The organism is Kiritimatiellia bacterium (assembly GCA_028715905.1).
In the GTDB taxonomy this organism is placed as follows: domain Bacteria; phylum Verrucomicrobiota; class Kiritimatiellia; order JAAZAB01; family JAAZAB01; genus JAQUQV01.
This window is the reverse complement of the sequence record JAQUQV010000014.1, coordinates 1-45,690: the sequence shown is the minus strand read 5'-3', so window position 1 is coordinate 45,690 and position 45,690 is coordinate 1. Positions and strand designations below refer to the sequence as shown.

The following is a 45,690-nucleotide window of genomic DNA, read 5'->3' as shown; positions in this document are numbered from 1 at the left end:
ACACGCTGGTAGAACGGGGTAGTCTCCCACCCCCAGAGATCAAGATTTACCTTGCCCGGATTACTTGTGAACAGCGAATGTTCAGATACAACTGGCTTTCGGCTAATTAGGACAGCAATGGAATCCGGTTTTGTTTTAACATCCTGCGCCAAACTGCAAGCGCCCTTCAGCGACATTAAAACTGATATTAGGTATACCATTGTTATCTTCATCTTCATTGTTGTGCGCCTCCTCCTGTTGTTATTTTCGCCAACCGTAAACACTGAACCGTGAACTTTTGAACCGCGCCGATTTTTCTTGATTTAGAATCAAAATACACGTAAATGCATTTATTGTGAATAGCAGGTCGTCTCAAAGTTTTGGCAATTCGTCTCACCGGATGATTGGCGTAAAGCCGTGGAACAACTACAATCTGATCGTATGGGCGGCCGGTCAAAAGTATGATTTCCACAGCCATCCCCATTTTCAAGCAATCCAAGTGCTGGATGGGCGACTGGAAGTGGATTATGGCGAGGGATGGAAAGCGATTGCCCCCGGCTATGTCCATATATTGCCGCCCGGCCGCAGTCATAGGCTTAAAACAAGCGCCGGACACCGGCAATTCGGCCTTAATTTCACCACCAAGCCCGACAAGATGGGCTTGGTGGACGCAATGAGAACGGCCTTTCCGGTTCCGGCCATCCACTCCATGGGTTTCCACGTGTCTTGGCTGGAGAGTCTGAAGGCAGATGCCGTCATTCTGGGAAACGTGGCGAGATTGCGCATGCTGAACACGCTCATGGACTGGACGGTCGGCCTGATTGGATCAAAGCTTGAAAGTAAAAGCGATCCGGAGGCCATGCGTCTTGCCAGGATTCTCGAGACTTGGAACCGCCGTTCCATAAACGTGACGGATGCCGCCAAACAGATTAATTGCAGTCGGCCAAAAGCGCAACGGATTTGCAACAGGCGATTCGGATGCGGAATTATGAAGCTCCATGAAAAAATGCGCATGGAAGAAGCATCGCGTCTTCTGCTGAATTCCGGCCTGAGCATTGGCAAAGTTGCCGACGCGTGCGGATTCGAAGACATATACAGTTTCAGCCGGGCTTTTACCAGGGTTGTCGGTCTTTCACCTTCCGCGTTCCGGCGAAAAACAAAGGAAGGTTGATAATTTAACGAGACGAAGAAATGGCATCCGGGCAAAAAACAGGCAAATATGCATAGACAGTTGGCATATTTACCGTTATTCTGCTGGTCATGCGTACACGATTGCTTAGATTGTCCTTCCGCCAACAGACCCTGGCCCGTCCGAATGAAAGCTGATCTCCTTGATATTCCTGATGAGCTGGCCGTTATCGCCGGGCGCGGCGCATATCCGCTGATGCTGGCGGAGTCGGCCCGCCGGCAGGGCGTGCGGAAAATATTCGCGGCGGCCTTCAAGAACGAAACCGAACGGGCAATTGAAAAACTCGCGGATGAAACCCTCTGGTTCAAATTCGGCCAGTTAGGCGCCGTCCTGGAAGCGGTCAAGGCCAGCGGCGTCAAACATGCCGTCATGGCCGGACAAATCACGCCGCTCAGCCTGTTCCGTCTGCGGCCGGACGCCAAAGCGCTGGCGCTTCTGGCCGGGATGCGGCAGCGCAACGCGCGGACAATTTTCGGCGCGGTCTGCGCGGAATTTTCCGCCATTGGCGTGCAATTGCTCCCTGCCTGGCAGTTCATGGAAAATTCATTGCCGAAGGCCGGCCAGCTCAGCCTCCGGCCGCCGACCGAACGCGAACAAAAGGACATTGAACTCGGCATGCGCGCGGCGAAAGCCGTCAGCGCCCTTGAAATCGGCCAGACGGTCGTCGTCAAGGAAGGCGTCATTCTGGCGGTAGAGGCGTTTGAGGGAACCGATCAGACTATTCTGCGCGCCGGAGATTTGGGCGGCACGGGCGCGGTGGTGGTTAAGACGGCGAGAAACGACCACGACATGCGTTACGATATTCCGGTGGTCGGACTCAAAACCATGAAAATCCTGAAAAAGATAAAAGCCGCCGCCCTGGCCGTTGAGGCCGGGCGGACCATCATGCTTGAGCCGGATAAAATTATCGCGGAGGCCGATCGGATGGGACTGGCGCTGGTGGCGGTGGATACGGAAAATAGCAGGCACAAAGGCACAGAGGCAGAAGGCACAAAGTGACGGAAACCAAAAATACGTTAAATACTGATATTAGAAAAGTAAAGGTCGGCGTGGTCGGGGTTGGCAGTCTGGGGCAATGGCACGCCCGCGTTTATTCAGAACTGCCTGGCGCGGAACTGGCCGGGGTGTATGATATCAACGCGCGCCGCGCGCAGGAAATAGCCGCCCGCTACAACACGCGCGCCTTCAACGACTTCAACGAGCTGGCGGAGCGGGTTGAGGCGGCCAGCATCGCCGTGCCGGCCGATAAACATCATGCAGTTGCCATGCAGATGCTTGCGCGCGGGGTCAACCTGCTGGTTGAAAAACCGATTGCCGTGACCACGGCCGAGGCGGAGGAGATGGTGGCCCTGGCGCGGCAAACGAAATTGATTTTACAGGTGGGACACCAGGAGCGCTTCAACCCGGTCATGAAATTTTTAGAATCGGTAATCGCCCGGCCCAGATTCATTGAGGCTCACCGCCTGTCTCCCTACCCCGCCCCGCCGCTTTTCGGCGGCAAGCCGCGCGGAACGGAAGTGAGCGTGGTCCTGGACCTGATGATTCACGACCTTGAAATCATCCTGCACCTCGTCCGCGCGCCGGTCAGGGAAATCCACGCGGTCGGCGTTCCGGTCTTGAGCCTGAGCGAGGACATCGCCAACGCGCGTTTGAGTTTTGAGAACGGCTGCGTCGCCAATGTAACCACCAGCCGGATCAGCCCGGAAAGCCTGCGGAAAATCCGCGTGTTCCAGGAGGACGCCTATATCTCGCTGGATTACCAGCGCCAGTCGGGCGAAATATACCGGCGCCAGGCCGGCCGAATAGAAAAGGAACGGGTCCCCATAGAAAAGGGCAATACCCTTGACATGGAGCTGGCCTCGTTCATTGATTGCGTGCGGGCCCGCAGCAGTCCCGTGGTAAGCGGCGAATGGGCGGCCGCGGCCCTGAAGCTGGCCGTTGATATCCGCCGGCACATCTGCGGACAGGGTTGACCGCCTTGTTTTCTCATTATTTTAACTGTAAAGTAATAAGACCGAAAGAGGGACTGCGATCCCCACCCTTAATTCCCACAATGCGGATGCACACGTCTTGCCGTGCTCCTTGAGTAAGCTTTACCCATTTGCTTGCCTTTAATCCGGTTGAGGTAATGGAAACGCCGGGACCGGAATCACCGTCCAGATAATCCCAATCTGATTGGTCCGTGGAATATTGCACAAGAATGCCGGCCCCCTGGGTAGTGTTGGCGGTAGCAACCAGAACCGTCAATCTGGCCTCGGTATAATCCGACAAATCAACCTGCGTTCTGTGGATAGTATATCCGGCGAATTCCGTCATATCCGTCGGCTGGTTCCTCCAACGGAAAGCCGATCCCTGGGCCAGAAAGGTTATGGTTTGTCCCGGCCAATCCCTTCTGCGCCGGCCGCCCAGCGTCAAGGCCGACACATTGATCAATTCCCTGTTCGCCAAGTCAACATTGCCGACCGCCGGATAATGAGACCAGAATGAAGCATCCCTGACATAGAAAGAATCCAGAACATTGGTCAAATCACGCCATCCGGTGATGGTCGTGCCCCGCAAAGTCATGGAATTCGTGGCGTAAAAATTGGCGGCCTGGTTAGTGCTCGTCCCGGTTTCTACGCCAAATGTAAATGACGGCGCCAGAATGCCAAGCGCGACCATGGCCGATATTTCAAGGGCTCTTTTTTTATTCATATATCACCGTCTTGAGGAGCCTGCCGCCGGACGAAAGGCATGGATTAAGACCCCACAGCGAACCGCCACCCGCAAGGCTACGCACGATGCCGATGGCAATCTGCCTGCCGCATGCTTTTCCTGGCAAATTTCCGGCCACCAAGGCGCTGATGCGGCATGGCCCTCATCTCAAACCAGCGGTTGGCCGACCGCCGGCAAGGTTTCAAACCCTGGCCAGCGCCCGGGCAAACTTCTCCGTAAATTTGTCACTCGCCGCAACGGAACGCTTTAATTATCCGTCCGATGCACTTCCACCCAATTTGCTCCGTCATAAACCAGTTGAATGACGTCATGGGAATTCATTGAAAAACTCACGCCTTCCGCAAGTATCACGCCCTTGCCGTTGCTAAACTTGATAGGAGCGTCATTGGTACAGATGACCGTGAGGAACTGACCGATGGATCCCGCCGCGATTGACTTCTCGCAATCCGAGAACGACACCGGAGAGCCGTCGTTGCCGATCTTCGCGACCGCCCGGGCAACCGACACCGTCGTATTATTATCGGGAATCTGCTGCGAGCCGGGCGTATAAACGGCCATATTCCAGTCATTCGTGCGCGCATTCAACGCGTTGACGGACGAATCGAGCGCGTTCGTGGCCGTTTCCAGGCTGCCGACGCGGCCGTTTAGCGAGTTCGTGGCATCCTGCAGGGCAATATCCGCGTTTTCGCGCGCCGTGGTTTCCGCGTTGACGGCGTCATTCAGCGCATTCGTGGCGCTTTCCAGATTGCCAACGCGCGTATTCAACACGTTCGTTGCACTTTCCAATGCAGAATCCGCGTTTTCGCGCGCCAGGGTTTCGGCGTTAATATTATCCTGCAGGGCGGCGTCGGCGTTTTCACGCGCCGTGGTTTCCGCGTTGACGGCGTCATTCAGCGCATTCGTGGCACTTTCCAGGTTGCCAACGCGCGCATTCAACGCGTTCGTTGCGCTTTCCAGTTCCGTCAGGTCTGTGCCCGGTATCTCATTCCAGGACGCAATCCTTTCGCCACCCAGCTCTATGGCTTCGGTAGCACGTAAACTTCTGACCACGTTGGTGCCCTGGCCGTCCTCAACAGCCGACACAACGGCCGGCGACAACGCCGCAAGCGCGGTGACCGCACCGATTATTGCTCTCATTGTTATCTGTCTCATCTTCATTGCTTATTTACTCCTTTTTCCGTTTCGTTTAACTGTTACAGTTGACTTGCGAACATTTTTGTATCCGTCTTCCCTCCTTTCCTTATTTTCGCATTCAAAAAATCAGACTGAATGCGTCTGTTGTTTTTATTCAGGGGCGGTAATGGTCGTCATTGTCCGTCCGCCGGATTTCAACCCAGTTTGACCCGTCATAAATGAATTGAATAAGATCATTGGTGCTCATATAAAAATTCACGCCCTCGGCCAGTTTGAGGCCCTTGCCGTCGCTCAGCCTGACACAGCTGTTGGTGGCCTGGATAATAAGCGCCTGGCCGGCTGCGCCCGGAGCAATTTGCAGCGCACAACCGGCGAAGTCCCGGAGCGTTCCATCGGTTCCGATTCTTGTGAACGCCCGCGCCACCTGGATTGTGGTATTATTGTCATATATGGTCTGATTGCCCGGATCCCAGATCACGCGGCCGGATACGGACAGATTATTGCTCACGATCAGCGGGCCGGTCATTGAATCGCCGGCCTTATGAACGGCCGCCGTATCCGTGACGACAACCTGAATATTGGTGAGACCGGCGCCGTCGCCGAAAAAACCGGCGTTATTGGTCAACGGCCCGCTCATTACTCCGCCGCTTACCGGCAGGCGCATACTGATTGCATTCCAGATTTCGCCGGTCGCGGCAGAATAATCGGCGATGAAAACGCGCCGGCCGACGGCTGTCCATAGATTTCCGGTGGCAATGCTATAAGCGGAAGCCGCAACGCGCGCGTTGACCGCGGCCCAGAGATCATTGGTAGCCGGCGAAAACACTTCGTTAGCCCAGTTGGTAATGCCGGCGTCGCCGGGCAAAACAGCCTGCCAACGGCCGGCGCCGGCGGCATCGGAAACCAGCACATAACCGGCGGCCGCGCCGGCCGGCATTTTGAAGCCTGCGACCTGAATGGCGCCTTTAACATCCAGTTTTTCACTGGGGGTTTGCGTACCGATTCCCACTCTCCCATTCGGCGCGACATACAGGTCCGGACCGCTGACGGTCCGCGCGGTGAGCGCATAGGGGGAAGCGGTAATGCGCTGGCGGGGAGACAGTGTTTCTCCGTTGATGCATATTTCAAAGTATAATTCATCGTCTTCAAATATTGACGCAGGAAGCGGCGTCTGCGAACCGAGAGTCGTTGAATACAATCCGTCTTTGACCGGTATAGAATCGTGTTTTTCCGACCAGAGCGGTTCCTTCCCGCCGTTAAATATGCGGAATATGATTTCAACCGGAGAATTTACGCGCCGGCCGTATTTATCCAGCAGTCGTCCCTGATAGTTTATCACGCCGGCCGGTTCAGCCTGAAGAAAGGCCAACGGCCAAAGCCAGACAAGGAGACATATCCGCATGATATATTTGCCGTTCAATGTTCTCATGCGATTGATAACGCACAAACACGGGCGTCACGCCAAAAGAAAAAACATGGGTTACCGGGGAGGAATAACGGCAAAACCTTCGGTTGATTTGAACAGAAATAATGCGGTTTGGTCCCGGCTTAAAACGGCCAGATCCGACATTCCGTCGTTATCATAATCACCTCTATACGGCATTGCGCCTTCGCCGCCGAAATGGGCGTCAACGCCCTGATACCCCTCAGCGGAAAGAAATCCTTTCCAGAAACCGGCACTCGGCTCGTAGACCATTGGATCAGCTATGAGATCGCCGTCATAATCGGCCGGCACCGGCAGATAACCGCAGCCGCCTAGGGAAAAAGAAACCGATCTGTACTGACCGGAAGACAACGTTACCATCCAGCGTCCGGTTTCTTCCTGATAAACGGCAGGATCCGTCAGACCGTCGCCGTCAAAGTCGGCAACAGCCGGCATCGCATTGGCCTCGCCATAGAAAAACACAACGACGGCGTACAATTGCTTTGAAAGAAACACCGTCCAGCGTTGTGTTTCCGGCATAAAGAAGGCGAAATCGGCATATCCATCACCGTCATAATCGCCGGCCGCAGGCAATTCTTCCGGCGGCACAACGTATATCGCGGATGCGTAACTGCTGTCTGACAATGCCATTTGCCACAAGCCATCCGCCTGCCAATAGATGCACGGATCCGCTTTGCCGTCGCCGTCGTAATCTTCGGGACAGGCCAACCCCCCCGGCCCGCCAAAATTTACAGATTGAATCATTCCCGAAGAAGTTGAGAGGATAAAATACCATATCCCGTTTTCTTCGTCATAAGTCCAGGCGTCTGTCCGCCCGTCGCCGTCAAAATCACAGCGGAAGATCGTGCGGCGCACGTCATGCCGGATATAAAAGCCGCCATCATTGAAAAAATCAGCATTGGCTGAAACGCCGACCGGACAATTTATGGCCAGCGCGCTGTCTGCGGAATACGAAACGCTGATTGCCAGACTGCCCGAACCGGCGATGGCGTGCCATTGCGCATCGCCTTCGGCAATAATTTGACGCTGATCAACGGCCATGCTTGAAACACAGGTTATTAACCACGGCGACAGAAAACATATCACCGGTTTGAGCCTGAATAAAATTCGGTTACTCATTATCCCTGTTTAATGGGACTCATACATAGCGGCCGAAGCCCGAATAGTCGCTCCCTGTCCGGCGCCGCTTTTTTCCCGGAACAAAATATTACCTGAATATTGCACGAAATTCGTGCAATATTCAGGTAATACCAAGGGCGCGGATATACATTTTAATCTTTATCATGCATTCCGGGCAAATCCCATGCGTAAGTTCTGCGCGCGAATTATTGATGACGCACATTTCAACCTGCTCCCAGCCCCCTTTGCTATTGCGCGTTTTCCGGCAGTAGGCGCATACGGGCAGCAGAGGGCGCAAAGATTTTCCTGTTTTTTTCTCCATAAACGCCGCGCACCAAAAAGAGCGCCTGTCCCAAGCGCGCGTTTTCTCACTCCCGGCAGACCTCCATGTCATTCGCCACACTAGCCGGCGGCGGCGCGGAAACAGAATCCCGCATTTCAACGCCATTCAACGGCTGACGGCCGGTCTCATAATCGGCAAGTTTGACGCTGATGGACAAGCGAACTAATTCGCAACACGTTATATTGTTCAGACGCGCCAGACGTTGCACTCGCTCTTTCAGGTCGCCGGGCATCAAAACGGATTTCTGATGCTTTTTCCTTATGCTCTACAATGTAGAGCGTTGTATATGGCTTGTCAATATATTTTTTCGTCATAATATTTCTTTTCTAAACCCGGCTTTTCCGCTATTTTTTCCGCATAGCGATAAAAACAGGAAGACAAAGGAGCGCCATGAGAAAAGAAGCATCGCTGCCTGTGCGCTTGGATACCGATTTGAACCGCCGTCTGAACCGCGCCGCGAAACGATTGGGGCTGACCAAGTCCGTCTTGATCCGCATTATGGTTAAATCTTTCGTGGACCAACTGGAGGCGAACGGCGGAAAAATCACTTTTCCGCTGCGTTGGCAGGATCAAAATCCGGATACATCGGCTTCCCCGCAGAGATACGCGGCCGAGCCCACAGCGCAATATGGCCCTAAAGACGGCAAGCGCTGAAATATAAATGAAGAACAAATCGGTCATGGTGATTGCCGGCGAAGTCTCCGGCGACATGCATGCCGCCGCGCTCGTGCGCGCCTTGCGCCGGCGCGCCGGCCATGTTGATTTTTTCGGGATCGGCGGGGAGGAGCTTGCCAAAGCCGGCATGGAAATCTGCCGCCACACGCGCGATATGGCCGTGCTCGGCCTCAGCGAGGTTTTGCGCAAATATTTTTTTTTCAGGAAAACTTTTAATGCGATGACCGCCCTGCTCCGGGCACGCGCCCCCGACGCCGTTCTGCTCGTGGATTATCCCGGCTTTAACCTGCCGTTTGCGGCCGCCGCTCATAAGGCCGGCCGCCGGGTCGTTTATTATATTTGCCCGCAGGTCTGGGCCTGGAACCGCGGCCGCATCGCCGGTATGTCTGAAAACGTTGACCGGCTTATCTCCATATTCCCATTTGAAGCGGATATCTTCAAAGGCACAAAATTGAAAGTTGACTTTGTGGGCCATCCCCTGGCCGGGCCGGCGGAAACCGCCCGTTCCAAGCCGCCGGCTGCATTGCCCTGGAACGGTTCTCCTAAAATAGCCCTGCTGCCGGGCAGCCGCAAGCAGGAGATAGGTCTGATTTTGCCGGCCATGGCCGAAGCGGCCCTTATTTTAAAAGAGAAACAACCGGACGCCGGTTTTATTATCGCGGCCGCTTCGCACGCGGCGGCCGGATGGATTGAGGAAACTCTGGCCCCCTTGAAAACGGCCGGAAATTTCGCGATTATCCTGGACAATACCCGCCAAATTCTGAGACAGGCCGACGCCGCCTGGGTGGCCTCCGGGACCGCCACGATTGAAACGGCCCTCATGGGCTGCCCCATGGTCGTGGTCTACCGGGTGCGATGGCCGACCTATCTGGCCGGCCGGCTCCTGATCCGCGTGCCGTTCCTGGGCATGGTGAATATCGTGGCCGGCCGGCAAATCTGTCCGGAACTGATCCAGAACCAGGCCGTTCCGGAAAAACTGGCCGCGGCTCTGGCCCCGCTGGTCGTTCCCGGAAAAACGCGGAACGAAATGATCAGGGAACTTGACCGCGTTCGGACCATCCTCGGAAAACCCGGCGCGGAAGAGCGCGCCGCGGAAATTTTACTGGAAGAGCTGGCATGAAAACCAGCGTGCTCATTAACGTTTATAACAGGCCGGACATGCTGGCCGCCTGCCTGCGCGCCCTGGCGCTGGGTCCCAGGATGCCGGACGAAGCCATTGTTTCCGATGACGGCTCCGACGAAAAATGCGTCCGGAAAATGCGCGCCGCATTTGACGGCCTCCCTTTTCCGGTCCGTTACGTGCGCCAGGAACACAAAGGCTACCGGCTGGCCGCCGTGCGCAACAACGCCGTCCGCGCCTCAACGGGAGAATACCTGGTTTTTATTGACTGCGATATCCTATTGCTCCCGGAAACGCTGGAAAAACATTTGCGGCGCGCCGGCGCCGGGCGTTTCCTGGCCGGCAACCGCGCCCTGCTGGACAAAGACAGCTCCGCATCTGCATTGCGCGGAAGCATAAGCGCGCGCCTGCTGGAAACGCTCTGGGACGAAGCCGATAAAAGCCGCCTGCCCAAAATCCACCGCAGGTTCCAGCGGAATCTACTCCTGCGCCGGCTGGGATTATCCGCGCCGCACAAACCCAAAATCCTGGGGTGCCATTTTTCACTTTTCCGCAAGGACGTTGAACGCGTCAACGGGTTTGACGAAAATTTCACAGGCTGGGGGCTGGAGGATGACGATTTTGCCCGGCGGCTCTACCGGGCCGGCGTAAAAGGCCTGTCGGTTGTTCAGGATGCGCGCGCGTTACACCTCTGGCATCAGCCGGCCGATTCAAAACCGCAGGCCATCTCCGCCAGTCCGAACTGGAATTATTTTAAACGCCCGCATGTTCCGGCTTATTGCAAAGAAGGCATTAACCCATAAAAATGAATATTCTCGTTACAGGAGCGACCGGCGCGGTTGGACCGTCTATCGTGCAGGCGCTGCACGATGCGGGCCATACGCTCCGCGCCTTGGCGCTGGACAAACCGCAACCCGGCGCATTCCCCGCGCAAACGGAATTTCTGACCGGCGATGTAACCGACCCGGCAACCGCGCAATCCGCCATGCGGGATATTGATGCGGTTGTGCACCTGGCGGCGCTGCTGCACATCGTTGACCCGCCGCCTGAACTGCGCGCGAAATATGAACGCGTCAACGTTGGCGGAACGGCGGCGATTGCCGAAGCGGCGGCCAAGGCCGGCGTAAAAAAAATTGTGCTGGCCAGCACAATCGCGGTATATGGCTTTTCAAACGGACGGATTTTAAACGAGTCTTCCCCCACCCGTCCGGAAACCTATTATGCCGAAACCAAGCTGGCGGCCGAAAAAATCGTCTTGAACGCCCGAAGCGCGGATTGCAAGGCAATCGGAACAATCCTGCGTTTCGGCGCAATCTACGGCGCGCGGATCAAGGGAAATTACGAAACGCTCGTCAAGGCATTGGCCCGCAACCGTTTTATTCCAATCGGCGCCGGCGGGAACCGGCGCACGCTGGTTTATGACAGGGATGCGGCGCGGGCGGTTGCCCTTGCGGTTCAACATCCGGCGGCGGCCGGCGGAATTTATAATGTAACCGATGGAAAATTTCATGAGATGCATGCAATCATTGCGGCAATCAGCGCCGCCCTGGGACGCCGCCCCCCGCGATTTTCAATCCCGCCCGGCCCGGCCCGCGCCGCGGCCGGATTGTTTGAAGATGTTTTCAATTTGCTCGGCCGCCGGCCGCCTTTGAACCGCGCGATCATTGACAAATACACCGAGGATATCGCGGTTGAAGGAAAAAAAATTCAAACGGAATTGGGATTTACCCCGCAGTATGATTTGATCAGGGGCTGGCAGGAAACGATGCGCGAAATAAAAACAACGGAAGATTTTTAAGTGCTTTATATTGTCATTTCATTCTCCGCGTTTGCGCTTGCTTATTTTCTTACAGGCGGCCTGCGCCGCTGGATCGGCCAGCGCCTGCTTGACATTCCCAACGCGCGCAGTTCGCACACCCGCCCCACCCCGCGCGGCGGAGGGCTCGCCGTTGTCGCCGTGGCGCTGGGAGGCAGTTGGTTTGTTTTGCCCTTTATGCCCGCCGGGATAAACGCGCAACAATGGCTGATATTCACCCTTGGCGCTTTGCTGATTGCCGGGGTCAGCTGGCTTGACGACCTGCGTTCACTTTCAACTGTTGTCAGATTTGCCGTTCACCTGGCCGCCGCCATATTGGCATGTTTTGCTTTCGGCGTATGGGATACGGCAATTTTGCCCGCCCTGGGATGTTTCAAACTGGGCTTATGGGGCTGGTTGCTGACCTTGCTTTGGATTGTGGGGTTGACAAACGCCTATAACTTTATGGACGGCATTGACGGGATTGCCGGCTCTCAGGCGGTTATGGCCGGATTGGGATGGACAATCGCGGGAATAATGCTGCCCCACCCCTTTTTAAGCGCGTTCGGCCTGCTGCTGGCGGCATCCAATCTCGGTTTTCTGGGGCACAACTGGCCTCCGGCTAAAATATTCATGGGCGACGTGGGGAGCGCCTTCCTGGGCTTTTCCTTCGCGGCGCTGCCCTTAATGGCCGGACAACAGGACCCGCGTTGCATGCTGATCGGCGTTTTATTCGTATGGCCGTTTGTATTTGACGCGGCATTCACTTTTTTACGCCGCCTGATCAACCGCGAAAATGTTTTAGCCGCGCACCGCTCCCATCTTTACCAGCGCCTGGTAATTACGGGGCTTTCCCACCAGGCGGTAACGCTTCTGTATGCCGGTTTGGCGGCAACCGGCGTGTTATCGGGCGCGGCTTACATTGCCCACCCCGAAAAAAACCTCGTTTTGGCTTTAACCGCGGCGGCAATTTGCGCGGGCGGATTGCCGGCCCTGACATTCTGGCGGGAACGCCGCCTGCGGCGGGGGGAGAAAACATAAACACCCGGGGTTATCCCATAACCCCCGCCAGCGGGAACAGCGCAAAAAAATGAAACTTAAATCGCTGACGCCATTATACGGCGTGAACTATAAGATCGGTTATATCGGCTTCACTTTTGACGACTCATCCATTGTGTCGCACGGCATCGCATATTTCACGCGTTGGACGCGTATGAGCGACATAAAAGTTTCCCATGTGCTGGTCGTGGCGGGGAAAAATATTTGCATTGAAGCCCAGATGGGGCAAGGGGTAGTAAAGCAACCTTTAATAAAATATTTCAACAGCCGCACGACGCAAATCTTTTTCCGAAAACCGCGCCGCTACACGCAAAAAATCGGAAGGCGGATCGTGCGCGCGGCCGCGCGGCAGGTGGGCGCCCAATACGATAAGCTCCTGATTGCCGCACAAGCCATGCAAGGCTGTTTCCTCGGACGATGGTCCAAGGCCGTTTTCGGCGATAAACCCCATAAATTCATCGGCCGCCTCCTGAACGAAGAAGACAAGTGGATCTGCAGCGAGTTGGCGGCCTATGCCTTGGATTCCCAGGCTGAATACAGGGACAAAGGCGTGCTGAAAAAACCCGACTTCACGATCGCCCCCCAGGAATTGTTTGAGGATGATGTTATCTTCTGCAAATGGCATAAAAAATGATGCCCGCGGACTGCTCAACAGGCTCTGCGGCTCGCGATGCAAAATTCATAGTTTCAGGTATCAAGTATATTCCCTGCAAAATGAAGTTGACAACGCTATTTTGCAATACAATACTGGCATTATTGATGGTATGCCGCAGACACCTTTGCCGCAATATGACGGTGTACGATTAATTCCCCATTACGAATGACTCTATCCGGCTTAAAAAATATCATCTGAATGAGAGAAAAAAAACCATTTTTCACGGTGACTTACGCCGTCCTGGTCCTGGCGCTGCTTGTTATCAGCTCCGCCAACTCATGGCTGCCGGCCATCGGGCGCTGGTTTTGGGTGCCCCCTGATGTCAAAAACGCGGAAGCAATCGCCGTCCTGGCCGGCGGCGGCCCGGAGCGTTTATGCCACGGACTGGAATTGTTCAAGCGCGGCCTGGCGCCGGAATTATGGTACACCGGCAAAGGAAAGTTGGAGCAAAAAAACGACCTCATGGATCCGGAAATAATTTTGTACCTTGCCGAACGCCGGGGCGTGCCCTCCGAAAAAATATTTTTCCTGAACTCCACGAGCACTTACGAGGACGCGCTGGCCATCGCGGCCAGGGCAAAACAAAAAAGAGTCAAATCCATACTGCTCGTAACCAGCTGGTATCACGCCCGCCGCGCCATGAACACGCTCCGCCATTGTCTGCCCGACACCAATATCGTCCTGCACGTGAGCTCTTCCACCAACCTTCCGTACACGCCGGACAACTGGTGGCGGAACGACGAGGGGTTGGTGGCGGTCAACAACGAGATAATTAAAACCGCGCTTTACTGGCGGAGGTACGGCATCGCGCCGTTTTAAAGAACTGCCCCGCCGCCGCGCTGGAAAACGCAGAGACGGGAAACTGAGCCCTGCGATCTCTGCGCTTCTGCGGTGGAAAAAAATAGATAAAAAATGTTTTCTTCCGTTATCATCTATTTGGGACTGTTTCTTGCCTTGTTTTTTCTGCCGGGATTTTTTACCGCCGTAATGCTGGGGATCAGGAAATTCCGCTTCCTGCTTTCGTTTGCCCTTTCCTATTCCCTGCTCGTGCTCACGCTCCTCCCCTGTAAATATTACGCCCTGCCGATCGCCCGCTGGCAATGGTGTTTTTTCGCGCTCTGGGCGATTCTGGCGGCCGGGGCGCTGGCAAGGACAATTGTAAAATTGAATTCAAATCGTTCCGTTAAGCCCCAGGCGGCGGGAAACGGCAGCGGGGCAAGAACCGGAGGCCGGGGACCGGGCGGGAAAAGCTTTATGCGCCGGCGCGCCTTTTCACGCGCCGCGATCCCCCTCGCGCTGGCCGGAATAATCTGCGGTTATCTCCTTTACGCCGGCGTCTATCTTGAAATTCCTTCCGATGCCCTGACGCACATTGAACGGTTTCAAGCGCAGAAATTAATGGTGGTGGACAAGGGCGCATTTTCCGGCAATCCGTCTTTCAGCTCGGTCTTCCTGGTGCAGGGCCAGCATTGGTATTTCCTGCATGCCTGGCTTTGCCTGGTTTCCGGCCTGGCAATTATGGATTCGCTCCGGGCGCTGACATTTGCGAATGTGATCGTCTTTCTGCTGGGAATTTATTATTTCGCCCTGTATTTGTTCGCCGGATTGCGTCTTTCCTCTTTTAAAAAAATGATGATGGCCGCGGCGGCTTCGCTGTTTGCCGCCGTTACAACGGGCAATGCGGTGTTTGCCTATATCCGTTATTACACCTTCGGCCCAACCATTCTCAATTACGTCCTCTTCCTCGCGGCTATGGCGGCGATCATGGCCTGGCTGAAATCAAATTACTGGTTCGGCGGCGAACGCCAGGGGCGCTTCGGCCACGCGCTCTGGATCGCGCCGGTTTTATTGATCGTTACTAATGCGGTTCACACCCAGGAGGCATTGTTCATCTTTTTCATGACCCTGGCGCTTAGCCTGACAAAAACGGCGGTCAGTTTACGGAACAAACCTGTGAATTTCCGCGGTTGCCGCGGCCCGCTTGCGCGCCCGCGCGGCTGGACAACCGGAGAATGGAAAACCGCGATCATGGCCGCGGTTCTCCTGATTGTCTTTTTCGCCGGGTTTGCGGTCATCCGGGATTGCCGCCCGGGCCCCTGGGTCTCCGACCGCACGATTCTGCCGCATATCAATGTTCCGTCCGAGCCGGTCAACTTCATTTTCCGCAGCGCGCTGATCAGTCCCCCGCAAAATCCCTACCTGCGCCTGGCGGCGTACCAGCTCTTCCTTTTTTACCAGGTGATCGGATGCTGGGGGCTGTTTGTGTACCTGTTGTTCTTTCTGGCGATCCGGCGCTTTGTCAAACTGCCCTACCTCCTGGCGGGCATGATTGTGGTTCCATGGTTGACAATTTTCAACCCCCTGACGATTGACCTGATAGTGCGGATAAGACAGGCGATGGCGTTATATCGTTTTATTTACTTGATTCCCCTGCCGTTTGTCGGCGGTTATTTCCTGGTTTATTTCCTGGGCAAGGCGCGGGAATACGCCAGGGGAACGCCGCGGACGGCATGGCTTAAATTTGCGGGATGCATCCTGATTATTGCCGGATTGGTCGGACTGGTTTTCCCGGTCAACGCGGCCGGCGTTTATGCGCCCTACAGCAAAGTCTACACCTTGCGGAAAATTCCCGTTAACAACGACTACCTTGCATGGGAAGACCTGGGGCGAGCATTGGCCGAATATGAAAACAAGGTGATCCTGACGGATAAAATATCCGCCCGATTCCTGTGGTGTTACGCCCCGAAAAACACCTGCCGCCCCGTGGAATGGCTGCATTCCTCAAAACCGGCGGCGGAAGAGCCGCGCCCTTACACCTGGGAAAAACTCCGCGGCCGCGGGCTGATTGTCATCAATCGCCGCTGGGGCGGCTTAAGCGCCACCGGCCGGATCGCGCGGCATTGGCCCGAAGATTTTCCCGTTAAAATGAGCCGCTGTTATTCCGCGGAAACGCAAAATTATCTGGAAGCCAACCCGGAAAAGTTCCGGAAAATATGGTCCCGGAATCGGATTGCAGTTTACGCCGTTCAGTGATATTTTTCAATTTGTATGCGAAACCGGTACTTGTTTTTGCTGGATATTGCGCTCCTGGCAATGATCCCCACCCTCGCCCTGGCCATGCGCGTGGACAGCGCCGGATGGGTTGCGCACTATAAACCGGCCCTGATCAATTTCACGATCCTGGCGCTGGGAGTCAAACTGGCTGTTTTCAGCATGTTCGGCCTTTACCGGCGCTACTGGCGTTATGCCAGCGTGGATGAACTGGTCAGCATAATCCTCGCCGTCGGAACCGCGACCGTGATTGTCGCCGGGCTGTTTTTCGGCGCCGGGATAGCGGGCCTGGACGCCGGACGAAACCTGCCGCGGTCAGTGCCGTTTATTGACGGACTGCTGACGCTGATGGCGGCCGGCGGCGCGCGTTTCAGCGTCCGGATTGCGGCTCATAAACGTCGGCGCGCAACCCCCTTGCAGCCGAACAAATCAGTCCTGATCGTGGGCGCCGGCGACGCCGGTTCCATGATCGCCCGCGAAATGCTCTCCAGTCTGCACATAAATTTTGACCCGGTCGGTTTCGCGGATGACGACCCGGCTAAACAAAAGAAATCCATTCACGGCATTCCGGTCCTGGGAACCCGCCGGGATATTCCTTCCCTGGTCAGAAAATATAAAGTTGAAGAGGTGGTCATCGCCATTCCCACCGCCCCCGGCAGCGTGATCCGTGAAATCAAAACGCTCTGCGAAACCGCCGGCGTGCCGTCGCAGACAATACCGGGCATGTACGAGATTCTCTCCGGCCAGCTCAGTGTCGGGCAGCTGCGCAACCTGGACATTGAAGACCTCCTCCGCCGCGAGCCGGTCAAAATTAACGCCGCGGAAGTTGAAAAAATGCTGTCCGGCAAGCGCGTGCTGGTTACCGGCGCCGGCGGCTCAATCGGCTCTGAGCTCTGCCGCCAGATTGCGCAGTGTTCGCCCGGACTCATTATCCTTCTGGGGCACGGCGAAAACAGTGTTTTTTTGATTGAGCAGGAACTGCGCCGGCGTTGGCCGAAACTTTCTTTGAAAGCGGCGGTGGCCGATATCCGCGACTTGCCGCGCTTGACTTCCGTTTTTGAACAGAGCAGGCCGCAGGTGGTCTTTCACGCCGCCGCCCATAAACACGTGCCGATGATGGAAGACAACAGCGCGGACGCGGTTACCAACAACGTGGGCGGCACACGGACTCTGCTTCAACTCGCGGAACGGTTTGCGGTTGAGCGCTTTGTCCTGATTTCATCCGACAAGGCCGTCAACCCGACCAACATCATGGGGGCCACAAAACGGGTGGCGGAAAAAATAGTGCAGGGCGTGGCGCAAAAAACAGGCCGGCCCTACGTCGCCGTGCGGTTCGGAAATGTTCTGGGCAGCCGCGGCAGCGTTGTGCCCATGTTCCGCGAACAAATCGCGCGCGGCGGCCCGGTAACCGTAACGCACCCCGAAGTAAAGCGCTATTTCATGACCATCCCCGAGGCGGTTCAACTGGTGCTCCAGGCCGCCACGCTCGCGGGGGCCGAATGCCAAACCGGCGTGTTCGTGCTGGACATGGGCCAGCCGATCAAAATCGTTGACCTGGCCCGGGACCTGATTGAGCTTTCGGGCAAGCAGGTCGGAAGGGATATTGAAATCGTTTTCACCGGCCTCAGGCCGGGCGAGAAACTGTTTGAAGAGCTTTTCAGGGACGGCGAAAACTACCGCCGCACGCGCCACGAGAAAATATTCGTGGCCGGCGGCGATCCGCCCTCATCACCCGCCAATTTAAAATCCGATGAACTCGTGGCCCAGCTCCTCCAGGCTGCGGTGCAAGGCCGGACGGACGACATCCGCAAACTGCTGAAAACAATCGTCCCCAATTACACGCCCGCCGAAGACGCCAATGCCATTCAGCAAACTCCCGGTTGACCGCGCCGGCGGACAATAAAACACGCTTGCCGCCGAAACGTAAAGACCGCAGACCGGAATCAGGACCGCATGTGGCAGACGGTCGGCCCGTCGGGTTTCAATAGACACAGGCTGCATCCGCGGCAGGCGCTTTCGCCGCCGGCGCGCAGAATCAACGGCAAGTCGGGCTGGCAGATCAGCGGACGCGACATCGCAATGGCGTCGCATTGCTTCAAGGCAAGCGCTTCATTCATCTTGACGACGCTGCGCAAACCGCCCACGGCAAAAACCGGAATGCTCAATTCGTTTTTGAACCGGGCGGTGAAAGGCAGGTAATAGCCCTCATTTACTCCCGGCCGCACCTTGCGCAAGGCAATATCCTTTCGGAACCCTCCGGAAATCTCAATAAAATCAAGGCCTTCCGTCTCCAGCCATTTCGCAACCTGCAGGGTTTCCTCCATTTTCAGCCCGCCGGAGTCATCGTCGCAGGCGCCTATTTTGACTCCCACCGGAAAATCTTTTCCAACCGCCCGGCGCGCCGCGCAAATTACCGACCGCAAAAACCTGGCGCGATTTTCCAGGGAAGACCCCCATTCATCTTTGCGGCGATTTGTGAGGGGGGAAAGAAACTGGCTGACGAGATAACCGTGGGCGGCGTGAATCTGCACGCCGTCCGCTCCAAGCTCACGCGCTTTAAGCGCCGCATCGGCAAAAGCCCCGCTTAATTCGCTGATTTTTTCAGCGGTCAATTCGCGCCCTTCCATGGGGTCCCCCGGGAAATCCGCCAGGGGCGAAACGCAGACCGCTGCGCCGCCCGCATATTTTGAACAGCGCCCGCCGCCGTGATTAAGCTGGAGAAAGAGGATGCCGCCCGCCGCGTGCGTAATGTCAATCGCCCGGCGCCACGCCCGGAAATCCGCGTCGGAATAAATGGAGGCCATGGTCTCATAAATTTTGCCGGAGGGATGCACGGCCACATGGCCGGAAATAATCAGCCCCGCCCCGCCCCTGGCCAGGGCCGCGTATTTTTCACCGAGCAAATCGCCGGAAAATTCGCCCCGCGTCGCGATCCGCTCGCCGGTGGCACTGCGCACGATCCGGTTCGGCAGGGTTATATTCTTAATTTTCAGGGGATCAAATATCGTGATCATATTGATAATTCCATAATCATTTTAAGTTTTATTGCGCTTTTTACTTCGCGTTTTCCGGGACGCATTTCATGCTTTCCACCGCCGCATGGAGATAGACCGGTTTCAATAATTCGCCCGGAAAACCCGATTGCATTTTCCGCCAGGCAAGTTTTCCAAGGAAACCCGCATGCGGCACGCGAGTTTCCTCAACCACGAACGCGCCGGCCGCCGCGGCTGATTTCAATCTGGCCTGAAGCCGATGCCAGTCCGGGCTAACCAGCATGGCCCCCGCGGCCGGCTGAAATTCATCTTCGGGAATCAACCGGAGACTTGACTGCGCCAGGGGAATATTTCCATTTTTCCCGTAAAGGCCGGACCATAACTGCCGCCGGCGCGCATCGCCGACCACCTGAACCTTCTCAACCGAAAATCTCTCCATGGTCTCAAAGGCGAGCGCCTCGGCGCTGGTCAGGGCATAGATTGGCCGGGATGCCGGCAAAACAAAGGCGCGCACGGCCGCGAAAGAGACGCGCAGGCCGCCGTAAGCGCCCGGCCCCGCGTCAACGACGTAATGGGAAACATCCGTCAAACCCGCGGAAACCGCTAACAGCAAATCTTTTAACGCGGTAAAAAGCCCGGAACTGCGCAGGACAAAACCGTCCCATGCGCGTTCGCCGAGAATTTTTTCACCGTCCAGAAGGGCGACACTGCCGGCATCGGTTGATTGTTCAACGGCCAGGATCAACATATTTAAAAGCTACCACAATGAGGCATTAATTGCCAGCTTTTCATTTTGCCCTGTTGCCCTGTATCCGGTATGCTCCCGGCAAATGCAAAAACCGCGAAAGGCAATTATCCTGGCCGCCGGGCTTGGCACGAGGATGCACCCCTTGAGCCTGGATACGCCCAAACCGCTCATGCCGCTCTGGGGGCAACCGGTCGTCGGCCGCCTGCTGGAAATACTGGCCGGCTGGGGCGTAAAGGAGGTTCTCTTGAATCTCCATTTCAATCCGACTCCGCTTTGTACATATCTGAAAAAAGAATCGCCGGCCGGCATGCGGATTTCCCTTTCGTTTGAGCCGGAAATTCTGGGGACGGGCGGGGCATTGCGGCGCGCCGGATGGTTCCTGGACGCTGATCCGTTCTGGATGGTTAATGCCGATATCGCCGCGGTCCTGGAACCGCGCCGTATTTTGCGCGAATTCGCGCGGCGCCATCCAATCGCCGCACTCTGGGTGGAGCGGGAACGCGGCCCCCGGACCGTTGAAATCCGGCGCGGTAATATCGTTAATTTCCAGACCAGCCGTCCCGGCACAGAGGGAACTTACACCTTCTGCGGCCTGCAGTTGATCTCTCCCGCTTTGCTCAAATATCTCCCCGGAGAATCATTTTGCTCCATCATCCAGGCCTACCAGAACGCCATCAGGGACGGCAAAAATGTCTGCGGCGTATGCGTGCCAGGCTCATACTGGGCCGACCTTGGCACGCCCGAATCATATCTCCAGGCCCATGCCGAAATCATCGCCGCCCATCGTAAAAAACTGCCGGGCCGGACGCTTTTCAATCCCGGCCGGACACAACCCGCGGCATCATTACAAAAGAAAGGCATATTAATAAAGGGGTTTGCCGTAATTGACAAAACGGCGGAAATCCGGCCGGGCGCCCGGATTGAAAACGCGGTCATCTGGCCCCGGGCCGTGGTTGGCCCGAAAGCCATAGTTAAAGACGCGGTCGTGGGCGCGGAATGCGCAGTCAACGCCCGCGTTCCGCGCCTGGCCGCAAAAACTCCGTTGCGCGGGCAATCTCCGGACATCCAGTTAAACCTGGCGCTGGCGCGCCTCGGACTTGATCCATCCCGAACCGTTATCATGCCGTTTGAGCCGCGCGGATCGGCGCGGTCTTTCACGCGGATAAGCGGGGCCGGCAAAAAAAGCTGTATCATGGTCCGCTACAGCCGCGAACGGCATGAAAACTGCCTTTATGCCCGGCAAACCGTTTTCCTTAAAAAACTGGGGCTGAACACGCCGGCGTTAATCGCCGATTTTCCGGAGCGGCAATTCATGCTCATGCAGGACCTCGGCGACGTATCGCTCCAGCAAATCGCGGCGGATTGTCATCCAAAGCAGCTCGCGCGATATTACCGGCGCGTCCTGCAAGCGGTCCTTGTTCTGCACGAACAAGGCGCTGCAAAAGCGCGGCGGATACGGCTGGAAATGACGGCGCCTTTTTCCCCCGATCTTTACCTCTGGGAGCGCGATTTCTTCGTCCGCTTTTTCCTGGCGCCTTATCTTCGCCCCGGCCGGGCCGGGATCAAAACTGTCCTGGACGAGCTCACGGCAGTCGGCGAAATTCTCAACCGCGAACGGCGGGTGTTGATTCACCGCGACCTGCAATCAAGTAATATCCTGTTTTTCCGGCGCCGGCCCTATTTTATTGACTTTCAGGGAATGCGTTTCGGGCCGGCCGCCTATGACCTGGCATCGCTCTTGTGCGACCCCTACGTCAACCTGCCGGTTTCTCTTCAGATTTCACTGCTGGATTTTTACAACCGCCATGCGGACAAAAAAGCGCAAATTTCGCCGGATATTTTCTGGCTGGGAAGCGTGCAGCGGCTTTGCCAGGCGCTGGGCGCCTACGGAAGGCTGGCGGCGCGCGGCGAGACGGCCAGGTTCGCGCAATATATCCCGCCGGCGGCGCGCATGATGCGCCGCGCGCTGGAGCGCTCCGGAATGTGCCCGCGGCTTTACGAGGTAATTGCGACGTAAGTTTCCACCTGCCGGACCGTCTCTCGTATCTCGTGAGAGTCAGTTGCAAAAATCCAGAAAAAATCGGCTCGTCGTCCGGCATACGCCGGATACATTTCTCAGGAAAATCAAGATTGTAGGAGCGCCACACCGCTGGCGCGAACTTGCCCGCTTAAGCGGCAAGATTGACGAGCTGTTGTGTGGATGCGGCCAGGAGTGCATTGAGCGCGGTGGTTAATATTTGGCCTGAGGAAGTGAGAAGATAACGGCGCTGGTTGGACATTTTGCGGATGAGGCCGTGATCGCGCATGAGGCGCAGATGGCGGCTGATGCGGGCGGAAAGCTGTTTTTCGGATCCGCCCTTGGCCCAAGCGGTGAGACGTAATGTCTGCCGGAGGTCTTTATTGGTCAGGCCGGAGACGGCAAACTTCGGATCGGACAAGGCCTGAAGGAAATCGCGGTCTTTACCGGTTATTTCCAGGGAGCGGATACGGCGGGAGTTTTGAAGGCGTGGTTTTGAGAGAGCATCAAGGATTTGGCGGAAGGGTTGCACGTCTTTAACGGGAACTCGGGCGTAGCTTTGAGCGAAGCCCGATGCAAGCGTAGGGCGAATTTGGCTTCCGGCGGAGCCGGATTCGAAAAAGAAAGGCCAGTCCGGTTCAGATGGACCGGCGCCGCGCGAAGCGCTATACTCGTGTATGCGCGAGGGCGGCAACGGGCCAGATGAGCCGGAATCGCCGCCGCCTTTTTCTAACCAAATTCGCACCACATGGGAAAGGAAGCATTAATAACATTGGGTTGCGGGCAGAGCCCGCTTTGGAGGGGAGCGGTTAACGTAGAGCGTTTAGTTTTCCTATACGCTATCCGCTCTACGCTATACTATTCCCGCTTCCCGTCAGCAATGCATCCCCGAACAGAACCGCCAGGTCGCGTTTGATATCTCCGGCGCGCGCGCTCCGGCCGGCATTGACCATGTCCTCATATTTCCGGCTTAACACTTCGCCGATCAGCGCGCGCGAATGCGCCCATTTATAGATGAGCTGGTCAAGAATTCTGGCGTCGGAATGCTGGGGGATAAAGGAAAGCCCCAGGAGTTCCAGGCGCATCGCGGTCATCTCGCGGATCAGTTCAGGATTATTCAAAAACCACCAGCATCCGAACGGAAGCACGTTCCTGAACTTGCGCGCGATCACGCACAGCTCGTGCGTATTTTCCCGCGCCAGCGCGGTAACCATGAATTTCACATCGCCGAATTCACAAGCCAGATTTTCCACCGCGCTCAAATCGGCCCGGCCGACCGAATCGCCGGCCAATCTGAGGGAGGGATTCACGAGCTTTTTGACGCCGACCATCATGGCCACCGGCAGATTATGTTCGCGCGCCATCGGAATCACCGCTTTGGCCAGCAGGTCGGAAAGGGGCGAATCGTCGGCCGGGTAACGGAATGAAGGCGGCAGGCTGACGGCCATGTATTTTGCCTGCATTTTGCGGATCCAATCGTTCAAATAGCGGCGCACCTCGCTCAAGGTCCTGCCCGACAGCGAAGAATCAACGTCGTACCCCAGTTCCTTAAGGGCGGCGGCGCCGGACGGCCAGTTCATGAGGAAACTGTCCAGCCGCAAGGCCGCCAGGAAACGGGGGTCGCGCCGGAATCCCTTCTGCCAGCATTTTCTTTCCACGGCATCCAACGGATCATTGGTCATATAAACTTTTGACACGCCCGAAAGCTTGAAAACCAGGGCAGTATAATCGCGGACATTCCGGGCGGCGAAATATTTCCTGATTTTATCAAGCCGGTTGACATTGGCATCCAGTCCGAGGGCCTGCAAAACGGTGAGCACGCCGCGGCAGGCCTCGGAGACGGGCGAGCGCTTCACGAATAATTCACTCCAGACCAGATCCGCCTGTTTCCGTTTCGGCCATTTCCAGAACATGGCATAAGGCAGGTCGGGCCGGGCGCGGAAAACCTCGGCCGCGAGGTAATGGTAAGTTAACAACTCGTCAATACCCCAGAGCAGCATTGAACCCATGGCCGGATCAAAGAGGTGGGTATGAATATCAACGATGCGGACGGCGGACGGCGAATCCGTTGCGAGTAATTTAGAAACAATCTGGCGCACATTGTCCTTATCCATAAAATCACTCCTTATTTTGCGGACTGGGCTTAACAATCCTGGCCAGCGCGCGAAGGCGCAGCAAGTCGGCGCGATCCTGTTCCCGATATGTCTCTTTGCTGGTAATCAGGGTTTTTAAATCCGCATATGGAATTCGGACACCGTCAATCTCTGCGTAACAAACGGAATCCCTGGCATCTATATAGGCGACTTTCCAGGCGCGGCGACTGATATCCACTTCCACTTCATCCGCCACCTTGACGACCAGGTTGTCCTGAAAATCCCGCGGGGTCAGCTCCCGGGCGGCGCCGTCTTCCATTTCGGAAAGGGCTGTAATAATCCGGCGGTAATTATCCTCGGATTCTTCCACAAGGATATCAATGTCTTCGGTCGTCCGAACCAGGCCGTGCAAAATGCAGGCATGACCGCCCACGACCATGTATCTGACGCCGTGCTTATTGAGCAGGGAACAGACACGCGTTAACGGATCCGGATTGACTGCGCTGGAAGAAGAAGACATGGTATCTACCATAAGCGGGGATTGGTTTGTTTTTTCTTCCAAGCCTCATAATCCGCCCAGGATTTTGCCTTGAAAACGAATCCGCGTGGCCTGCAGAATGGGTTCAGACGATCCACGCGCACTTGCAGCGCCATGGCGCGGCGATGACTTTCAATGGGAGACACCTGCGATTGAAACCGGCGGCGACCGACAACTTTCTCCTTGATCAATTGCCTTTTCATTGATGGCTTTGATTATGTTTTGCTTTCACAAGGACAGAGTCAACGGCCTCTTCAAAAACCGCGATTGATTCGCGCAGGGCATCCTCGGAAATAGTCAAAGGCGGGGCAATTTTCAGGCACTCGCCGGCGACACCCACCGGCGCGAACATGAGCAGGCCGCGCTGGAAACAGGCCACGTTTATTTTCAACGCCAGTTCCGGATTAGGGGTTTTTGTGCCGGGTTTGACCACCTGGATGCCGGCCACCAGCCCCTTGCCCTGCGCGCAGCCGAGCACATCGGGATATTTTTGCCGGATGCGATGAATTTCCGGCACAAGGATATCGCCCATTCTGGCGGCGCGCTCAACCAGCCGTTCTTTTTGAATAAGTTTCAGGTTGGTGATCGCAGCCGCCACCGGCAAGGGCGAGCCGGAATGGGTGGAAGTCATGGAGCCGGGCGCGTAAAGCCCCTGGATATCCTTCCGGCCGATCACCGCCGAAATCGGCAGGGAGGAAGAAATGCCCTTCCCGCAGGCAATCAAATCCGGTTTTACGCCGTAATGCTGGAACCCGAACATTTTACCGGTCCGTCCGAAGCCGGCCTGGACCTCGTCAAAACAGAGGACGATATCATGCGCGCGGCAGAATTTCTCAAGCTGTTGGGCGTAGGCCGCCGGCATAAAATCGGGGCCGATGCCCTGGTAAGTCTCGGTCATGACTCCCGCAATATTGTCCGGCGCCACGTTGTGTTTTCTGATCGTTTGCAGGAAGAGTTCAAAAGAGACATTTTCATTCTTGTAACCGTCGGGAAAAGGCGCCTGGATGAAAGAAGCATCGCTCTTTCCCATCCACTTTTTCAGCCGGGGCATGCCGCCGGCAAGCTGCGCGCCCATGGTGCGGCCGTGGAACGCGTTCTGGAAAGTAACAAAATATTTTTTCTGCGGACCGTATTTTTCCAACGCATAAGTTTTGGAAAGCTTGATGCAGTTTTCGGTGGCCTCGGCGCCGGTGCTCAAAAGGAAAACACTGTACCGCTTCGGATCGGGAGAAATACCCTGCAGCATTTTTGTCAGAACCGCGCGCTGTTCATGGACAAAGACGTAAGAGGCCAGCAGGCCGCGGTCAATAATATCCTTTAACGCCTTGCGGATTTCGCGGCGGCTGTGGCCGGCGTTGGCGATTAAAACACCGGAAGACCAGTCAATCCAGCGGTTGCCCCATTTGTCGCTGACGATAAAATCCTCGGCCTTGTGCCAGACAATCGGCGGCTGGCCCATCATGGAGCGCGGCTCGGATTTTTCCAGGGCGCGGAAAACCGGCAGGGACTGCGGAACGGGCAGACTGGTTTTTATCGTCCGGTATTTTGTTTTGACTTTTTTAACTTTTACCGGTTTCAGACTGTAACTCGCCATGAGTAATTCCTCTCTTTATAATAAATCATTCAGTATTTGATAAACTTCGTTCAACATTAGAAGTCAGAATCCAGCAGCCAGTAGTCAGAATAATAATTCTGAATTCTGACTACTGACTTCTGGTTTTTCTCATTTCCCGCGCAATTTCACATGCGGCCGGTCGCCGTAATGGATCTGCGCGGGCTCGCCGTCGTTCAGTATGGAAAGCCGCGCCGCTTCCACCACCAGTTCGTTGATATAACTGTTGGCCGGCGTGGCGATCAAACCCTTGCGGTCCACGGCCCGGATAAATTCCCGGCGCCTGTTCAAAGCCTGCGCTTCATTGAGAGCGGCGGCTTCGTTTTCCATCCGGCCGATGGTATTGATAATGGCGGCCACCGAATCAAAACCGTAACCGACCGGCTTGAAGCCGGCGCCTTCCCAGGGAACCAGCCGGTAGAAATCGGGATTGATGTAATTATAGACCGAGCCGGCGACGCCGATGCCTTCAAGGTAACTGTGAATAACGCCCCGGAACTGATCGTCGTGCGCGATCAGGCCGCTTTTGCCGTTGCCCTCGCAGAACATGGCAAGGCACTGCTCGTTACTGCCGGCGCCTTCATCGGGATAGCCGAGACCATCCGTAACCGAAAGCAGGGCGCCGTTTTCAAAACGCACGCGGCCGTTGGCCCAGAGGTATCCTTCGTTGCCGTTCGGGAATTTCCCCTTGACGCCCGCCACGGACACTTCCGCCGGCTTCAAACCCGTGATAAAATAAACCAGGTCAACGTAATGACAGCCCACGTAGACAAAGGGGTCGGTCTTGTCGCAGGTGAACCAGTTCTGGAAATTTGAACTGCGGTAAAAGTAGGGTTCTATCATTTTGGCCTCGCCCATCGCGAAAGCGCCAAAATGCCCGAGGGCATAATGGCGCCGGGCGATCAGCGAACGGCGGTCAAAACGTTTATGATATTCAACCCCGACAAAGAGTCCTTTTTCCAGCGCCAGTTTTTCAATCTCCGCCGCCTGCTCATACTTCAGCACGAGGGGCTTGACGCAAAGCACATTCTGATTATGGCGCAACGCTTCCATGACCACCGGGTAATGGAGCTGATCCGGCATGGCCACCACCACCGCCTGGCGCGCCGGCATTTTCGCGAGCGCTTCCTTGTAAAGCTCCGGAAATTTTTCACTGGGATTTGCGTCCAGCGCCGGATAGGCCGCGAAAGTCTGCCCCGGGAAGGCCCCGCGCAAGTCGGGCGATTCGCTTAAAAATTTCAGGGGCGGAGCATTGAGCGCGCAAACGCTGATTTCACCGACAACACCTGAGCGCTGCAGGTGATAAATAGACGGCAAAAGCAGATCATGGGTGATCATGCCGCCGCCGATAATACAGACATCAACTGGTTGCATAGTGGAGATACTATTTAATAAAAGACAAAAAAAAGTCAAGCGGATATTCGGGGCGCATAAAAATAACTTGCCATTTTTCGGCAATCGGCTATGCTGGCCGCATTTGAAAACAGGAGAAACCGGGCATGAAAGAAAAAATACATCCAAAATATGAGGAAACCACGATCACCTGCATCTGCGGCAACGTGATTCACACCCGCTCAACCGCCAGGGATATAAAAGTGAACACTTGTTCGGCTTGTCATCCGTTTTTTACCGGCACAGCCAAATACGTGGACGCCGCCGGACGGGTTGAGCAGTTCAACAAACGTTACGGGAAAAAATAGTTTTTTCCGGGGCCGGGGATATGCCGCCCGCGCCGCAGGGCGCGGACGGACACAACCCGGCCTGTTTTGTATTTACCGGTTCATTAGCATCCCAGAGGATGCAGGTTAACATTGCATCAGCCTTGTCGTCCATAGGACGACACGAAACATGGATTTAAGCGCGATCAACGATGAATTCCTGAAAACACTCCGGGAAAAAATTGCCCTCCGCGAGACGGAATTGGCCGACAGCGCCGCCTCCGCCAACCGCCTGAAATACCGCGAACTGGTCCGCGCGCATGCGCGCCTGAATAAAATCCAGGACAAATCAACCGCTTTCCTGCGCCTGCAGAGGGAAGCCGGCGAATGCCGGCGCATGATTGCCGATGAAAAAAGCGAGGCTGAAATAAAAGAACTGGCCCGGGAAGATCTGGGCCGGCTGGAAAAGGAAACCGAAGCCGCGCGCCGGGAACTGCTCATGGAGCTATACCCCCCCGACCCCGACGAAAATCGCGGCATTATCATGGAAATCAGGGCCGGAACCGGCGGCGACGAGGCCGCCCTGTTTGCCGGCGACCTGACCCGCATGTACGCCCGTTACGCGGAACAGCAGGGCTGGAAAACAGAATACATCAACGCCAGCCTTTCCGAAAAGGGCGGTTACAAGGAAGTGGTTTTTTCCATTGAAGGCGAAAACGTTTTCCGCAGTTTGCAGTATGAAGGCGGCACCCACCGCGTCCAGCGCGTGCCCCTTACCGAGGCCAACGGCCGGATCCACACTTCCACCGCCACCGTGGCCGTCCTGCCGGAGGCGGAGGAACTTGACGCAATAGAAATAAATCCGGAAGATATACGCGTGGACGTCTACCGCGCCTCCGGCGCCGGCGGACAGCACGTCAACAAAACCGATTCCGCCGTGCGCCTCACCCACCTGCCGACCGGCATTGTGGTCGCCAGCCAGGAGGAACGATCTCAGCATAAAAACCGCGCCAAGGCCATGCGGGTTCTCCTTTCGCATCTGCTGGCCGCCCGGAAAAGCGCCAGCGAGGCCGAAACCAGCGATGCGCGCCGCCGGCAAATCGGCAGCGGCGACCGCAGTGAACGCATCCGCACCTATAATTTCCCGCAAAACCGCCTGACCGACCACCGCATCAACCTGACAATCTATAATTTAACCGGAATAATTGAAGGCGGCCTTGCCCCGGTCCTGCGGGCTCTCCACGAAAATTATCAACAGAAAAAATTCGCGCAAAACATCCAGTTGGAAAAATTACTGGAAGCATGAATTGTTTTGAATTTTGGTATTCAAAAATCATTGCGCCAACGGGGCGGCGCTCCTGCAAAAAAACATAACATAAGAGAAAATGCAGCCCGGCACTGCCGGGCGATTTTTGAAAATGAACTCAACAGTGCTGGCAATCCTGAATGAATCCAAAAACCGTCTGCAGGCCGCCGGAGTTGACCGGCCGGAACTTGCCGCGGAAATACTGGCGGCGGACGCCTTCAATTGTCCGCGCCTTGAACTGGCTCTGCGCTTGCATGAAAAATTGGCCTCCGCCCGGGCCGTTGCAATTGAGCAAGGCATCCGCCGCCTGGAAAAACATGAGCCGATTCAATATGTCCTCGGCAAAACAGACTTCATGGGCCATGTCTTGAAATGCGACCGCCGCGCCCTGATCCCGCGTCCGGAAACGGAAGAGCTGGTGGAAAGCATCCTCGGCTTTGAACCGCTCTGGCAGGCGGACGCGCCCGCCATCATTGACATCGGCACGGGCAACGGCTGCATTATTATCACTCTGGCATTGCGCAAGAAAAACGGGAAATACATCGCGCTTGACTCTTCCGCCGGGGCCATCGCGCTGGCGGAAGAAAACGCGCGGCGCCACGGGGTGGCGCATGCCATCAAATTCATTACGGCCGATCTGGCCGGCTGGCGCGCGCCCCGGGGGCTGGATGCGGTCGCAGCCAACCCGCCCTACGTGCGCACGGCCGACTTTCATGACCTGGAAAAAAATGTCCGGCTCTGGGAGCCGCGCGCGGCGCTGGACGGCGGAGCGGACGGCCTGCGGGTCATCCGTCCGCTTGTTAAAAAATCTTATGAGATATTGAAACCCGGCGGTTTTTTATTCATGGAAATCGGCTTTGACCAATGGCCGCAAGTCCGGCAACTGCTGGCCGCATCCGGGTTCAGCCGCAGCGCCGCGCGCCCCGATTGTTCCGGACACGACCGCCTGATAACCGCGGTAAAACCGGCGCAAAACGCCGCGCGCCGCCGAACAACGAAAAAAAAGGCTTGAATGCCGGGCCGCAAATGGTGTATTAATCCGGAGCTAGCTAACTTTAATACAAGGGAGGAATCAATGGCAGTTATTATCAGATGCCGCCGGACCGGGGCAAACAACGATCCTTGTTTCAGAATCGTGGCCACCGACGAACGCGCGCCCCGCGACGGCAAATACCTGGAAATGCTCGGCTGGTATGACCCGAAAAAATCAACGAACAATTTTCAGCTCAAGCTCGAGAAAATAGACGTCTGGCTGGGCAAAGGGGCTTTGCTTTCAGCCACTGTCCGCACTCTGGTCAACAAGGCCAGACGCGGCCTGACCTGTTCCACCGCCAAGAAACCGAGAAAAAAGGGTCCCGCCAAAAAAGCGGAGAAAAAGGAAGAACCGCAAAAAGAGGCTTCCCCGGCCCCGGCCGCCGCGGATAAGCCATGAAAAGCTTCCTTGAAAATATCCTGAAGGCTCTGGCCGATTATCCGGACGAAGTGGCGCTCTCCGCGTTCCTCGGACAACAGACCGTGGTTTTTGAAGTGCGCTGCAACAGCGAAGATATGGGGCGCATTATCGGCCGCAGCGGCAAAACCATCGGCGCCATCCGGACTCTTTTGGGCGTGCTGGCGGCAAAGCAAAAAAAGAAATCCATGCTGGAAATTGTGGAATAACATCCCAAGTTCCATTAATCCAGGGGTTGCGGAAAACTTTGCGCGTTGCGCGCCTTTTTGTGCCCCGCGTTCCGTTATGCAGCCACCGCTCAGAATTGATGTTATCACCATCTTTCCGAAAATCCTGTCGGCATTTCTGGCCGAAAGCATTTTGAAACGCGCCGCCGAAAAACAGGCGGTGATTTACAACATCATCAACATGAGGGATTTCACCGGCGACCGGCACCAGACGGTTGACGACCGCCCCTACGGCGGCGGTCCGGGAATGGTCATCAAGCCCGAGCCGGTATTCAAGGCGGTGGAATCGATAAAAACGCAGGAGGCGCGCGTCATATTAATGTCGCCCCAGGGAAGGGTCTTCAACCAGGCGGAAGCCCGCGCCCTGGGCGGCGCCGGCCATCTGATTTTTATCTGCGGCAATTACGAGGGCGTGGACGAGCGCGTCAGCCAGGCGCTCGTTACCGACGAGATTTCAATCGGGGATTACGTCCTGACCAACGGCGCGCTGGCGGCGGCGGTCGTGATTGACGCCATCGTGCGCCTCCTGCCGAACGTCCTCGGGGCGGAAGAATCGGCCGCCATGGATTCTTTCGGAGAGTATGCATTGGAACATCCGCAATACACGCGGCCGGAGGTATTCCGCGGAATGAAAGTGCCGCCGGTCCTGCTCTCGGGCAACCATGCGGAAATAGAGCGCTGGCGAAAAGAACAGTCGCGGGCCAGGACGCGCGCGCGGCGGCCCGACCTGGCCGCAGGCGGCGCGGTCAAAACGCCCCCCGCCCGCGAAACCGGACAAAATAACTGCTTGACCGATCGCATAAAAAATGTAGATTAATTGGCCGGCTGAACAACCAGAGGAAAGAGGAAAAACATGGCTTCTGATATCACCGCTAAAATTGACGCTGAAAACCGCTCCAAGATCAAGCATCCGCCGTTCCAGATCGGGGACACCATCCGGGTCTCGGTAAAAATCAAGGAGGGCGACAAGGAACGCGTGCAGGCTTATTCCGGAATCCTCATCGCCCGGCACGGCTCGGGCGCAACCGCAACCATTACCGTCCGGAAAACTTCTTTTGGCGAGGACGTGGAACGCATATTCCCGCTTCATTCCCCCAACATCACCGCCATTAAAGTTGAGTTTTCAGGCAAAGCCAGACGGGCCAAGCTCTATTATCTCCGCAAACGCACCGGAAAACAGGCCCGCTTGGCCAGCGCCGAAGCTTAAGGAGGCAGGGTTTACGTCCGACTTGCTGGAATTTGAACATCAGTTCTGGGCCAAGGGATGCCGGCGCATCGCCGGAGTGGACGAAGTCGGCCGCGGCCCGCTGGCCGGCCCCGTGGTGGCCGCCGCGGTTGTGTTCGCCCGCGATTACATTGAAAAGAAACGGGGAGACCTCTTCGCAAGCCTCACCGACTCCAAGCAATTATCGGAAAACCAGCGGAACCATTTCTTTGCCCTGCTCACCCAGTCGCCGGAAGTTGAAATCGGGATTGGTTTCGGCAATGCAACCGAGATTGATAAAATCAACATCCTTTCCGCCACGCACGTTACCATGGGCCGCGCCCTGTCCGGCCTCTGTTCGCCGCCGGATCATGCCATTGTTGACGGCCGGCCGGTCGCAGGCCTGCCCTGCCCTTCAACGGCGGTGATCAAGGGGGATGCGCGCAGCCTTTCCGTTGCCGCGGCCAGTGTAATCGCCAAAGTCGTGCGCGACCAATGGATGCTGGAGCTTGACCGCTGGCGCCCGGAATACGGCTTCGGCCGCCATAAAGGTTACGGCACTCCCGCCCACATCCAGGCATTATTGAAATACGGCCCGACCGAGCATCACCGGCGTTCCTTCCGGCCGGTGCGCGAGATAGAAAACCTGCGCAACAGGAAAGAGCTTTTTTGCCCTGAACTTTAATCCGGACAAGCCGGATTGAGAACCCATGTGGAAACGCATTGTATCCCTTGTAACCCGCCGCAGAGCGCGCATGACGCCGCGCCAGCGCAGCGGGCTGTGGGGCGAACGCGAAGCGGAAAGCATCCTGCAAGCGAAAGGATACAAAATTCTCGGCCGGCGGACCCGCGTGGGACCGCGGGACGAAATTGACCTGATTGCGCGTTCCGGCAACATGCTTGTTTTCATTGAGGTCAAAACCCGCCTTAACGAGGAATTCGGCCGGCCGCTCGCGGCGGTTGACCGCCAAAAACGCTTTCGCATGTCCCGGGCGGCCGTCCGCTACCTTAAAAAACTCAAAAAACAGCCGGCCAGTTTCCGTTTTGACGTCGTTGAAATTATCGGACATCCGGACGGCCGGCAGCCGGTTGTCCGCCATATTGAAAACGCCTTCCCCCTGCCGAAAAATTTTCGCGTGCCTTGAAATTGATCCCGGGAAACCCCGCCGCGGCCCGGTCTTGACCCTGGCATGCCGGGTAATTTCCGGAGTTATTCTCATCAACCCGCTACGGGCCCACGGCCTCAGAAGAAAATATCCCAAGGCCGCGGGGCTTGACGAAACTGATTCTTTCTGGCATTGTAACCGGCAAATCCTTAACCGAATTTTTTTATCAGGCGGACAGAAATCATGACACAATTGAATCAAGAACAGAAAGAACTGGTGCGGCAATGGGTAACCGCGGGCGCAACGCTCCCGGAAATCCAGAAAAAAATCAAGGAAGAGCTCAAAATCCCGGTCACTTTCATGGAAACCCGTTTCCTCGTCCTGGATCTGAACCTGGACATCAAGGAAAAAACGCCGGCCGCGCCGGCGGACATTGATCTCTCAAAACCGTCCTCCGCCGGCGCAGAAGACGAAGTCCCCGAAGAAAAGGCCGCGCCCGGCGGCGTAAGCGTGGAACTTGACCGCGTCGTAAAAGCCGGGGCGATCGTCAGCGGAAAGGTAACCTTCAGCGACGGCGAAACGGCCGCCTGGTCCCTGGACCAGTTCGGACGCCTGGCGCTGTCAGCCGGGAATGCCGGTTACCGGCCAAGCCAGGACGATTTGCAGGCCTTCCAGCAGGAACTCGCCCGTTTGATCCAGAACCGGGGATTTTAAATTTTTAGCCGCAAAAAGCGCAAGCAGAGCGCAAAGGATGCTTTCATTCTATGAAGGACTACGGGAAATGAAACCGGAGTCGCCATGGTATGGCGGCAAGACTATCTTGTGAATTTTGCGCATCCTTGCGGCAAGATTCCCATTCTCTGATCAAAACCCAATTTTCATCCCATCCGTCCCGATAATGACGTTTTTTTTCAGATATTTCCGGCCGAGACGCAGAATTTCCTTTTCGCGATCGTTCCAGTCTGGATGAATATGGAGACAGACAATCTTGCCGACTTTTTTGCCGGCCAAGCAGGCAAAGAGATCCTCCGGTCTAAAGTGGGCTAGTTCAACCAACAATAAATCTGTCTTATCAATAAAGGCATCCAGATCGCGCGGCCCGGCAATATCCCCCGTATAAACCAACCGTCTTTTGTCCGGCATGGTCGCGGAAAAAGCAAAACTATCGGTCGGCACCGGCGCCATATTTTTTCTTGATATGAAGCGACGTTTCAGGTGATTGGTGCGATGAACGGAGAAAGATGTTTTTGCGTTTTTGTAAATTTCTCCTTCTTTCAGCGGTATAAACTCCAGTTTAAACGAAAGGGTCTCGGGCATAAGATACATCATCCGCAAATATTCTTTCACCGGCCGGCAGGCTTTGGGAGGAAGGAATATTTTCAGCGGCAATCCATTCCTTTTCTGCGAGAGCTCCATGGTCTGGATGAGCATGGGAAGTCCGGCAAAATGGTCTGGATCCATATGGGATATAAAGACCGCCCTGATTCTGTTGTAATTTATCCCGAGCCGCACCATGGAGGCGCTGCACGGTTCGCCGGCATCCAGAAGGTACAGATTGTCGCCGATCTTAAGCGCGACCGACTCCGTGTAGCGGTTCCAAGTCGGTATGCCGGAAGCCGTTCCGATCAGATATATTTTTGTCTTCATATTAAAAATCAACCGCCAACCCTTCCCTTGCGATAAACGTTTTCGGAAATATGCGCCGAACATCATCCAGCATCTCCTCCTTCTGCTGGCCATGAATCAGATACAACCGCTCCGCCCCGGCCATTTTCGCTATTTGGGCGGCTTCCTCCGGAGCGCTGTGAGCCGCGTCATGAATGAGCAGGGGCGTTTTCCGCGCAAATTCGGCCAGCGGCGGATGGAACGAGGTGTCCCCGCTGAAGACCATCGTATTTCCCGCGGCCGGATAAGTGATTTTGCCGGCCAAGGCTTCCGCGGCCACTTTACCGCCGGAAACATGTTTGGCCGCAATCGTTTCAAGAATAAAATCATCGCCCGTGTATGTTTCCCCCGGAACAATCGGGACAACATCAATATCTATCACAAGCTCGGGAAACCGTTCCCACTGAAGAAATTTTTTGCTTGTCTCCACAATTTCACACACATTCCGGGAAGGACCGACAATCGTCAGGGGACAAACGGCCTTGCCGGCGGATCTGCGGCTCCATAAATAAAACAACAAATGCGGCAGGCCCAGATAATGGTCCTGGTGCAGGTGCGTCAGGACAAGATATTTAATATCGGCGGCATCCAGCCCATATTCGCGCATCTTCAGCACATTGCACCAGCCGGTGTCCACCAGGATATTCTTGTTGATCATGAAAGAGGCGGCCTCTTTCCCGATATCCGGCGTGCAGGGCGCCGTGCCGACAAAAATCACCTTCATAATTTTACCTCAACAGTATATCTTATCAAACGTATATCTTATCAAACAGTCTTTTCAGCAAAAATTCCACGTCGGTTGCGGTCACGGGCTTGGCATTGGCCGCGGTCGACCATGATTTCAGGGTCTCGCGGATTACCGTTTCCTTCGCGATAATTTCCTTGCCCTTGAACGGCGAGGCAATTTTAAAACGTTCCAGCAAGCGGCGCGTAAAAACAAGCAGATCGCCGCCGATTGTCCGGCTCATGACTTCATATTTCCCGCCCATTGCCGGCCGGTTTAATTCAATGGCATGCGGCAGACAGACGCCGCAAACCAAGCCATGCGGGGCATGATACCGGACCCCGAGCGGGTGCGCCAGGCCGTGCACCACGCCCAGACGCGCCATGGAAAAGGAAAGACCGGCCAGGTAACTGCCCAGGAGCAGTCCCTTTCCGGCCGCGCGCCCTCCGCCGCGATAAACTTTTTCAAGGTTGGCGGCAATAAGACCGATCGCCTTCAGCCCGAGCTGGTCGCTCAGCCAGCAGGCCATGCGGCTGGTATAGGCTTCTATCGCCTGGGTAAAAGCGTCCAGGCCGGCATAAGCGATCGTTTGTTTCGGGCAAGATTCCAGCAAAACGTGATCAAGAATTACGAGCCTGGCGATCAGGAGCGGGTTTTTGATTGATTGTTTCCGGCGCTTTTCCGTGTTCGTCAGAACGGAATTGATGGTCGCTTCCGAACCCGTGCCGGCGGTGGCCGGCACGGCGGCAAACGGGATGCCGGGCGTCTCAATCGGCGCGCCGTCATGATAAGCCTCCAATTCCTTCCCGGCCTTAAAAAGGCCGGCGCACGCCTTGGCCAAATCCAGCACGCTGCCCCCGCCCACGCCGGCTATCCAGTCGGCGCGGCATTCCCTCGTAAACGCCAGGGCGTCTTTCAAATGAGAAAGCGTCGGCTCGCCGCCGCCGTGTCCGCGGCAGGCGATTTGGAGGCCGGCCGGAGTCTTATCCAGAATGCTCTTCAATTTGCCGCTTTGCGCCAGGGAACGGCCGTGCACGATCACGCCTCGTTTTCCAAAACGGGCGCATTCCGCAATCAGTTTGAGCGCGGCATCCGCGCCGCTGATTGTATGACCGGGAAACACAACCGCGGCGGGTATTATGGGCGAGTCCGGCCCAAGGGCATGCATCCGGCGATGTTTTTCGGTTGCGTTTTGAATTCCCGCATTCATTGCAGGAAAAAGATAAGCCAGACCAGCGCCAGCACGACCAGGATGACCATGATAATGGCCTTGTTTTTGACAATCCTTTTTTCCTGGCGCAACGGACGCAGATTGGAAAAATGACCGGCCATGAAATAATTCGCGAATTTTTCGCGGCCGGTCCCCGAAATGGATTTGCGGTCTTCAAAGAGAGGCAGATCGCCGCCGTTCGCCGCCGAGATATCCGGCGCAAAAAACGGCCGGGACGGCCCGTTTTCCTGTTCCCCGGGAATTGCCCCGTCCTGTTCCGGCCGCCGCCTTCCGGCTTCCGGGAATGGCAAGACGGACGCCGCCTCATTGCCGCCGGACGCCGGCGGAACGGCCCCGGCCGAATGAATTCCGGCGGAACGCGGCGCGCCGGACGCGCCGGCCGGTTTTTTATGGCGCGCCAGCGATTTGATTTCCGCGCCGACTTTTGACATTTCGCGCCGCAATTCTTCCAGGCGACGGTCAACGGCCGACGTTTTTTTACGGCTGAAAATCATTTTCCGGGTTTGGGCTATTGCCTCAGATGCGTTCCATTAACAATACCGCCATCAACGCGGCCAGCATGATAATCAACGGCAGGCTGACCGCAAATCCGACTTTGAACCAGTCGCCGAAACTACGCGGCCTCTTGGCGGCGGCAAGCGATTCTTCCAGAAGCAGCTGACTGGACAGCGCATCCTGATTTCCGGCTTCCTTGGCCGCTTCCAGCCGCGCGCAGGACAGGTTATACTCCTTGCGGACGTTGTCAATAATAGTCAGAGTCCTGTTTAATTCGTCCCTTAACCCCGCGCTGTCGGTCGGCCACCGCTCCTCATTGAAACCGCGCAGTTCTTTGAGCATTTCCTTGAAATGGCCGGCCGTATCGGTCAAGAGCGCCAGGCGCTGGTTCAGGACAACGTCCTCGCGTTCCATCAGGACCAGGCTTTTTTCAAGGTTATCAATCATTTCTCTTTTGCCGGCCTCGTATTTTTCCTGGCCGCTGCGGAGATGTTCAAGGGCGGTCTTTTCCTGTTCCAGCGCGTTCTGCCGGGCGCGCAGCCGCTCCAGTTCGTCCAGCTTGGTCGCCATTTTGCTGTTGATTTCTTCCTTTCTTTTCGCAAGGGGGGTTAGATTCAATTCCTCAGCCGGCACAGCTTCCGTGTTCGGGATTGCGCTCGCCGCCGGAACGTCGCGTCCCGGCCCCATTTTCACTTCCTTCACCTGGTCCCGGCGTTGAATCAAATCGTCGTCAATGAAATCTGTATTTCCCATTTTGTGTCTCCTGTGTTTTTTACTTAACAAACAATCAGCTCCATCGTCCCCGCCCGGGGGAAACGCTCCGGCGCAGTCCGGTCAGGGAACGGCCCCGGCTGGATTTCCCCCGGCCGGCGGAACCAAGGCGGGGATGATCAGGGCCTGTCCGTTCCGCAGCCGTTCGGGGGTCGGCAACTGCGCGCGGTTGGCCTCAAAAATCACATTCCATTTTCTCGGGTTACGGTAAAATCTGGCGGCAATCAAAGAAAGCGTGTCCCCTTCCTGGACATAATACACCGTGGAATCCGCCGCGGACGGCGGGAATTGCCCGCCCGGCTGATTTTTCACAGGCGGACGGGACGCGGATGCAACCGGCGGCTTTTCCCCGCCGGCGAGAAGCTTGGCCATATTTTCCCGCACCTCGCGCAAACTGATTTTCAAGCGGCGATTTTCTTCCTCCAGAGCCAGCAGTTTTTTCTCCGCTTCCGGAAACTGGTCCGAAACCGAAGCGGCAAAGGACATCTTCGCCTTGCGGATCAAATCCTCAATCAACCGGCGCTTCTGGGTTTCGGGACGCCTCTCAAGATAGCGCTGGTAGTGATAAATTGCCCCGACGTAATCCTTTTTATAATCATCATAAAGCAACGCCAGTTCCAGATGGGCCTGCGCTAGTTCCGGTTTTCTTTCCAGCGCCTTGTGCAGGGACGCAACGGCGCCATCCTTGTCGCCCTGGCGGATGCGGGACTGCGCCTTGCGGAGCAACGGGTCATGAAAATCGCGCTCATCAAGCCGCGCAACCTGCCGGGAACAACCCGCCGCGAAAAAGACCGCCGCAATCAGGACAGCGGCGCCCCGGCCGGTCAGCCGCAATGGATTCATGTTTTTCATGGCAAATCTCGCTTTCTTATAACCAATAAAAGATTTTAATACAATGTTTTTTTATTTCCTTCCGGTCTTCACGCAGGGCAGAACAATCCGCACCGTTGTCCCGCCGTCCGACGCGGTTTTCACCATGATGTCGCCCGCATGGTTTTTCACTATGCCCAGCGCGGCTGACAATCCTAGTCCGCGGCCGACCCCCTTGGTGCTAAAAAAGGGATCAAACAATTTTGAGCGGGTGGCCGCGTCCATGCCGTGTCCGTTGTCCGTAACGCTCAAATAACAGCGCCGGCCGGGCGCAGAGGGGCCGGCGCGCAGAATGATTTCACCGTTACTCCCGTTTTTATGCCGCCGGACAATCCCCGTTTCAATTTGAATAATCCCTCCCGTTCCTCCGCCTTTCCCCCTGACGGCATCCAGCGAGTTGGCGACCAGAATGGAGAACAACTGTTTCAACTGAGCGGCATTGCCGTTGATCGGCGGCAGATTTTTTTCCAGGCGTAAATGCAGTTTCGCATTGCCGGCGGCAAGCTCTTTCAAGGAGGCAACCGTATCAACGGCAATTTCCGAAAGATTAACCGGACTGAATTCACCCTTATCCATGCCGGCGCAAACCAGCAGTTGTTTCAGCACCATTGTTGACCGCTGGCACGCCGTCAGAACGTTCTGGAGATATTCACGCGCCTCTCCGGCATCGGGGGACTGGTTCAGCAGGGCCAGGGCCGCATTCCCCTGAACGGCCATCAGCTGATTGTTCAATTCATGCGCCAGACCGCCGGCCATGGCGGCAAGGCTTTCCAGTTTCTCGGCCCGTCGCAGGCTTGCTTCAAGCGACATCCGTTTCGCCTGCTCCTCTTTTAACAACGATAGATCCTGAATAGTGCTGAGTATCCCGAGAAATTCTCCGTTGCCCGAACAGATGGAATAATCCTTCTCCAGGACAGGAAGCGAAACGCCGTCGCGGCGCAGATAATTTGTTTCAAAAGGGCGGGGATTTATTTTTCCCTTGCTTAGTTTCCCGGCGATCATCTCGCGGGCCGGGCCGCTCTCGCGCAGAAACTCCCAAACCGGCCGCCCGATCATTTCGGCGGCGGTATATCCAAGCATTTCCAGTTCCGCCCGATTAACCCGCACCAGATTGCCCATGAGATCTATCTCGTGGTAACCGACGGGCGCATCGTCAAACAAACGGCGGTATTGCCGCTCGCTTTGCTCCAGCTTTGCCGCCAAGTCGTGCTCATGAACGCCGATCTCAATGGTAGCCTGGAGCTCGGCATCCGTAAAAGGCTTGGTAATAAAACCGCAGGCGCCGCTGGCTTTGACGCGGGCCAGCGTTTGATCGTCCGAATAGGCGGTCGCAAAAACAACCGGCAAGCCGTATTGCTCACGCACAGCACGGGCCAGCTCAATCCCGTCCATGCCGGCGCCGAGCTTAATATCCGTGAGCACAAGGTCCGGACGGAGCGTTTTCATCCTTTCTAATGTTTCCCCCGCCGAGGCGAAATTGCCGATAATTTCATGGCCGAGGCGCGCCAGCCTGTTCTGCAGGTCCAACGCCACGATCCGCTCGTCCTCAACGATAAAAATTTTCAGGCTGTGCATGGTTGTTGTTTTTTTTGATTGTATAATATCCCCCTGACAAAAAAAAGAAAAAAAAAGCTTGCATTTCAGCCTGCAGAAGCTACCGTTTATCCGCAAGCGACCGCCGGAGGCGCCGCCTCCGGCGAAAAACTTCTTAGCAAAACTGTTGTATACTAATTAAACAAAGGAGGTAAAAAAAAATATTTTTTTTCTTGCATTTCAGCGGTAAGGTAGTATGTTATTTCAAAAACAACGGAAACGATGGTCGCCAAAAGCGACTCTAAAGCAAATCACGCCCGCGCGTGATAAACAAAAAAAAGGAGGATAAACCATGAAGTTAAGCCGTTTGCATTTGGCGGGATGTGTTCTGGTGTCTCTGGCCCTGACCGCAGGAGCCCAGACGGCCACACCGGCGGCGCAGCCTGTTTCAGATGCTGGTAACTTCCAACTCTCTCTGGTTACGCCCGTTCAGATCCAGAATGCCGATCGTGCCATTGACGGCCTGCGGATCAATCTCATTTACGGGCAGAACACGGACGTGTCCGGCATGGACATCGGTATCATTAACCATGCCACCGGCAACCTGAACGGCGCCGAAATCGGCGTCGTAAATATAGTTGAAGGCCAAGCCAGCGGATTCCAGCTGGGTATAATTAACGGCATTGGCGAGGCATTCAGCGGCCATCAGGCGGCTCCCGTCGGCGTGAACTATGTCGGCGGCGCAAGCGCCGGCTGGCAGGAAACCGCCGCGGGCGTCAACGTCGTCATGGATAAAATGGACGGCGGCCAGGTTAATATATTCGGTATCAACTATGTCGGGGCCGATGGCGACAATCAGCTTTCCGCGGCCGGCATCAACTGGATCACCGAAGTGCAAGCCGGTGTGCAGGCAGTCGCGGCCGGTTTGAACTATGCCGGCGGTGACGCCGACGTTCAGCTTTCCGCGGCCGGCATCAACCTTTCCCTCGGCACCGTCAGCGCCGGCCAGCTTGTGGCCGCCGGCGTGAACCTTGCCAGCGAATCGGTTGACAACCAGATCAACGCGTTCGGCATTAACTATGCCGGCGAGTCCGCTTCCGGCGTCCAGATCAGCGCGGCCGGCATCAACTGGGCCGGCGACAAGTCTGACGCGCAGGTTGTCGCGGCCGGGCTTAACGCCGCCGACAGCATCAGCGGCGCGCAGTTTGCCGCAGCCGGTGTTAACTTCGCCAACGGCGACGCCAACGGCGCCCAGGCCCTTGTGGCCGGTATCAACATTGCCGGCGGCGCGGTTAAAGGCGCCCAGTGCGTTCTCCCGCTGCTTGGCATTAACTATGCCAGCGAAGTGGACGGCGCCCAGTGGTCGGCGATCAACGTCGCCAGCAAGGTCAAGGGATTCCAGTTCGGCGCAATCAACTATTGCGATGAATTGGACGGCTTGCAGGTCGGCGTGATCAATATCGCCACGCAGAACTCGCTGCCGGTCATGGTTGTCGTCAACGCCAACTGGTAAGGCAAAAGAAGCGTTAACAAGAGAGAGTAATTTATTAAGGGCTGCCGCGCCGCAAGGCGGGCAGCCCTTAATGTTTCTGTGGGAAAAAAATGCCGGCAATAATCGCGCGGAACAGCGCGAAAAAAAAATTATCAAAGCCATGCACCGGCAATTGGAAGCAGGATTGAATCATTCCGCAACGCGCAAAGATTTTTTCAAGACCCTTGCGGATGTCAAACCGAGGAACCGCCGCGCGTTGCCGCCGAATACTTTCCCCATAGTCCGGGACGAAACGCCAAGCGACCTCATGATTCGGCGGTCATATTGAACCCATTTTTTAACCCAGGAAAAATTGTAATCATTCGCCGAACAGTCCGAACCAAAAATCACGTTGTTTTCAACATCGTATCCGATCTTGAACAATTTATACAACGCCTCGCGCCGGTAGATTTCCGGCGTGCCGGGCGTTACGTCAATAAAAAGCTCAACATCCAGTTCCGGCCGGCTGGTATACGCCGCCAGAAATTTTCCATACACGGCCAGCAACTCGTCACACCACGGCCAGGATATATGCGCCAGGGAGAATTTCAATCCCCGCACCCGCAATAACGCTTCAAAAAGCACCGGTCGGTTGTAAACGGATGAGGGCTTGCCGTCCCATAAAATTCCGGAATGAAATAAGATCGGACGCTTGGTCTCGGCAATCGCCTGAAAGATTTTCATGGCCCGGCGGTCGCCCGGCTCAAAATAATCGCAAATGACCTTGAACCCGTTAATCCCCCGCTCCACCGCCGCCTGCGCCTGACGCAAAGCATCATTTTCCAGGGGGTCTATCCAGAAAAACGGATAAAACTCACGGGAAAGGCAACACCATTCCAGGACATGATCCAGACGTTCCCGCCAGGTTTTGATTGTTCCCGCGGATGCGGCGCAATGCGGCGACTGAGACAGCAGAATGCCGCCACCCACGCCGGCCTGCCGCATTTTCCGGATTAAAGATTTACGCCCGGCATGACCGGGTCTGACATGGATATGACCATCAAACATATTTACCTCTACAACTAAATTTATCAGGTTTTTCCGATATGCATTTACAATGTATGGCCAATCGGCGATACCTGTCAAGCACCGGACAAGTTGCCCAAGCGGTCGTCGGGGAGCGGAAGATTGTCAATCAAACGGACATTGCCAATGCGGACCGCAAGCGCAATCAGAACGTTTTCATCGCCGATTTTATCCAATGGCTTGAGATCAACCGCGCCCGCAATTTCAATATAATCAATGGCGGCCGGCTTGCCCCGCGCGACAAGATCAAACATGGCCGCCTTGAGAACCAAAACATCGCGTTCGCCCGCGCGATAAAGGCGGCGGGCTTGTCTGAGCGCCGCGCTCAGACAGACCGCGGCGCGCCTTTCCTCCGGGCTGAGGCAAGCATTGCGCGAACTCATCGCCAGTCCGTCCGTTTCGCGCGCGATAGGGGCCACGACCATTTTAACCGGAAAATTAAAATCACGGATCATGCGCCGGATGAGCATGGCCTGCTGGGCGTCCTTCTGTCCGAAGACCGCCGCGTCCGGCAAAACAATATTGAAGAGCTTGGCGACCACGGTCAGGACGCCGCGGAAATGATTTTCCCGAAACTTGCCGCAAAGCTGTTTTGATAAATCATTTTCATCCATAAAAACAGCATTGTCACGCGCATACATATCCGCCGCTGACGGGTTAAAGAGGATATCCACGCCGTTTTGCCGGCATAACTCGCCGTCCCGCGCAAGATCGCGCGGATACGTCTTGAAATCCTCCCGCGGCCCGAACTGGAGCGGATTAACAAAGATGCTCAGGACAACAATATCCGCTGACCGGCGCGCTTCTTTGACGAGGGAAATGTGGCCGGCATGAAGGAAACCCATGGTTGGCACGAATCCGATAGTGCGTCCCTGGCTGCGCAATTCAAGCGCCGTTTTTTGCATGATTTCAGGCGAATTGATTATTTGCATGGACAACCACAAGCCTTGTCAGGGACTCATTCGCCGGTTGTTCCGGTACGGTTGTCCTTGACTGTGACCTCTCGGCAATTTTCAAGAACGCGCAAATCGCATCCCGGTTTGCACTCCGATTCGCCCCCGTCGCAGATGTTCCCGGCAACAAGGATATTGCTTGAACTATTAACATGGATATTATCGTAGGATTTATCTTTAGCTTGTGAATTCCCGCTGACAATATTGCTGGAAACGATGATCCGGTCCGGATTCCCTCCGCCCCGCACGGGGTATTCCGGCCACCGCTCCTGTTCCTGGGAAATATCGTAGGCGCGGTTGGTTATAAAAATGCCGTGTCTGCCGTTATTCGTGATGGTATTCCCCTGAATAAGACTGTGCCGGGCGCCGCAAAACATAACGCCGTTACGTCGGTTCTGGTCAATTATATTGCCCGTTACAATCGTTCCGCCATTCTGACAGTTCACCCGGGAAGCAAACGCGATCGTTATGCCGTCGGCATTACGAAACACGGAATTGCCGGCAATGGTGTTTTGGTGACGGGCATTGACGATGATGCCGGAATCCCCGCAATCACTCACGAAATTATTTGATATGATTGAATGCGAGCAGCCTGTCGCGCGAATCCCGCTTCGCAGCGCCTCCTGAAAAATATTGTTTGTTATCACCCATCCCGCGCCTGAAGGAGGATGGACATTGACGCAATCACCCCATCCCCAAATATGCGTGTGCGGGACAAAGTTGGCGCTCTTTCCCGTTCCTCTGATATAATTTCCGCTGATAATACCCGGGCCAGGCGTCCTTACGATGCAAATGCCCTTATCGCCAATATCTTCCAGCCGATTACCGGCAAAGGTCAAATTCGGCCCTGCGTTATTCGCAAGGATGCCTTCGGCCTGCGTGTTATAAATTCGGCAATTTTTTATCGTAATGTTTTTACTGCCATCGCAGACGTGAATCGCATGGCATGCTTCGTAGAAACCGGTGCCTCCTTTCGTGTAACTATCGCCGATAAATTCAAAAACAACCTGTTCTTTGCGGTTGCCGTCAATCGCGAGATTCCGAAGCACAACGCCGTCCGCGCCGCAAATATTCACGAGTGGAAATGTCGCCCAAACCCTGGCCCGGCTTTGGGCGGTATACCCAACCGGCAGATTGCCATCAAGCACCAGCTTGTTGTCTCCGACGGATTGAATATTCATCGCAGTGCGATTTTCCGGCCCCACGATGGTGATTTGCATCTGCGCCCTGAATCCGACCGCGTCAACCAGATTAAGGACCGGCTGCCCCTTCCCGGCGCCGGATGATAACAAGCTGACCGGCGCGCGCGCCAGGAACAAAACGGAATGATCCCCTTGCCCAATCAGCCGGCATTTTTTTGCGATCTTTATCGGCATGGATATATTGAACCGGCCGTCAAGCAGTTCAACTCTGCCGCCGCCGGGTGGCAACGCATCAATGGCCGCCTGGATTTGCTCCTGATCATCAACGCCGGCGCAAACAATATCGGCCTTGTCTTTCCACATGGAGTTGCTTGCCGCGACCACAATTGCGGCCGGCGAACCATGCGGATGATTGAAAAATCCGGTTGATTCATTCATAACAATGCTTTTTTGCCGGGAATTTCTTGCCCTCAACCTCCGCTTTGTATTTCCCCACGGCCGCGCTGACCTGCGCGGTCA

General features: G+C 55.8%; 47 protein-coding genes. 25 read left to right on the top strand and 22 right to left on the bottom strand.

The features are described from left to right. On the bottom strand, positions 1–218 hold a 218-nt coding region (locus PHP98_04640), incomplete at its 3' end, for a hypothetical protein (protein MDD5482921.1). A 161-nt stretch (positions 219–379) separates the two neighbouring features. Between PHP98_04640 and PHP98_04635 the strand changes: the two genes are divergently transcribed. The 3 genes from PHP98_04635 to PHP98_04625 all read left to right on the top strand — a co-directional run bounded on the left by PHP98_04635 (position 380) and on the right by PHP98_04625 (position 3,141). Then, entirely contained in the window at positions 380–1,150 is a 771-nt protein-coding gene (locus PHP98_04635; GenBank protein ID MDD5482920.1) for a helix-turn-helix domain-containing protein, read from the top strand. 144 nt (positions 1,151–1,294) lie between these two features. Then, positions 1,295–2,167 (top strand): UDP-2,3-diacylglucosamine diphosphatase LpxI, encoded by an 873-nt coding sequence (gene lpxI / locus PHP98_04630; GenBank protein MDD5482919.1) that lies wholly within the window; start codon positions 1,295–1,297, stop codon positions 2,165–2,167. Next, positions 2,164–3,141: a Gfo/Idh/MocA family oxidoreductase gene (locus tag PHP98_04625; GenBank protein ID MDD5482918.1), complete on the top strand. Its 978-nt coding sequence runs from the start codon at positions 2,164–2,166 to the stop codon at positions 3,139–3,141. The genes lpxI and PHP98_04625 overlap by 4 nt, the downstream gene beginning before the upstream one ends. A 16-nt stretch (positions 3,142–3,157) precedes the next feature. Here the strand turns inward: PHP98_04625 and PHP98_04620 are convergent, their stop codons facing one another. The 4 genes from PHP98_04620 to PHP98_04605 form a co-directional block, all read right to left on the bottom strand. Next, a complete protein-coding gene (locus PHP98_04620; GenBank protein ID MDD5482917.1) occupies positions 3,158–3,862 on the bottom strand; it encodes a hypothetical protein in 705 nt (234 codons plus the stop codon). Positions 3,863–4,129: 267 nt separating this feature from the next. Then, the gene (locus PHP98_04615) at positions 4,130–5,020 is read right to left on the bottom strand and encodes a hypothetical protein (protein MDD5482916.1); all 891 of its coding nucleotides are present in this window, start codon (positions 5,018–5,020) and stop codon (positions 4,130–4,132) included. A 151-nt stretch (positions 5,021–5,171) separates the two neighbouring features. Further along, positions 5,172–6,446, bottom strand: coding sequence for a hypothetical protein (locus tag PHP98_04610; GenBank protein MDD5482915.1), 1,275 nt, complete (start codon positions 6,444–6,446; stop codon positions 5,172–5,174). Positions 6,447–6,497: 51 nt separating this feature from the next. After that, positions 6,498–7,502 (bottom strand): VCBS repeat-containing protein, encoded by a 1,005-nt coding sequence (locus PHP98_04605; protein MDD5482914.1) that lies wholly within the window; start codon positions 7,500–7,502, stop codon positions 6,498–6,500. An 811-nt stretch (positions 7,503–8,313) separates the two neighbouring features. Between PHP98_04605 and PHP98_04600 the strand changes: the two genes are divergently transcribed. The 9 genes from PHP98_04600 (at position 8,314) to PHP98_04560 (ending at position 18,162) form a co-directional block, all read left to right on the top strand. Next, positions 8,314–8,577, top strand: coding sequence for a ribbon-helix-helix domain-containing protein (locus tag PHP98_04600; protein MDD5482913.1), 264 nt, complete (start codon positions 8,314–8,316; stop codon positions 8,575–8,577). Between the two features lie 7 nt (positions 8,578–8,584). After that, positions 8,585–9,718 carry a lipid-A-disaccharide synthase gene (gene lpxB, locus PHP98_04595; protein MDD5482912.1) on the top strand — a complete coding sequence of 378 codons (1,134 nt, stop codon included), beginning with the start codon at positions 8,585–8,587 and terminating at the stop codon, positions 9,716–9,718. Further along, positions 9,715–10,521, top strand: a complete 807-nt coding sequence (locus tag PHP98_04590; GenBank protein ID MDD5482911.1) for a glycosyltransferase — start codon at positions 9,715–9,717, stop codon at positions 10,519–10,521. Before lpxB ends, PHP98_04590 begins: the two co-directional genes overlap by 4 nt. 2 nt (positions 10,522–10,523) lie before the next feature. Next, positions 10,524–11,516, top strand: coding sequence for an NAD-dependent epimerase/dehydratase family protein (locus PHP98_04585; protein ID MDD5482910.1), 993 nt, complete (start codon positions 10,524–10,526; stop codon positions 11,514–11,516). After that, positions 11,517–12,554: a glycosyltransferase family 4 protein gene (locus tag PHP98_04580; protein ID MDD5482909.1), complete on the top strand. Its 1,038-nt coding sequence runs from the start codon at positions 11,517–11,519 to the stop codon at positions 12,552–12,554. 49 nt (positions 12,555–12,603) lie between these two features. After that, positions 12,604–13,206: a hypothetical protein gene (locus PHP98_04575; protein ID MDD5482908.1), complete on the top strand. Its 603-nt coding sequence runs from the start codon at positions 12,604–12,606 to the stop codon at positions 13,204–13,206. A gap of 219 nt (positions 13,207–13,425) precedes the next feature. Beyond that, a complete protein-coding gene (locus PHP98_04570) occupies positions 13,426–14,046 on the top strand; it encodes a YdcF family protein (protein MDD5482907.1) in 621 nt (206 codons plus the stop codon). A gap of 93 nt (positions 14,047–14,139) precedes the next feature. Continuing rightward, on the top strand, positions 14,140–16,260 hold the full coding sequence (locus PHP98_04565; protein MDD5482906.1) for a hypothetical protein: 2,121 nt from the start codon (positions 14,140–14,142) through the stop codon (positions 16,258–16,260). A gap of 15 nt (positions 16,261–16,275) precedes the next feature. Then, positions 16,276–18,162, top strand: coding sequence for a nucleoside-diphosphate sugar epimerase/dehydratase (locus PHP98_04560; protein MDD5482905.1), 1,887 nt, complete (start codon positions 16,276–16,278; stop codon positions 18,160–18,162). A gap of 59 nt (positions 18,163–18,221) precedes the next feature. Here the strand turns inward: PHP98_04560 and PHP98_04555 are convergent, their stop codons facing one another. Both PHP98_04555 and tsaB read right to left on the bottom strand, forming a co-directional pair. After that, positions 18,222–19,292, bottom strand: a complete 1,071-nt coding sequence (locus PHP98_04555; protein ID MDD5482904.1) for an NADH:flavin oxidoreductase — start codon at positions 19,290–19,292, stop codon at positions 18,222–18,224. Positions 19,293–19,332: 40 nt separating this feature from the next. Then, on the bottom strand, positions 19,333–20,019 hold the full coding sequence (tsaB, locus tag PHP98_04550; GenBank protein ID MDD5482903.1) for a tRNA (adenosine(37)-N6)-threonylcarbamoyltransferase complex dimerization subunit type 1 TsaB: 687 nt from the start codon (positions 20,017–20,019) through the stop codon (positions 19,333–19,335). An 82-nt stretch (positions 20,020–20,101) separates the two neighbouring features. Between tsaB and PHP98_04545 the strand changes: the two genes are divergently transcribed. Next, positions 20,102–22,036: a sugar phosphate nucleotidyltransferase gene (locus PHP98_04545; GenBank protein MDD5482902.1), complete on the top strand. Its 1,935-nt coding sequence runs from the start codon at positions 20,102–20,104 to the stop codon at positions 22,034–22,036. Positions 22,037–22,187: 151 nt separating this feature from the next. Here PHP98_04545 and PHP98_04540 read toward each other — a convergent pair whose 3' ends face one another. From PHP98_04540 to PHP98_04520, 5 genes are all read right to left on the bottom strand, one after another. Then, positions 22,188–22,568 carry a hypothetical protein gene (locus PHP98_04540; protein MDD5482901.1) on the bottom strand — a complete coding sequence of 127 codons (381 nt, stop codon included), beginning with the start codon at positions 22,566–22,568 and terminating at the stop codon, positions 22,188–22,190. 316 nt (positions 22,569–22,884) lie between these two features. Continuing rightward, positions 22,885–24,150, bottom strand: coding sequence for a glucuronate isomerase (locus PHP98_04535; protein ID MDD5482900.1), 1,266 nt, complete (start codon positions 24,148–24,150; stop codon positions 22,885–22,887). A 4-nt stretch (positions 24,151–24,154) separates the two neighbouring features. After that, positions 24,155–24,691, bottom strand: coding sequence for a hypothetical protein (locus PHP98_04530; protein MDD5482899.1), 537 nt, complete (start codon positions 24,689–24,691; stop codon positions 24,155–24,157). Between the two features lie 175 nt (positions 24,692–24,866). Then, on the bottom strand, positions 24,867–26,261 hold the full coding sequence (locus PHP98_04525; GenBank protein ID MDD5482898.1) for an aminotransferase class III-fold pyridoxal phosphate-dependent enzyme: 1,395 nt from the start codon (positions 26,259–26,261) through the stop codon (positions 24,867–24,869). A gap of 129 nt (positions 26,262–26,390) precedes the next feature. Beyond that, on the bottom strand, positions 26,391–27,653 hold the full coding sequence (locus PHP98_04520) for a Gfo/Idh/MocA family oxidoreductase (GenBank protein MDD5482897.1): 1,263 nt from the start codon (positions 27,651–27,653) through the stop codon (positions 26,391–26,393). Positions 27,654–27,778: 125 nt separating this feature from the next. On the opposite strand from PHP98_04520, the gene rpmE reads away from it, so the two are divergent. The 11 genes from rpmE to PHP98_04465 all read left to right on the top strand — a co-directional run bounded on the left by rpmE (position 27,779) and on the right by PHP98_04465 (position 33,944). Continuing rightward, positions 27,779–27,979, top strand: coding sequence for a 50S ribosomal protein L31 (gene rpmE / locus PHP98_04515; GenBank protein ID MDD5482896.1), 201 nt, complete (start codon positions 27,779–27,781; stop codon positions 27,977–27,979). Between the two features lie 148 nt (positions 27,980–28,127). Continuing rightward, positions 28,128–29,243, top strand: a complete 1,116-nt coding sequence (gene prfA / locus PHP98_04510) for a peptide chain release factor 1 (protein MDD5482895.1) — start codon at positions 28,128–28,130, stop codon at positions 29,241–29,243. Between the two features lie 6 nt (positions 29,244–29,249). Next, positions 29,250–29,387 (top strand): hypothetical protein, encoded by a 138-nt coding sequence (locus PHP98_04505; GenBank protein ID MDD5482894.1) that lies wholly within the window; start codon positions 29,250–29,252, stop codon positions 29,385–29,387. Next, positions 29,356–30,255 carry a peptide chain release factor N(5)-glutamine methyltransferase gene (gene prmC, locus PHP98_04500; GenBank protein ID MDD5482893.1) on the top strand — a complete coding sequence of 300 codons (900 nt, stop codon included), beginning with the start codon at positions 29,356–29,358 and terminating at the stop codon, positions 30,253–30,255. The genes PHP98_04505 and prmC overlap by 32 nt, the downstream gene beginning before the upstream one ends. A 63-nt stretch (positions 30,256–30,318) precedes the next feature. Beyond that, the gene (rpsP, locus tag PHP98_04495; protein ID MDD5482892.1) at positions 30,319–30,675 is read left to right on the top strand and encodes a 30S ribosomal protein S16; all 357 of its coding nucleotides are present in this window, start codon (positions 30,319–30,321) and stop codon (positions 30,673–30,675) included. Then, complete coding sequence (locus PHP98_04490; protein MDD5482891.1) at positions 30,672–30,902, top strand: KH domain-containing protein; 231 nt, start codon at positions 30,672–30,674, stop codon at positions 30,900–30,902. The genes rpsP and PHP98_04490 overlap by 4 nt, the downstream gene beginning before the upstream one ends. Positions 30,903–30,978: 76 nt before the next feature. Then, positions 30,979–31,737 carry a tRNA (guanosine(37)-N1)-methyltransferase TrmD gene (gene trmD / locus PHP98_04485; protein MDD5482890.1) on the top strand — a complete coding sequence of 253 codons (759 nt, stop codon included), beginning with the start codon at positions 30,979–30,981 and terminating at the stop codon, positions 31,735–31,737. Positions 31,738–31,773: 36 nt separating this feature from the next. Beyond that, positions 31,774–32,127, top strand: a complete 354-nt coding sequence (gene rplS / locus PHP98_04480; GenBank protein ID MDD5482889.1) for a 50S ribosomal protein L19 — start codon at positions 31,774–31,776, stop codon at positions 32,125–32,127. 22 nt (positions 32,128–32,149) lie between these two features. After that, positions 32,150–32,809 (top strand): ribonuclease HII, encoded by a 660-nt coding sequence (locus tag PHP98_04475; protein ID MDD5482888.1) that lies wholly within the window; start codon positions 32,150–32,152, stop codon positions 32,807–32,809. Positions 32,810–32,834: 25 nt separating this feature from the next. After that, positions 32,835–33,269, top strand: coding sequence for a YraN family protein (locus tag PHP98_04470; protein MDD5482887.1), 435 nt, complete (start codon positions 32,835–32,837; stop codon positions 33,267–33,269). Positions 33,270–33,473: 204 nt separating this feature from the next. Next, positions 33,474–33,944 (top strand): hypothetical protein, encoded by a 471-nt coding sequence (locus PHP98_04465; GenBank protein MDD5482886.1) that lies wholly within the window; start codon positions 33,474–33,476, stop codon positions 33,942–33,944. A gap of 150 nt (positions 33,945–34,094) precedes the next feature. Here PHP98_04465 and PHP98_04460 read toward each other — a convergent pair whose 3' ends face one another. From PHP98_04460 to PHP98_04430, 7 genes are all read right to left on the bottom strand, one after another. Next, entirely contained in the window at positions 34,095–34,877 is a 783-nt protein-coding gene (locus PHP98_04460) for an MBL fold metallo-hydrolase (protein MDD5482885.1), read from the bottom strand. A gap of 1 nt (position 34,878) precedes the next feature. Then, positions 34,879–35,619 carry an MBL fold metallo-hydrolase gene (locus PHP98_04455; protein ID MDD5482884.1) on the bottom strand — a complete coding sequence of 247 codons (741 nt, stop codon included), beginning with the start codon at positions 35,617–35,619 and terminating at the stop codon, positions 34,879–34,881. Between the two features lie 25 nt (positions 35,620–35,644). Continuing rightward, positions 35,645–36,829, bottom strand: a complete 1,185-nt coding sequence (locus tag PHP98_04450) for an iron-containing alcohol dehydrogenase (GenBank protein MDD5482883.1) — start codon at positions 36,827–36,829, stop codon at positions 35,645–35,647. Next, on the bottom strand, positions 36,826–37,344 hold the full coding sequence (locus PHP98_04445) for a hypothetical protein (protein MDD5482882.1): 519 nt from the start codon (positions 37,342–37,344) through the stop codon (positions 36,826–36,828). Before PHP98_04445 ends, PHP98_04450 begins: the two co-directional genes overlap by 4 nt. Before the next feature lie 22 nt (positions 37,345–37,366). Continuing rightward, entirely contained in the window at positions 37,367–38,098 is a 732-nt protein-coding gene (locus tag PHP98_04440; GenBank protein MDD5482881.1) for a hypothetical protein, read from the bottom strand. Positions 38,099–38,179: 81 nt separating this feature from the next. Next, the gene (locus PHP98_04435) at positions 38,180–38,968 is read right to left on the bottom strand and encodes a LysM peptidoglycan-binding domain-containing protein (GenBank protein ID MDD5482880.1); all 789 of its coding nucleotides are present in this window, start codon (positions 38,966–38,968) and stop codon (positions 38,180–38,182) included. Positions 38,969–39,019: 51 nt separating this feature from the next. Beyond that, positions 39,020–40,561, bottom strand: a complete 1,542-nt coding sequence (locus PHP98_04430) for a response regulator (protein MDD5482879.1) — start codon at positions 40,559–40,561, stop codon at positions 39,020–39,022. 310 nt (positions 40,562–40,871) lie between these two features. Here PHP98_04430 and PHP98_04425 point away from each other — a divergent pair, with 310 nt between their 5' ends. Beyond that, positions 40,872–42,032 carry a hypothetical protein gene (locus tag PHP98_04425; protein ID MDD5482878.1) on the top strand — a complete coding sequence of 387 codons (1,161 nt, stop codon included), beginning with the start codon at positions 40,872–40,874 and terminating at the stop codon, positions 42,030–42,032. A gap of 168 nt (positions 42,033–42,200) precedes the next feature. Here PHP98_04425 and PHP98_04420 read toward each other — a convergent pair whose 3' ends face one another. The 3 genes from PHP98_04420 to PHP98_04410 form a co-directional block, all read right to left on the bottom strand. Further along, complete coding sequence (locus tag PHP98_04420) at positions 42,201–43,058, bottom strand: amidohydrolase family protein (GenBank protein MDD5482877.1); 858 nt, start codon at positions 43,056–43,058, stop codon at positions 42,201–42,203. Between the two features lie 74 nt (positions 43,059–43,132). Continuing rightward, the gene (gene panC, locus PHP98_04415; GenBank protein MDD5482876.1) at positions 43,133–44,008 is read right to left on the bottom strand and encodes a pantoate--beta-alanine ligase; all 876 of its coding nucleotides are present in this window, start codon (positions 44,006–44,008) and stop codon (positions 43,133–43,135) included. A 26-nt stretch (positions 44,009–44,034) separates the two neighbouring features. Next, a complete protein-coding gene (locus PHP98_04410) occupies positions 44,035–45,609 on the bottom strand; it encodes a right-handed parallel beta-helix repeat-containing protein (GenBank protein MDD5482875.1) in 1,575 nt (524 codons plus the stop codon). Positions 45,610–45,690: the final 81 nt, after the last annotated feature.

What these genes read in the sequence shown, in the direction of transcription:
- PHP98_04635 (MDD5482920.1), top strand. Translation starts at nt 380, where the DNA reads ATGATTGGCGTAAAGCCGTGGAACAACTACAATCTGATCGTATGGGCG.
- lpxI (MDD5482919.1), top strand. Translation starts at nt 1,295, where the DNA reads ATGAAAGCTGATCTCCTTGATATTCCTGATGAGCTGGCCGTTATCGCC.
- PHP98_04620 (MDD5482917.1), bottom strand. Translation starts at nt 3,862, where the DNA reads ATGAATAAAAAAAGAGCCCTTGAAATATCGGCCATGGTCGCGCTTGGC.
- PHP98_04615 (MDD5482916.1), bottom strand. Translation starts at nt 5,020, where the DNA reads ATGAGAGCAATAATCGGTGCGGTCACCGCGCTTGCGGCGTTGTCGCCG.
- PHP98_04610 (MDD5482915.1), bottom strand. Translation starts at nt 6,446, where the DNA reads ATGAGAACATTGAACGGCAAATATATCATGCGGATATGTCTCCTTGTC.
- PHP98_04605 (MDD5482914.1), bottom strand. Translation starts at nt 7,502, where the DNA reads ATGGCCGTTGATCAGCGTCAAATTATTGCCGAAGGCGATGCGCAATGG.
- PHP98_04600 (MDD5482913.1), top strand. Translation starts at nt 8,314, where the DNA reads ATGAGAAAAGAAGCATCGCTGCCTGTGCGCTTGGATACCGATTTGAAC.
- lpxB (MDD5482912.1), top strand. Translation starts at nt 8,585, where the DNA reads ATGAAGAACAAATCGGTCATGGTGATTGCCGGCGAAGTCTCCGGCGAC.
- PHP98_04590 (MDD5482911.1), top strand. Translation starts at nt 9,715, where the DNA reads ATGAAAACCAGCGTGCTCATTAACGTTTATAACAGGCCGGACATGCTG.
- PHP98_04585 (MDD5482910.1), top strand. Translation starts at nt 10,524, where the DNA reads ATGAATATTCTCGTTACAGGAGCGACCGGCGCGGTTGGACCGTCTATC.
- PHP98_04575 (MDD5482908.1), top strand. Translation starts at nt 12,604, where the DNA reads ATGAAACTTAAATCGCTGACGCCATTATACGGCGTGAACTATAAGATC.
- PHP98_04570 (MDD5482907.1), top strand. Translation starts at nt 13,426, where the DNA reads ATGAGAGAAAAAAAACCATTTTTCACGGTGACTTACGCCGTCCTGGTC.
- PHP98_04565 (MDD5482906.1), top strand. Translation starts at nt 14,140, where the DNA reads ATGTTTTCTTCCGTTATCATCTATTTGGGACTGTTTCTTGCCTTGTTT.
- PHP98_04560 (MDD5482905.1), top strand. Translation starts at nt 16,276, where the DNA reads ATGCGAAACCGGTACTTGTTTTTGCTGGATATTGCGCTCCTGGCAATG.
- PHP98_04555 (MDD5482904.1), bottom strand. Translation starts at nt 19,292, where the DNA reads ATGATCACGATATTTGATCCCCTGAAAATTAAGAATATAACCCTGCCG.
- tsaB (MDD5482903.1), bottom strand. Translation starts at nt 20,019, where the DNA reads ATGTTGATCCTGGCCGTTGAACAATCAACCGATGCCGGCAGTGTCGCC.
- PHP98_04545 (MDD5482902.1), top strand. Translation starts at nt 20,102, where the DNA reads ATGCAAAAACCGCGAAAGGCAATTATCCTGGCCGCCGGGCTTGGCACG.
- PHP98_04535 (MDD5482900.1), bottom strand. Translation starts at nt 24,150, where the DNA reads ATGGATAAGGACAATGTGCGCCAGATTGTTTCTAAATTACTCGCAACG.
- PHP98_04525 (MDD5482898.1), bottom strand. Translation starts at nt 26,261, where the DNA reads ATGGCGAGTTACAGTCTGAAACCGGTAAAAGTTAAAAAAGTCAAAACA.
- PHP98_04520 (MDD5482897.1), bottom strand. Translation starts at nt 27,653, where the DNA reads ATGCAACCAGTTGATGTCTGTATTATCGGCGGCGGCATGATCACCCAT.
- rpmE (MDD5482896.1), top strand. Translation starts at nt 27,779, where the DNA reads ATGAAAGAAAAAATACATCCAAAATATGAGGAAACCACGATCACCTGC.
- prfA (MDD5482895.1), top strand. Translation starts at nt 28,128, where the DNA reads ATGGATTTAAGCGCGATCAACGATGAATTCCTGAAAACACTCCGGGAA.
- prmC (MDD5482893.1), top strand. Translation starts at nt 29,356, where the DNA reads ATGAACTCAACAGTGCTGGCAATCCTGAATGAATCCAAAAACCGTCTG.
- rpsP (MDD5482892.1), top strand. Translation starts at nt 30,319, where the DNA reads ATGGCAGTTATTATCAGATGCCGCCGGACCGGGGCAAACAACGATCCT.
- PHP98_04490 (MDD5482891.1), top strand. Translation starts at nt 30,672, where the DNA reads ATGAAAAGCTTCCTTGAAAATATCCTGAAGGCTCTGGCCGATTATCCG.
- trmD (MDD5482890.1), top strand. Translation starts at nt 30,979, where the DNA reads ATGCAGCCACCGCTCAGAATTGATGTTATCACCATCTTTCCGAAAATC.
- rplS (MDD5482889.1), top strand. Translation starts at nt 31,774, where the DNA reads ATGGCTTCTGATATCACCGCTAAAATTGACGCTGAAAACCGCTCCAAG.
- PHP98_04470 (MDD5482887.1), top strand. Translation starts at nt 32,835, where the DNA reads ATGTGGAAACGCATTGTATCCCTTGTAACCCGCCGCAGAGCGCGCATG.
- PHP98_04465 (MDD5482886.1), top strand. Translation starts at nt 33,474, where the DNA reads ATGACACAATTGAATCAAGAACAGAAAGAACTGGTGCGGCAATGGGTA.
- PHP98_04460 (MDD5482885.1), bottom strand. Translation starts at nt 34,877, where the DNA reads ATGAAGACAAAAATATATCTGATCGGAACGGCTTCCGGCATACCGACT.
- PHP98_04455 (MDD5482884.1), bottom strand. Translation starts at nt 35,619, where the DNA reads ATGAAGGTGATTTTTGTCGGCACGGCGCCCTGCACGCCGGATATCGGG.
- PHP98_04450 (MDD5482883.1), bottom strand. Translation starts at nt 36,829, where the DNA reads ATGAATGCGGGAATTCAAAACGCAACCGAAAAACATCGCCGGATGCAT.
- PHP98_04445 (MDD5482882.1), bottom strand. Translation starts at nt 37,344, where the DNA reads ATGATTTTCAGCCGTAAAAAAACGTCGGCCGTTGACCGTCGCCTGGAA.
- PHP98_04440 (MDD5482881.1), bottom strand. Translation starts at nt 38,098, where the DNA reads ATGGGAAATACAGATTTCATTGACGACGATTTGATTCAACGCCGGGAC.
- PHP98_04435 (MDD5482880.1), bottom strand. Translation starts at nt 38,968, where the DNA reads ATGAAAAACATGAATCCATTGCGGCTGACCGGCCGGGGCGCCGCTGTC.
- PHP98_04430 (MDD5482879.1), bottom strand. Translation starts at nt 40,561, where the DNA reads ATGCACAGCCTGAAAATTTTTATCGTTGAGGACGAGCGGATCGTGGCG.
- PHP98_04425 (MDD5482878.1), top strand. Translation starts at nt 40,872, where the DNA reads ATGAAGTTAAGCCGTTTGCATTTGGCGGGATGTGTTCTGGTGTCTCTG.
- PHP98_04420 (MDD5482877.1), bottom strand. Translation starts at nt 43,058, where the DNA reads ATGTTTGATGGTCATATCCATGTCAGACCCGGTCATGCCGGGCGTAAA.
- panC (MDD5482876.1), bottom strand. Translation starts at nt 44,008, where the DNA reads ATGCAAATAATCAATTCGCCTGAAATCATGCAAAAAACGGCGCTTGAA.
- PHP98_04410 (MDD5482875.1), bottom strand. Translation starts at nt 45,609, where the DNA reads ATGAATGAATCAACCGGATTTTTCAATCATCCGCATGGTTCGCCGGCC.